Source organism: Monashia sp. NPDC004114 (assembly GCF_053603855.1).
Genome location: NZ_JBSGGK010000009.1, coordinates 113,287 through 170,957 on the forward strand (window position 1 = coordinate 113,287; position 57,671 = coordinate 170,957).

General features: G+C 71.5%; 48 protein-coding genes and 1 riboswitch (2 of these 49 only partly in view). Of the genes, 15 read left to right on the forward strand and 33 right to left on the reverse strand.

Annotation, left to right across the window (positions count from 1 at the left end; translation table 11 throughout):
• From ACWEOW_RS13455 to ACWEOW_RS13470, 4 genes are all read right to left on the reverse strand, one after another.
• A protein-coding gene (locus ACWEOW_RS13455) for an FG-GAP-like repeat-containing protein (RefSeq protein ID WP_452269709.1) crosses the window boundary here: on the reverse strand, positions 1 to 1,112 show its 5' portion. It extends 1,075 nt beyond the left edge of the window; 1,112 of the gene's 2,187 nt are visible here — the first part of the coding sequence; the start codon lies at positions 1,110 to 1,112; its stop codon lies beyond the left edge, outside the window.
• Between the two features lie 178 nt (positions 1,113 to 1,290).
• Positions 1,291 to 3,471: a hypothetical protein gene (locus ACWEOW_RS13460; RefSeq protein WP_452269710.1), complete on the reverse strand. Its 2,181-nt coding sequence runs from the start codon at positions 3,469 to 3,471 to the stop codon at positions 1,291 to 1,293.
• 185 nt (positions 3,472 to 3,656) lie between these two features.
• Positions 3,657 to 5,780: a hypothetical protein gene (locus tag ACWEOW_RS13465; protein ID WP_452269711.1), complete on the reverse strand. Its 2,124-nt coding sequence runs from the start codon at positions 5,778 to 5,780 to the stop codon at positions 3,657 to 3,659.
• 253 nt (positions 5,781 to 6,033) lie between these two features.
• The gene (locus ACWEOW_RS13470) at positions 6,034 to 6,978 is read right to left on the reverse strand and encodes a DNA-3-methyladenine glycosylase family protein (protein WP_452269712.1); all 945 of its coding nucleotides are present in this window, start codon (positions 6,976 to 6,978) and stop codon (positions 6,034 to 6,036) included.
• A 127-nt stretch (positions 6,979 to 7,105) separates the two neighbouring features.
• On the opposite strand from ACWEOW_RS13470, the gene ACWEOW_RS13475 reads away from it, so the two are divergent.
• On the forward strand, positions 7,106 to 7,849 hold the full coding sequence (locus ACWEOW_RS13475) for a DUF3105 domain-containing protein (protein ID WP_452269713.1): 744 nt from the start codon (positions 7,106 to 7,108) through the stop codon (positions 7,847 to 7,849).
• Positions 7,816 to 8,283, forward strand: a complete 468-nt coding sequence (locus ACWEOW_RS13480) for a nitroreductase family deazaflavin-dependent oxidoreductase (RefSeq protein ID WP_452269714.1) — start codon at positions 7,816 to 7,818, stop codon at positions 8,281 to 8,283. Before ACWEOW_RS13475 ends, ACWEOW_RS13480 begins: the two co-directional genes overlap by 34 nt.
• A gap of 214 nt (positions 8,284 to 8,497) precedes the next feature.
• Here ACWEOW_RS13480 and ACWEOW_RS13485 read toward each other — a convergent pair whose 3' ends face one another.
• Together ACWEOW_RS13485 and ACWEOW_RS13490 are read right to left on the reverse strand one after the other, a co-directional pair.
• A complete protein-coding gene (locus tag ACWEOW_RS13485; protein WP_452269715.1) occupies positions 8,498 to 9,472 on the reverse strand; it encodes a lysylphosphatidylglycerol synthase domain-containing protein in 975 nt (324 codons plus the stop codon).
• Positions 9,473 to 9,505: 33 nt separating this feature from the next.
• The gene (locus ACWEOW_RS13490) at positions 9,506 to 11,692 is read right to left on the reverse strand and encodes a glycosyltransferase (RefSeq protein WP_452269716.1); all 2,187 of its coding nucleotides are present in this window, start codon (positions 11,690 to 11,692) and stop codon (positions 9,506 to 9,508) included.
• 99 nt (positions 11,693 to 11,791) lie between these two features.
• On the opposite strand from ACWEOW_RS13490, the gene ACWEOW_RS13495 reads away from it, so the two are divergent.
• The 4 genes from ACWEOW_RS13495 to ACWEOW_RS13510 are packed head-to-tail and all read left to right on the forward strand — an operon-like array spanning position 11,792 to position 15,159.
• Positions 11,792 to 12,478, forward strand: a complete 687-nt coding sequence (locus ACWEOW_RS13495) for a glycosyltransferase family 2 protein (protein WP_452269717.1) — start codon at positions 11,792 to 11,794, stop codon at positions 12,476 to 12,478.
• On the forward strand, positions 12,475 to 13,119 hold the full coding sequence (locus tag ACWEOW_RS13500) for a DUF2304 family protein (RefSeq protein WP_452269718.1): 645 nt from the start codon (positions 12,475 to 12,477) through the stop codon (positions 13,117 to 13,119). The genes ACWEOW_RS13495 and ACWEOW_RS13500 overlap by 4 nt, the downstream gene beginning before the upstream one ends.
• Positions 13,109 to 14,434, forward strand: coding sequence for an LCP family protein (locus ACWEOW_RS13505; RefSeq protein ID WP_452269719.1), 1,326 nt, complete (start codon positions 13,109 to 13,111; stop codon positions 14,432 to 14,434). Before ACWEOW_RS13500 ends, ACWEOW_RS13505 begins: the two co-directional genes overlap by 11 nt.
• Positions 14,434 to 15,159, forward strand: coding sequence for a TIGR03089 family protein (locus tag ACWEOW_RS13510; protein ID WP_452269720.1), 726 nt, complete (start codon positions 14,434 to 14,436; stop codon positions 15,157 to 15,159). Before ACWEOW_RS13505 ends, ACWEOW_RS13510 begins: the two co-directional genes overlap by 1 nt.
• A gap of 3 nt (positions 15,160 to 15,162) precedes the next feature.
• Here ACWEOW_RS13510 and ACWEOW_RS13515 read toward each other — a convergent pair whose 3' ends face one another.
• Positions 15,163 to 17,178 carry a peptidoglycan-binding domain-containing protein gene (locus tag ACWEOW_RS13515; protein ID WP_452269721.1) on the reverse strand — a complete coding sequence of 672 codons (2,016 nt, stop codon included), beginning with the start codon at positions 17,176 to 17,178 and terminating at the stop codon, positions 15,163 to 15,165.
• Positions 17,179 to 17,650: 472 nt separating this feature from the next.
• On the opposite strand from ACWEOW_RS13515, the gene ACWEOW_RS13520 reads away from it, so the two are divergent.
• The 3 genes from ACWEOW_RS13520 to ACWEOW_RS13530 all read left to right on the forward strand — a co-directional run bounded on the left by ACWEOW_RS13520 (position 17,651) and on the right by ACWEOW_RS13530 (position 22,374).
• The gene (locus tag ACWEOW_RS13520) at positions 17,651 to 18,439 is read left to right on the forward strand and encodes a CoA transferase subunit A (protein WP_452269722.1); all 789 of its coding nucleotides are present in this window, start codon (positions 17,651 to 17,653) and stop codon (positions 18,437 to 18,439) included.
• A gap of 1 nt (position 18,440) precedes the next feature.
• A complete protein-coding gene (locus ACWEOW_RS13525) occupies positions 18,441 to 19,097 on the forward strand; it encodes a 3-oxoacid CoA-transferase subunit B (RefSeq protein WP_452269723.1) in 657 nt (218 codons plus the stop codon).
• Between the two features lie 187 nt (positions 19,098 to 19,284).
• Positions 19,285 to 22,374, forward strand: coding sequence for a SpoIID/LytB domain-containing protein (locus ACWEOW_RS13530; protein ID WP_452269724.1), 3,090 nt, complete (start codon positions 19,285 to 19,287; stop codon positions 22,372 to 22,374).
• 25 nt (positions 22,375 to 22,399) lie between these two features.
• Here the strand turns inward: ACWEOW_RS13530 and ACWEOW_RS13535 are convergent, their stop codons facing one another.
• From ACWEOW_RS13535 to ACWEOW_RS13570, 8 genes are all read right to left on the reverse strand, one after another.
• Complete coding sequence (locus ACWEOW_RS13535) at positions 22,400 to 22,801, reverse strand: adenylyltransferase/cytidyltransferase family protein (protein WP_452269725.1); 402 nt, start codon at positions 22,799 to 22,801, stop codon at positions 22,400 to 22,402.
• A gap of 88 nt (positions 22,802 to 22,889) precedes the next feature.
• Positions 22,890 to 23,894 (reverse strand): glycosyltransferase, encoded by a 1,005-nt coding sequence (locus ACWEOW_RS13540; RefSeq protein WP_452269726.1) that lies wholly within the window; start codon positions 23,892 to 23,894, stop codon positions 22,890 to 22,892.
• Positions 23,894 to 24,712, reverse strand: a complete 819-nt coding sequence (locus ACWEOW_RS13545; protein ID WP_452269727.1) for a CDP-alcohol phosphatidyltransferase family protein — start codon at positions 24,710 to 24,712, stop codon at positions 23,894 to 23,896. The genes ACWEOW_RS13540 and ACWEOW_RS13545 overlap by 1 nt, the downstream gene beginning before the upstream one ends.
• The gene (locus ACWEOW_RS13550) at positions 24,709 to 26,676 is read right to left on the reverse strand and encodes a DUF5941 domain-containing protein (protein ID WP_452269728.1); all 1,968 of its coding nucleotides are present in this window, start codon (positions 26,674 to 26,676) and stop codon (positions 24,709 to 24,711) included. Before ACWEOW_RS13550 ends, ACWEOW_RS13545 begins: the two co-directional genes overlap by 4 nt.
• Positions 26,673 to 27,422 carry an ABC transporter ATP-binding protein gene (locus ACWEOW_RS13555; protein WP_452269729.1) on the reverse strand — a complete coding sequence of 250 codons (750 nt, stop codon included), beginning with the start codon at positions 27,420 to 27,422 and terminating at the stop codon, positions 26,673 to 26,675. The genes ACWEOW_RS13550 and ACWEOW_RS13555 overlap by 4 nt, the downstream gene beginning before the upstream one ends.
• Positions 27,422 to 28,222 (reverse strand): ABC transporter permease, encoded by an 801-nt coding sequence (locus ACWEOW_RS13560; RefSeq protein WP_452269730.1) that lies wholly within the window; start codon positions 28,220 to 28,222, stop codon positions 27,422 to 27,424. Before ACWEOW_RS13560 ends, ACWEOW_RS13555 begins: the two co-directional genes overlap by 1 nt.
• A 132-nt stretch (positions 28,223 to 28,354) precedes the next feature.
• Positions 28,355 to 29,629: a CDP-glycerol glycerophosphotransferase family protein gene (locus tag ACWEOW_RS13565; RefSeq protein WP_452269731.1), complete on the reverse strand. Its 1,275-nt coding sequence runs from the start codon at positions 29,627 to 29,629 to the stop codon at positions 28,355 to 28,357.
• A gap of 28 nt (positions 29,630 to 29,657) precedes the next feature.
• Positions 29,658 to 30,638 (reverse strand): glycosyltransferase family 2 protein, encoded by a 981-nt coding sequence (locus ACWEOW_RS13570; RefSeq protein WP_452269732.1) that lies wholly within the window; start codon positions 30,636 to 30,638, stop codon positions 29,658 to 29,660.
• A gap of 251 nt (positions 30,639 to 30,889) precedes the next feature.
• Here ACWEOW_RS13570 and ACWEOW_RS13575 point away from each other — a divergent pair, with 251 nt between their 5' ends.
• On the forward strand, positions 30,890 to 32,866 hold the full coding sequence (locus ACWEOW_RS13575) for a DUF6541 family protein (protein WP_452269733.1): 1,977 nt from the start codon (positions 30,890 to 30,892) through the stop codon (positions 32,864 to 32,866).
• A gap of 10 nt (positions 32,867 to 32,876) precedes the next feature.
• Here ACWEOW_RS13575 and ACWEOW_RS13580 read toward each other — a convergent pair whose 3' ends face one another.
• Positions 32,877 to 34,040 carry an acyl-CoA dehydrogenase family protein gene (locus tag ACWEOW_RS13580; protein ID WP_452269734.1) on the reverse strand — a complete coding sequence of 388 codons (1,164 nt, stop codon included), beginning with the start codon at positions 34,038 to 34,040 and terminating at the stop codon, positions 32,877 to 32,879.
• A 125-nt stretch (positions 34,041 to 34,165) separates the two neighbouring features.
• Positions 34,166 to 34,279, forward strand: a riboswitch (SAM riboswitch).
• 90 nt (positions 34,280 to 34,369) lie between these two features.
• Between ACWEOW_RS13580 and ACWEOW_RS13585 the strand changes: the two genes are divergently transcribed.
• On the forward strand, positions 34,370 to 35,689 hold the full coding sequence (locus tag ACWEOW_RS13585) for a bifunctional o-acetylhomoserine/o-acetylserine sulfhydrylase (protein WP_452269735.1): 1,320 nt from the start codon (positions 34,370 to 34,372) through the stop codon (positions 35,687 to 35,689).
• A gap of 75 nt (positions 35,690 to 35,764) precedes the next feature.
• Here ACWEOW_RS13585 and ACWEOW_RS13590 read toward each other — a convergent pair whose 3' ends face one another.
• The 10 genes from ACWEOW_RS13590 to ACWEOW_RS13635 all read right to left on the reverse strand — a co-directional run bounded on the left by ACWEOW_RS13590 (position 35,765) and on the right by ACWEOW_RS13635 (position 47,977).
• Positions 35,765 to 36,652: a hypothetical protein gene (locus tag ACWEOW_RS13590; protein WP_452269736.1), complete on the reverse strand. Its 888-nt coding sequence runs from the start codon at positions 36,650 to 36,652 to the stop codon at positions 35,765 to 35,767.
• Positions 36,653 to 36,706: 54 nt separating this feature from the next.
• The gene (locus ACWEOW_RS13595) at positions 36,707 to 38,605 is read right to left on the reverse strand and encodes a Na+/H+ antiporter (protein WP_452269737.1); all 1,899 of its coding nucleotides are present in this window, start codon (positions 38,603 to 38,605) and stop codon (positions 36,707 to 36,709) included.
• 87 nt (positions 38,606 to 38,692) lie between these two features.
• Positions 38,693 to 39,865: a DegT/DnrJ/EryC1/StrS family aminotransferase gene (locus tag ACWEOW_RS13600; protein WP_452269738.1), complete on the reverse strand. Its 1,173-nt coding sequence runs from the start codon at positions 39,863 to 39,865 to the stop codon at positions 38,693 to 38,695.
• Positions 39,862 to 40,872, reverse strand: a complete 1,011-nt coding sequence (locus ACWEOW_RS13605; RefSeq protein ID WP_452269739.1) for an SDR family NAD(P)-dependent oxidoreductase — start codon at positions 40,870 to 40,872, stop codon at positions 39,862 to 39,864. Before ACWEOW_RS13605 ends, ACWEOW_RS13600 begins: the two co-directional genes overlap by 4 nt.
• A gap of 121 nt (positions 40,873 to 40,993) precedes the next feature.
• The gene (locus ACWEOW_RS13610; protein WP_452269740.1) at positions 40,994 to 42,049 is read right to left on the reverse strand and encodes a nucleotidyltransferase family protein; all 1,056 of its coding nucleotides are present in this window, start codon (positions 42,047 to 42,049) and stop codon (positions 40,994 to 40,996) included.
• Positions 42,046 to 43,302, reverse strand: a complete 1,257-nt coding sequence (neuC, locus tag ACWEOW_RS13615) for a UDP-N-acetylglucosamine 2-epimerase (RefSeq protein WP_452269741.1) — start codon at positions 43,300 to 43,302, stop codon at positions 42,046 to 42,048. Before neuC ends, ACWEOW_RS13610 begins: the two co-directional genes overlap by 4 nt.
• Position 43,303: 1 nt before the next feature.
• Positions 43,304 to 44,422, reverse strand: coding sequence for an N-acetylneuraminate synthase family protein (locus ACWEOW_RS13620; protein WP_452269742.1), 1,119 nt, complete (start codon positions 44,420 to 44,422; stop codon positions 43,304 to 43,306).
• Entirely contained in the window at positions 44,419 to 45,063 is a 645-nt protein-coding gene (locus ACWEOW_RS13625; protein ID WP_452269743.1) for a NeuD/PglB/VioB family sugar acetyltransferase, read from the reverse strand. The genes ACWEOW_RS13620 and ACWEOW_RS13625 overlap by 4 nt, the downstream gene beginning before the upstream one ends.
• Position 45,064: 1 nt before the next feature.
• Entirely contained in the window at positions 45,065 to 46,498 is a 1,434-nt protein-coding gene (locus tag ACWEOW_RS13630; RefSeq protein WP_452269744.1) for a hypothetical protein, read from the reverse strand.
• A 57-nt stretch (positions 46,499 to 46,555) separates the two neighbouring features.
• Positions 46,556 to 47,977 carry a lipopolysaccharide biosynthesis protein gene (locus tag ACWEOW_RS13635; protein ID WP_452269745.1) on the reverse strand — a complete coding sequence of 474 codons (1,422 nt, stop codon included), beginning with the start codon at positions 47,975 to 47,977 and terminating at the stop codon, positions 46,556 to 46,558.
• Between the two features lie 169 nt (positions 47,978 to 48,146).
• Between ACWEOW_RS13635 and ACWEOW_RS13640 the strand changes: the two genes are divergently transcribed.
• Genes ACWEOW_RS13640 through ACWEOW_RS13650 form a run of 3 tightly spaced genes read left to right on the forward strand, consistent with a single transcriptional unit; the run spans position 48,147 to position 50,778 of the window.
• Positions 48,147 to 49,229, forward strand: coding sequence for a Gfo/Idh/MocA family protein (locus ACWEOW_RS13640; RefSeq protein ID WP_452269746.1), 1,083 nt, complete (start codon positions 48,147 to 48,149; stop codon positions 49,227 to 49,229).
• The gene (locus ACWEOW_RS13645; RefSeq protein WP_452269747.1) at positions 49,226 to 49,990 is read left to right on the forward strand and encodes an acylneuraminate cytidylyltransferase family protein; all 765 of its coding nucleotides are present in this window, start codon (positions 49,226 to 49,228) and stop codon (positions 49,988 to 49,990) included. Before ACWEOW_RS13640 ends, ACWEOW_RS13645 begins: the two co-directional genes overlap by 4 nt.
• Positions 49,991 to 49,992: 2 nt before the next feature.
• Complete coding sequence (locus ACWEOW_RS13650) at positions 49,993 to 50,778, forward strand: SDR family oxidoreductase (protein ID WP_452269748.1); 786 nt, start codon at positions 49,993 to 49,995, stop codon at positions 50,776 to 50,778.
• 36 nt (positions 50,779 to 50,814) lie between these two features.
• Here the strand turns inward: ACWEOW_RS13650 and ACWEOW_RS13655 are convergent, their stop codons facing one another.
• Positions 50,815 to 51,831 (reverse strand): LLM class F420-dependent oxidoreductase, encoded by a 1,017-nt coding sequence (locus ACWEOW_RS13655; protein WP_452269749.1) that lies wholly within the window; start codon positions 51,829 to 51,831, stop codon positions 50,815 to 50,817.
• A gap of 52 nt (positions 51,832 to 51,883) precedes the next feature.
• On the opposite strand from ACWEOW_RS13655, the gene ACWEOW_RS13660 reads away from it, so the two are divergent.
• Positions 51,884 to 52,360 (forward strand): CoA-binding protein, encoded by a 477-nt coding sequence (locus ACWEOW_RS13660; RefSeq protein WP_452269750.1) that lies wholly within the window; start codon positions 51,884 to 51,886, stop codon positions 52,358 to 52,360.
• Between the two features lie 28 nt (positions 52,361 to 52,388).
• Here the strand turns inward: ACWEOW_RS13660 and purE are convergent, their stop codons facing one another.
• The 6 genes from purE to ACWEOW_RS13690 all read right to left on the reverse strand — a co-directional run.
• Positions 52,389 to 52,886, reverse strand: a complete 498-nt coding sequence (gene purE, locus ACWEOW_RS13665) for a 5-(carboxyamino)imidazole ribonucleotide mutase (protein ID WP_452269799.1) — start codon at positions 52,884 to 52,886, stop codon at positions 52,389 to 52,391.
• A 46-nt stretch (positions 52,887 to 52,932) separates the two neighbouring features.
• Positions 52,933 to 54,171, reverse strand: a complete 1,239-nt coding sequence (locus ACWEOW_RS13670; RefSeq protein ID WP_452269751.1) for a 5-(carboxyamino)imidazole ribonucleotide synthase — start codon at positions 54,169 to 54,171, stop codon at positions 52,933 to 52,935.
• Between the two features lie 513 nt (positions 54,172 to 54,684).
• Positions 54,685 to 55,359, reverse strand: a complete 675-nt coding sequence (locus ACWEOW_RS13675; RefSeq protein WP_452269752.1) for a GtrA family protein — start codon at positions 55,357 to 55,359, stop codon at positions 54,685 to 54,687.
• A gap of 114 nt (positions 55,360 to 55,473) precedes the next feature.
• On the reverse strand, positions 55,474 to 56,502 hold the full coding sequence (locus ACWEOW_RS13680) for a sensor histidine kinase (RefSeq protein WP_452269753.1): 1,029 nt from the start codon (positions 56,500 to 56,502) through the stop codon (positions 55,474 to 55,476).
• Positions 56,503 to 56,504: 2 nt separating this feature from the next.
• A complete protein-coding gene (locus tag ACWEOW_RS13685) occupies positions 56,505 to 57,182 on the reverse strand; it encodes a response regulator transcription factor (protein WP_452269754.1) in 678 nt (225 codons plus the stop codon).
• A gap of 131 nt (positions 57,183 to 57,313) precedes the next feature.
• Positions 57,314 to 57,671: the 3' portion of an enoyl-CoA hydratase/isomerase family protein gene (locus ACWEOW_RS13690; RefSeq protein ID WP_452269755.1), read on the reverse strand. Its footprint extends 476 nt past the window's final position; only the last 358 of its 834 coding nucleotides appear in the window; its start codon lies beyond the right edge, outside the window — the gene reads right to left on this strand; the stop codon is at positions 57,314 to 57,316.

Below are 57,671 nucleotides of genomic sequence, written 5' to 3' on the forward strand. Positions count from 1 at the left end.
AACCCACCGGTCGTCCCCGCGATCGGCGTGACGGCCGTGCCGGTCGAGGACACCGTGGCAAGGCCCGCGCCGTCACGGAAGTCGGTGACGACGAGCGAGACGCCGTCGGGGCGCCACGACGGCTCGCCGACCGGGCTCGCCGTGTTGAGAGCGCGCTTGGTGTGCGAGCCGAACACGTCCACGAAGCCGAGACCCTTGGCATAGCCCGTGGCCGCTTCATAGCGGGTGTACGCCATCGTCTGGCCGTCGGGCGAGAAGGCCGGGTCGCCGGGGAACTCCGTGGTGCCGAGGTCGACCGAGAACACGAGGGCGGCGTTGGCGGCGCGATGCACCTCGAGGACCGCACGTCCCGTCGTCGAGTCGATGATCTTCGTCGCCGCGTAGAGGCGGCCGTCGGTCGAGAAGGCCGGCGATGCCCAGCGAGCGGAGTGGACGCGGTTGCCCTGGTCGAGCACGCCCTGCTGGAAGATGCCCGTCGTGCCGGCGACCACCGCATCGGCATAGCCGAAGCCGTCCTCCGTCCACGTGCCGTAGTAGCCGTCGGTGATGCAGTCCAGAGCGACGGTCGTGCCGTTCTTGGCGATGAGGCGGTACTGGTAGCCCACGCGCTGGTTGACGGTGTTGTCGTTGACGACCCCGGCGGCAGCGTTGACGGTCGCGATCGTGCGCCACGAACCTCCGTCACGCAGGCGCTGCAGCGTCAGGCTCGTCGACCCCGGCTGGGCGATGTGGACGACCGACCGGTCGGCGAGCGTGTTCACCCACACCTGGTCGATCGTGCAGGAGCTGGCCGCGACGGCCGTGGACGATTCCGGAGCCGCATCGGCGAGCGGCCCCGCGAGGCTACGGGTCGCCGTGCCCCCGCCGGAGGCCGACATCGTCGGCTTGCTGCGGGCCTTGAGCGACGGGCTGGCCTTCGTGGCCTTCGGAGCGGCCTTGGCCTCGTCGGCCTTCCCGGTCACGATGTGCCCGGTGCGGCCCCTGAGGCTGTCGGCGTCGATCCGCTTGGCCGGCGGTGCTGCGCCGGCCGACGCCGCCAGCGCGATCGGTGCGAGCAGGGCCGCAGCGAGCCCCAGCGCGAGAGTCCGCGCCCCCTGTCTGTGTTGAGCCACGTGGCTCCCTTTCTCCTGGTGTGTGGGCCCCCTCCTCCCGGGGGCCGCCTGGAGCATAAGGCACAGGGAGGACATTCGCGGCCAACTCCACTTGAAGGACGAACCAACAGGTATGCCGCCCGGCTGAGCCGGGCGGCATACCTGTGCTTTCAGGCCGGAGCGGTGCGCTCCGTGCCTGTCAGGAGGTGATCAGGAACGGGCTCCAGCCGCTGCCCTCGAGCAGGTAGCCGGGCATGAAGACACCGTCACCCCACACCATGTAGTTGCGCAGCGCTCCGGCCGACGTGCGGGCGTACACGACGGGGTTGCCGTCCGTGGCCTCGACGGCGGTGATGGCGGTGAAGCCACCCCAGCCGGTGCCGATCTGGCGACGCGCGAGGAAGCCGCCCTTGCCGTTGCCCGGGTAGAGCAACAGCGTGCCGGCGCTGTCGCGGACGACGAGGTCCGCCTTGCCGTCGAGGTCGAAGTCACCGGTCCCGGTGATGGACTTCATGCCGCCCCAGCCAGATCCGATCTGGACGCGAGCGGCCAGCGTGCCGCGGCCGGTGCCGGGGTACAGCCAGAGGACACCCTTGGCGTCGCGGCCGATGATGTCGGCCTTGTCGTCGCCGTTGAAGTCACCGGTGGCCACGAGGTAGTAGGCGCCCCAGCCGGAGCCGAGCTGGGTGCGGGCGTAGAAGCCGCCGGTCGGCTTGCCGCGGTAGAGCCAGAGGGCTCCGGCCGCGTCGCGCCCGACGAGGTCGGCCTGGTCGTCACCGTTGAGGTCGCCGGCGGCCAGGATCGTGTTGAAGCCCTTCCAGCCCGAGCCGATCTGGGTGCGCGTCGTCAGGTCGCCGCCACCGACGTTGCGGTATGCGTAGAGCACCCCGTTGGCGTCGCGGGTCACGACATCGTGGTTCGCGTCGGCCACGAAGTCGGACGTGCCCTTGCTCTGCGGCTGACGGATGTCCCAGCCGGCGACCGTCGTGTCGAGGGTCTCCCAGCCGATGTTGGTCGCCACGTCATCGGCCGCGCCCGTGGAGGCGACGGTGAAGACCGACATGATCGTCGAGGCTGGGTCGGCCGGGTCGGGGCTGTCCTTCTCGACGTAGAGGGTGCCGTCCGGCGCCACGCGCGGCGAGATGTACGAGTCGGTCGTGTTGCCGGTCGAGCGGAGAGTGGCGACCGCACCGTTGGTGGCCCGGCGCTTCAGCTCGCTCGTGGTGGCGCTGGCCGTGGTGAACCAGATCGTCCCGTCGATGCCGACCTCGGGCGTGAACCCACCGGTCGTGCCCGCGATCGCGGTGACCGTCGTTCCGGTCGAGGACACGGTGGCGAGGCCTGCGCCGTCACGGAAGTCGGTGACGACGAGCGAGACGCCGTCGGGGCGCCAGGCGGGCTCGCCGACCGGGGTCGCCGTGTTGAGAGCGCGCTTGGTGTGCGAGCCGAACACGTCGACGAACCCGAGGCTCTTGGCGTCGCCGGTCGCCGCGTCGTAGCGGGTGTAGGCGAGGGTCTGGCCGTCGGGCGAGAAGGCCGGGTCTCCGGGGAACTCGGTCGTGCCGAGGTCGACGGTGAACACCAGCGCACCGTTGAGGGCGCGGCGCACCTCGAGGACCGCACGGTGGGTCGTGGGGTCGGTCACCTTCGTCGCGGCGACGAGCCGTCCGTCGGTGGAGAACGCGGGCGAGACGTACTGGCCGGTGACAGTGCGGTCACCCTGGTCCCAGCGGCCCTGCTGGAACAGGCCGACCGAGCCGGCGACGACGGCGTCCGTCTCCCCCCAGCCGTCCTGCGTCCACGTGCCGAACCAGCCGTCGACGATGCAGTCCAGCGAGACCGTCGTGCCGGTCTTGGCGATGAGGCGGTACTGGTAGAAGGCGCGCTGGTTGATCGTCGTGTCGTTGACGACGATGGACGCGGCATTCGCCGTCCCCACGCTGCGCCACGACCCGCCGTCACGCTTGCGCTGGATCGTGAGGTTGGTCGCACCGGTGTACGTTGCGCGGACGACAGAGCGCTCGGCGAGGGTGTTGACCTGCACCTGTCCCGCGGCGCAGGTGGTCGCCGCGGTCGACGTGCCAGACGTGCCAGACGTCTCACTGAGCGGCGCCGACTGGGCGGCGCTCAGGCGGCTGTCCGCGCCGTCCTTGGTGCGGGTCTGCGCCTTGGCCGAGACCGCGCCCGTGTCGGCCGGTGCCGCCTTGGCAGCGCGGGCGCTGCCGGTGACGACGTGCCCGGTGCGACCCCTCAGTGCGTCGCGGTCGATCCCCTTGGCGGCCGGGGCCGCCCCGGCCGCTGACGCGAGGGCGATGGGTGCGAGCAGCGCCGAAGCGAGCCCGAGCGCGAGGGCCTGTGCCCCCGGTTTGTGACGAGCCACGTGGCTCCCTTTCTCGAAGTCTGATGGACGACCCCTCCCCTGGGCCGCCTGGAGCCTAGAGCACGGGCGAGAGACCCGACGCGCGAGGTGCCCGCAATGGCATGAAACCTGACGTATGCCGTCCGAACGCCGCGCGTGCGCCGGTTCCATCCCGTGCCGACCGCTCATGGGCCGGCGCTGCTGATTCAGGCAGTGACGAGCCAGCCGTTCCAGCCGGTGTAGATGTCTGTGCGCGTGGCGGACCAGATGGCGCCGTCTCCGTGGGTGGTGTAGCTCTGCAGCCGGCCCGTCGATGTTCTGACGAAGACCGTCGCGTACTGGTTCGTCGGCTCGGTGACAGCGAGCGCCGTGAACGACCCCCACCCGGTGCCCAGGGACCGTCGGGTCTGGAAGCCACCGACGCCGCTGCCCGGGTAGAGCCACAGGTTGCCGGCCTTGTCACGGGCCATCAGGTCGGGTCGGTTGTCGAGGTCGATGTCCCCGGAGCCCACCAGTGAGGTCATGCCGCCCCACCCGCTGCCGATCTGCCGACGCGGCGCCAGGGTGCCGCGGCCGGTCCCAGGGTAGAGCCAGAGGTTCCCGGACGCGTCACGGCCCAGCAGGTCGGCAACGTCGTCACCGTTCCAGTCACCGGGAGCGACGAGGAGATAGCCGCCCCAGCCGGTGCCGAGCTTGACCCGAGCGGCGAACTTATGCCCCGGCAGCCCGCGGTACAGCCAGAGTACGCCGGAGGCGTCGCGTGCGACGAGGTCCGCCCGGTCGTCGCTGGTCAGGTCCAGGGGCAGGATCGCGGTGAACCCGCCCCAGCCGGTGCCGATCTGCGTGACTCTTGGCGTGAGGAAACCTTCGTGGTCATAGGCGCGCAGCACACCGCTGGTGTCACGCGCCACGAGCTCGTCGTGCGCGTCACCGGCGAAGTCGGACGTGCCTTTGCTCTGAGGCTGACGGACGTCGTAGCCGGAGTAGCCGGGCGTCTCGCCGATCCACGTGGACAGCTCGGAGTTGGGTGAGGCAGCTTCGATCTCCATCACCTGGACGTGCCAGGACGTCGGGCTGACGGGGTCATCAGGAACGTCGCGCTCGTAGAACAGCGTCCCGTCAGGAGCGAGTCGCGGCAGGGCGAACACGTCGGTCGCGGACGACCGAATGGTCGAGACTGCGCCGCTCGTGGTGCGCTTGTTGAGCGTGCTCGACGTGTCAGTGGTGATGGCAAAGAAGACCGAGCCGTCAGACGCCACCTCGGGCGAGTAGCCTCCCGCCGTGCCGCTCAGTGGACTCACGGTGGCGCACGTGCGGCACACCACCGCGAGTCCCATCGCAGCATCCCAGGAGGACACGACCAGCGTGCTGTTATCGCCTCGCCACGACGGCTCTGCGACCGGGACGTCATACGTCGCCGCAGACTTCACGTGCGAGCCGTGGACGTCGACGAAGCCGAGTCCGAGCGGCGCACCGTCGACGGTTCTATAGCGCGTGTACGCGAGCGTCTGGCCGTCAGGCGAGAACGCGGGATCTGCGGGGGACTCCACGTCTCCGAGGTCGATGGTGAAAGCCACTGAGTCGGTGGCCGCGCGCCGCACCTCGAGGACTCCCTTGCCAGTCACTTCGTCGACGTGCGTCGCGGCGTACAGTCGGCCGTCGGCTGAGAACGCCGGGGCCACGAACGTGCCGCTCACCGTGGACTCACCGAGGCCCCAGGGATTGGCGCGGTATAGGCCGGTGCCCGCGACGACGTTGTCGATGAGGGAGTGTCCGTCAGTGCTCATCCCCAGCAGGCCGCTGTCGCATGTGCCGAGAGACACACCCTTCGGGTCTTTGGCGGTCAGCCGGTACCAGTAGGCGGCGCGCTGGTTGATGCCCTTGTCGACGAAGCGTCCGGAGCCACCACTCAGCGTGCCGAGCGTTCGAAGCGCGCCCTGGTTGCGCTGCCGCTGGATGACTACCGACGCCGCGCCCGCCCAGCTGACGTGCAGCACGCTCCGCTCTGCGAGCTGATCCACCTCGAGGACGGTCCAATCGCAGGTCGCCTGCGCCGCCACCGAGCTGCCCGCTGACAGTGCGTCCGTCGAAGCCCGGCCGGACGGCATACCCAGGCCTTTGCGCGTGCCAGGAGCGGAGGTGAGGAAGGTCGGCGCCTGGACCGACGAACCGCCGGCCGCGGCGAGAATGTCGCCCGTGCGGCCGCGAACCGACTGGCGGTAGGCGTCTCGGCCAGCAGCCGCGACCGGAGCGGCGAGTGCGATGGTGGCCAGCAAGGCCGAGCCGAGCCCCAGCGCCAGCGCCCGTGCCCCCTGTGTGTGACGAGCCACGAGGCTCCCTTTCGTCGTGATGTGAGTTGCGGCCTCCCCCGGCGGGCCGAGTGGAGCCTAAGCCATGTCGTCAAGTCGGCCGCCTGGTTCGTGTCCGACGCACGTCCGTACCGACACAGCAAGTAGGGCGCGACCGTGGACGTCGAGCGTGGGCCGGGTCGCAGGCGCGCACTTGCTATGTCGGTTGGGACATGGGTATGCCGGTGGGTCAGCGGGTCAGCCGGGTCAGCGGGTATGCCGGCGGGTCAGTGGGTCAGTGGATCCGCGTGGGCAGATGCGTCCGCGGCGCCATCCGCGGGCCACGGCGCGGCCGATGGTGACCTGCCAGCTCGAGCAGGTGCTGGACGCGGTATCGATGGCCGGCATACGGCTCGAGGAGCTCCGCCAGCCCGGCGTCGTCGACGGGCGAGCCCGTGAGCGCCCAGCCGATGTCCTTGGCGACGTGGTAGTCGCCGAAGCTGACTGCATCCGCGTCGCCGAGAGCGCGCTGCCCGACCTCGGCCACGGTCCAGACGCCGATGCCCGGAAGGGCGCGCAGTCTCCGGTTCGCCTCGACGACGGAGAGCTTGGCACCCTCCTCCAGCCGGCCGGCATACCCGGCTGCCCGGACGATGGTGCGCGAGCGCGCGCCGTCGACCGAGGCCTGGAGCCACGCCCACGACGGGATCGCAGCCCACTCCGCGGCGGTGGGCGGTGCGTAGAGCCAGGCGAAGGGCCCCGGGGCCGGGGTGCCGAAACGGCGCACCAGCATGCGATACCCCGCAGTGGCCTCCTGACCGGTCACCTTCTGCTCGATGACCGCCGGGACGAGCGCGTCGAACACGAGACCGGAGCGGGCCATCCGCCAGTGCGGGAAGCGCCGCCATGCCTCGGCTACCGGCGCATGGTGCGGTGCGAAGCCCTCGATGTCGTCGTCGTCGCCGAGCAGCGCGGGCACCGAGTCCAGCAGCCACTGCGCCCCGGGACCCCAGGCCAGCGCCTCGACCTCGGACCCCGCCGGACGGCATACCAGGTGCAGCGTGCCGACGCCCTCGGGCGTCTGGACCGCGCGGGTGACCGAACCGTCGGGGCCCCACCGGCACGCTGGGTCACGGGACCCGTGGCCGAAGACGCCGAGCTGCGCACGCAGCGCGATCGGCCGCCCGCTGTGCCACACCCGGGCCTGCGGTGTGTCGAGGGGTGTCTCGTCTACGGTCACCACAACATCCTCGCTTACACTCGGCACGGTCGTTGAAGGTGACACCACCCGTGTCGCGGCGACTCACCGCCTCCGCAGCCCGCGGCAGCACCCGACCATCCGCACGCCCAGACAGGAACGAGGACCGATGGCCCGCGAGACGAGCCGAGACCGCCGCGAGCGCGTCGCCGCCATGCAGGCGGCCCAGAAGAAGGCCGAGCGCCGCCGGCTTCTCGTCGTCATCGGGGCCTGCGTGGCCATCGTCGCCATCATCGGCGCGGCCATCGCCTGGGCCGTCATCGGCGAGCAGAACAAGAAGAACGAGGCGCTCGCGGCGATCAACGGCGACGTCGCGGCCGCCTCCTGTGACCCCATCACCAACGACCCGGCCAGCGGCTCCAGCGAGCACGTCGGCCCCGGCACGAACCAGCCGAACGTCACCAAGATCGACTACTCCACGGTGCCGCCCTCGAGCGGCAAGCACTTCGCCGTCCCGGCAGTGAACTCGCGCAAGATCTACACCACCGCCGACGCCCCGGCCGTCGAGACGCTGGTGCACAACCTCGAGCACGGCTACACGATCCTGTGGTACGACCGCTCCGTCGAGAAGGAGCAGGCCAGCGCGTTCCAGGCCCTCTCGACGCAGATCAACGCGATGAAGGAGTCCGGCAACAAGTTCATCATCAGCCCCTGGAACCCTGCCTACGGCGCGTTCCCGGCCGGCAAGAAGTACGCCCTGTCGCACTGGGCCGCCACAGTCGACCAGAGCACCGGACAGGTCTCCAACCAGATGGGTCATCGCGAGCTGTGCGGCGGCCTGAACACCACCGTGGTCGAGAACTTCGTCAAGAAGTTCCCGTGGAGCTCGGCGCCCGAGCCGAACGCCGCCTGATGTCCGTCTCGGGCGAGTACCGTCCCAGCCCCCGCGGCTGGACGCGCAACCAGGTCGAGGAGATCGAGCGCACCGGCACGACTGCCTCGGTCGACATCCAGGGCCTGCCCGTCGTGCTCCTGACCATGGTCGGCGCGAAGTCGGGCGCGGTCCGCAAGGTTCCGCTGATGCGAGTCGAGCACGACGGCGTGTATGCCGCGGTCGCCAGCATGGGCGGCGCGCCGGAGCACCCGCAGTGGTACTACAACCTGCGCCGGAACCCACTCCTTGACCTGCAGGACGGCACCGAGGTCAGCCCGAGGCAGGCGCGCGAGCTGCAGGGCGCCGAGCGCGACGAGTGGTGGGCCCGCTGCGTCGAGGCGTTCCCGAACTATGCCGCATACCAGCGCAAGACCGACCGGCTGATCCCCGTCTTCATCCTCGAGCCGGCCTGACCGTCAGTCCCGCCGGACGGGTCGGTCCGCCGGCAGTCCGGCACGCGTCGCGCCTGGACCGACCAGCGAAGCGAGCGCCAGCGAGCGAGCCGAGGGTTCGGCGCGCGTCACGCCTGGACCGACGAGCGAAGCGAGCGCCAGCGAGCGAGCCGAGGAGGGAAGGCGTGACGTCAAGGCGCGCCGAACGCGGGCGAGCGGAGCGAGCCCAGACAATTCAGACCGCGACGTCCTCGTCGGCCGGCACCGCTCGGGCCCGCCGCGCGCTGACCAGGTGGTGCGACCGCGCGTAGAGCCAGCCGCCGAGCGCGGCGACGACGTCGACGATCGTGACGATGAACCGTGAGGTGATCGCGACGGCCGCGGCCGCGGAGGTGGGCATCGCGGTCGACAGGATGACCGTGAGCAGGCCCTCGCGGGCACCGATGCCGGCCGGCAGCACGACCGTCAGCATGCCCAGCGAGACCGACAGCGCGTAGCCGGTCATCGAGGCCGTCGTCAGGTCGGGGTGCGGGGCGGCGCCGCTGGTCACCGCCCGGGCCAGCAGCAGCGTGTGGACGCCGAAGCAGAGCCACACGCTGATGAAGATCCCCACCGCGCGCAGGACGGCCCCCGTCGACAGCTCCTGCTCGAGAGCCGGGCGCCGCATCGCACGAAGCAGCCTGGCGATGAGCGCGTTGAGCAGCCTGGGCACGCACAGCACGACGAGCAGGGGGATGCCGAGCAGCAGCCACCAGTCGAACCCGGTCGAGGCGCTTCGGTGGAGCAGGAAGGACGCTGCCGGCAGCCCGACGAGCAGGCCCGTGAGCAGGGCGAACCCGAGCGCGAGCAGGCCCGCGACCGCCGTGCGGCGCCGCGGCACCTTGAGGTGGCTCGCGATGTCGGCCTGGACGAGCACCGACCACAGCGAGCCGGGAAGGTACTTGCCGAGCTGGCCGACGAAGTAGACGCCCGACGCCGGGGCGAGGTGAAGGTCGGAGCCGAGATCCTTGAGGATGACCTTCCAGCCGATCATGGTCAGCCAGGTGCCGACCGCGGCCGCGAGCGTGGACCACAGGAACGTCGGCCACGAGATCTGGGAGAGGTACACGGAGACGTCGGCCCAGTTCTTCGCGATCGCGTAGACGACGGCGGCGAGCATCACGGAGGCGATGGCGACGCGGGCGACCTTGAGGAGATTTCTGCGGTTCATATCGGACCCATCATCCCAGGCCTGCCTGAATGCTCACCGACGACGCAGCGCCAGCCGCACCAGGCCGTATGCCGCATCGTCGGCGCGCGCTCGGGCGCTGGCCTCGCGCATCCGCGCGTTGACGTCGCCGTCGAGGTCGCCGACGAGTGCGAAACCGTGGTCGTGGGCCCGGGCGATCACCGCGCGCACGTCCGCCGGGCCGAGAACGCCCTCCGCCGATGGTGGTCCGATCGGGACGGTGATGACGAGCAGGCCGCCCGACCGCAGCGCCCACGAGGCCTGCTCGACGACGAGGTCGACGTCCTCGTCGTCGCAGCCGCGCGGATGGATGCGCACGATGACGTCCAGCGACCCCGTGTCGACGTCGAGCGCGGCGACGCTGGGATGCCGGCCGGTGAACTCGATCTCGACCGGCGCGAAACCGACGGCCCGCGCCCACCGAGAGAGCAGGGAACGGGTGCCGGTCTCGTCGACGATGACGGCGCTGCGCCGCCCGTCGTCGCGCACGCGCAGGATCGCGGCGAGCGCGCCGAGAGCCGCCCACGACGAGACGCCGTCGAGGGACCGAGGGAGCCCGAGCACGCGGGCCAGGCGGCGGGCATCGTCGGCCTCGTCCGGGTCCCCCAGCACGTCGGTGGGCAGGACCCAGTCGGGCAGGTCCGCCGGACGCAGGGGCACGAGCGGCCGGCGCGCGGCGAGCCGGCGCCCGACCTGTCGCTGCGCCCGCCGACCTGCATCGGCCACGGCGGCACTGACGCGCGGGACGGCATACCGCAGCCGCTCCGTCACGGAACCGGCCTCGCCAGCGTCGGTTGCGCTTTCGCCCTCGGCACGAGCCTCACCCGGCTCGACCTCATGCCTGGACCCGGCGGGGGCTGCCGGAGCGAGGGCGTCGAAGGCTTCGGCCGGCTCCAGAGCCCCGGTGAGCTCGAGTGTCTCGTCGACTGCCTCGCTGGGCTCCTTGGGCTCCTTGGGCTCGCCGAGCTCGGTGAGGGGTTCGGCACCGTAGGCGCTCTCGTCGGCCGAGAGCGCTTCGAGCGTGCCGAGGTAGTTGGCCCAGGGAGCGGACAGGTCCGGGGTCTTGACCCCGTCGGCCAGCCGGCGACGTACATCCGGGTCCCCGAGGCGGCGCAGCGCACCCGCGAGGGCCCGCTCGTCCTCCGGCGGCACGAGCAGCCCGTTGACACCGTCGACGACCTGCTGGGAGAAGGGCGAGATGTCCGAGGCCAGGACCGGCAGCCCGTGGGCGTGGCCGAGGATGACGTTCTGGGACGCCGTGGACGAGCGGTAGGGCAGGGCGAGGACGTCGTGGTCGGCGAGCAGTGCCGCCAGGGCATCGGCCGGCACGTAGCCGTCCCGGATCTCGACCCGGCCCGCGAGCAGCGGGTCCGAGGCCAGGCTGCGGATGACGCTCCGGTTCGAGCCCCAGATCTCGCCCGCGATCGTCAGGGTCACGTCGGGAACCGACCGCATGGCCCGCAGCAGGACGTCGATCCCCTTGTACTCACGGATCAGGCCGAGAGCCAGCAGGCGCGTCGGACCGGGCCGAGGGTCGCGAGAGATGGGGTGGCCGCCCGGAAGGTGCGGGGGCAGGTCCGCCACCGAGACCCGGCGGGCACCCAGGTCGTGCGCGAGCCGGGCCTGGTCGGTGGAGTGCACCAGGGTCGAGTCGACCCGGGCGAACAGCAGCGACATGAGCTGGGCGTCGCCTGGGTGCGACTCGTGCGGGAGGACGTTGTGGCACAGCACGATCGACCGAGGGCGCGGCCCTGGGCCGCCCGGGACCGCCCCGGCCGCGCGCAGCAGGACCAGGTGAGCCGGGACGACGGGGGGCATGACGTGGACGACGACGATGGCGTCCATGTCGCGAAGGCGCCGCCCGACCCGCACCCACGTGTCGGGACGAGCCCAGCTCAGTGCGCGGATCGTGCGGGGGTAGGGCGGCACCTCGGGCACACCGGCGGGGACGGTGGCGTCAGCGTGGTGCAGCTTGGACGGGTAGAGGTGGGACCACGAGACGAGCATGACGTCGTGCCCGGCGTCCTCGAGATGGTGCGCCAGCATCGTCGTGTGGGCCGCGACGCCCCCCTTGTGCGGGTGCGTCGGACCGATGACGGCGATTCGAAGCGCGGCCGACCCCGGCGTCGTCTCGACGCCCGGCCCCATGGGCTGGGCGTCGGGGGTGTCGAACCGCGAGGTCTGCGATGCCGCGTCCGTCATGGTGCTCCGGACTCTAGTTGCCGCCGGCGGCCCGGTCGCGACGCGGGGCGGAGGGCCGCGCGTGTCGGCGAGGGCACCGGCCCGCTCTACGCTTGGCGCATGAAGAACGAGGACGTGTGGCTCGTCGTGCCGCTGTACAACGAGGCCTCCGTCATCGCCGACGTCGTGCGCGAGGCACGCGAGACCTTCCCCAACGTCGTCTGCGTCGACGACGGGTCCAGGGACGACTCGGCGGGACGGGCCGCGGAGTCCGGTGCGGTCGTCGTCCGGCACCCCGTGAACCTCGGCCAGGGCGCCGCCCTGCAGACCGGCTTCGCCTACGCCCTCTCCGACCCTGGCATGCGCTATGTCGTCACCTATGACGCCGACGGCCAGCACCAGGTGCACGACGTCGTCGTCATGGTCGACCGGATCCGGCAGGGCGACGTGCAGGTCGTCTTCGGCTCCCGCTTCCTCGACGAGCGCACGGAGGCATCGGCCCTGAAGAAGCTCGTCCTTCGCGCCGCGGTGGCGTACACGAACGTCACGACCGGCACCCGCCTCACCGACGCCCACAACGGCCTGCGGGTGCTCTCGCGTGAGGTCGTCGACCGGCTCGAGATCACCCAGAACCGGATGGCCCACGCGTCCGAGATCGTCGCGCAGATCGGCGCGATGCGCTTCGACGGCGAACGCATCACCTATGCGGAGGAGCCTGTGCACATCCTCTACACCGACTACTCCAAGGCCAAGGGCCAGTCGCTGTGGAACGCCGTCAACATCCTCGCGGAGCTGATCTGGCGATGAAGCAGCTCGCAATCCAGGTCCTGCTCATCGTCGGGATCCTCGCCATCGCGTGGCGGCTGCTCGGCAGCTACGGCCAGCGGGCCCAAGCGCTGCGACGCATCGGCTTGCTGCTGTTCGCCGCGTTCGCCGTGTGGTCGATCCTCGACCCGAACATCCTCAACCGGCTGGGCAGCCTGGTCGGCATCGGCCGTGGCGCCGACCTCGTGCTCTACGGTCTCGTGCTCGCCTTCCTCGGGTTCGTCGTGACCACCTTCCGGCGCTTCCGCGACATGGAGGTGCGCTACACGCGGCTCGCGCGGCGGATCGCGCTCGACGAGACGCCGCCGCCCGCACCCCGGAGCGCGGCTGGGACGGAGGACGGAGAGGATGCTGCAGCGGCCACGGCCACGAACGTGACGCCCGAGGCCCCTGTGACCTCCGAGACCCACGTGAGGTCCCGTACCGATGAGGCCATCGATGAGGCCACCGAGGCGTCCGCTGAGGCGGGGTCAGCGGGCGGCATACCGGACGGATCCACACGCAGCGGCGTGACCTCAGCCACGCCGTACGGGGGCGACGACAGGCTCGGCACAGGCCGACCTGAGAGACTGGCAGGCAGTCCATCCTCGTCCCCGAGCATGAAAGCAGCCGATGCCGACTGACCCGAAAGGCCATCGACCCGACGCCGACGACGCCTATGTCGTCGACACGCGGCGACGCCCGAAGCGTCCCGGCGGTGGAGCTATCCCGTCCGCTCGTGCCGCCGACGTCGACACCGTCGACGACCGCGGACGGCGCTCGACGCAGCCCCAGCCGGCCCCCAGGGCGGCGGGTTATGCCGGCTCGGCGGGCTACGCCGGCTCGGGCGGGTCCGGCGACGGCTCGGGCGGATCCGGCGGATCCGGCGGACCCGGCGGCCCCGGCGGTCCCGGCCGACCCGGCGCCCCGCGCGGCGCCGGTGCCCCGCCCAGCGAGCCGACCTACCGCTGGCGCAAGGGCCGGATCGTCGCCCTGGTCATCGGGCTGCTGGTCCTCGCCTGGATCGCGTTCATGGTCTGGGTGCCGTTCAACGCGTGGAACAACGTCGCCAAGGTCGACAACGTCCCCTCGGGCGAGCGTCCGGTCGACACGGCCGGCTACAACTACCTGCTCGTCGGTTCCGACAGCCGGGCCGGGCTGACCAAGGAGCAGCGCAAGAAGTACGCGACCGGCAACGCTGCCGGCAACCGGACCGACACGATCATGATCGTCCACGTGTCCGAGAGCGGCGGGAAGCCGGTGATGGTCTCGCTCCCCCGTGACTCGTGGGTGCCGATCCCCGGCCACGGCAACAACAAGATCAACGCGGCCTTCTCCATCGGCGGCCCGAAGCTGCTGACGGACACGGTCGAGAACGTCACCGGCGTGCACATCGACGGCTACGTCGAGATCGGCCTGGGCGGTTTCGCCTCGGTCGTCGACAGCGTCGACGGCGTCACGCTCTGCGTCCCTCGCGACATGAAGGACAAGAAGGCGGGCATCGACCTCAAGAAGGGCTGCCAGAACCTCGATGGCGCCAACGCCCTCGGCTACGTCCGGTCCCGCTACGAGGACCCGCTGGGGGACATCGGCCGCGCGGCCCGGCAGCGGCAGTTCCTCGGCGCCCTGATGAAGAAGGCTGCAACCCCGTCGACCGTGCTCATCCCGTGGCGCTACAAGAGCTTCGCCGACGCCTCCGCCGCGGGTCTCGCCGTGGGCAAGGACACCGGCTTCATGGACGCCGTCCGCGTCCTCATGGCGATGCGCGACATCAGCAACGACAACGGCCTGTCGTTGTCGGTGCCCACATCCGACCTGGCCTACCGGACCTCGGGCGGCGCCCTCGCGGTGAAGTGGGACACCGAGCGGGCCAAGGCGCTGTTCAAGGCGCTCAAGGACGACGAGCCGCTGACGGAGCCGCCACCTGGCACCACCGTCGAGGGCGCGAGCAACAGCTGATGACCACTCCCGTGATGCCCGCGGACGTGCTCGCGCGCATGGTCGCCACCGACCCTGGGCGCCCCCGCCTGACGTGGTACGACGACGAGCCCGGCCCGACCGCCGGCGAGCGGATCGAGCTGTCGGCGCGGGTGCTGGCCAACTGGGTCGCCAAGGCGGCCAACCTCCTGCAGGACGACGCCGCCGCGGGGCCCGGCACCACCGTCGGGCTCGACCTGCCCGCGCACTGGCGCTCGCTCTACTGGGCGCTGGCCACCTGGGCGGTGGGAGCGACAGTCGTCGTCGGTGACGACGCTCGGACGGCCGACGTGCTGGTGACCGATGCCCCTGCTGCCGCGGCCGGGCACGGTGGCGACGCCGTGCTGGTGTCGCTGCCTGCTCTCGCCCGCAGCCACCCCGAGGCGGCCGAGGCACGCGGTGCCATCGACGAGGCCCGCGAGCTGGCCACGCACGGCGACGCCTTCTCCCCGATGGCCGACCCCGAGCCGGGGGACGTCGCCCTGGCCAGCGAGGCCGGCGACACGGCATACGGCGACGTCATCCGGACCGACGACGGCTGGGGCGCGTCCCCGCGCGTCGCCTTGGCCGGCTCCCTCGGGCCGGTGCTGCGGCAGGCGCTGGCCGCCTGGGCGGCCGACGGGTCGGTCGTGCTGATCCGCGGGGCCGCCAGCGCCGATCTCGCCGCACGGCTCAGCGCCGAGGGCGTCACGGTCGACGCGCGCTAACCGTCAGGCGGACAGCCGGTCGAACAGCGACCACGTGCGCGAGGCGACGACGCCCGTGCTCGCCAGCCCGGCGCGCGCCTGAGCGGCGCGGACCGCATCCTGGGTCGCGCCGTCGTAGACGCCCGTCTCGCGGACGGCGAGCAGCCGCTGGACCGCGAGCACGGCCGGCCCGCTGTCGCCCAGGCGCAGCACCGTGGTCCTGCTGTCGAGGAAGGGGAAGTCGCGTGCCTCCAGCACGTCCCACAGGTCGGGGGTCACCACACCCGTCGGCGGCTGCGCAAGAGTCCGCTGCAGAGAGGCCACCTTGTCGCGGGTGAGGTCGCCGTAGACCCCGTCGACCGCGAGCCCACCCAGCGCCCGCTGTAGCACGCGCACGGCGGCGCCTCGGGCGCCCGGCCCGATCGTCAGGGACTTGTATGCCGTGTAGTCGGTCCGCACGTCGACGCTGGCGACCGAGCCCCGTGCCATCGTGGCCCCGGCACGCACCACGCCGACGGTCTCCGCACCGGCCACCGCGGGGCGGACCGGCGCGGAGGCGGCCTGCGTGCTGTCGGGTCGGGACGAGGCCGTGTTCAGGGTCATGTCGGGGTCCTTCGGGAGTGGTGCAGGGTCGATCGGCGCCACGGTGCCGGTCGGGTTCGGCGCCGTGCGCTGCGTCTGTGTCTGTGCCTGTGTCTGCGCCTGTGTCTGCGCTGGAGCCTGCGAGGGAACCAGCGCCGCCCAACCGCGGGTGTAGAGCAGCTCCTGCGTCCTCGAGTCCGCGACGCCCGTCTGGGGCAGGCCGACGAACCGCTGGTATGCCGTCACCCGCGCCTCTGTCATCGAGCCGTAGTAGCCAGTCACGGGGAGCGAGCCGAGCTTGGTCTGCAGCGTCTTCACCGCGTCGGAGGTCATGCCGAAGCGCAGGGTCGGATAGGTCGTCGTCCCGGCCGGGGTCCCGCTCCAGCCGCGCACCCACAGCCGCGCCTGGGTGACGGGATCAGCCACGCCGGTCTGGGGCAGACCGACGAACCGCTGGTATGCCGTCACCCGCGCCTGGGTCATCGAGCCGTAGTAGCCGGTCAGGGGCAGCGAGCCCAGCTTGGTCTGCAGCGTCTTCACCGCCGCGGAGGTCATCCCGAAGCGCAGGGTCGGGTAGGCCTCCGTCACGCTCTTCCAGCCGCGGGCGGCGAGGATCTCCTGCGTCCGCAGATCGGCGACACCGGTCTGCGGGACTCCGACGAACTTCTGGTACGCGACGACCCGTGCCTTGGTGAGGTCGCCGTAGTAGCCCGTCGTCGGGAGGTTGCCGAGGCGCACCTGGAGCTGGCGCACGGCCTCCGAACGCATCCCGTAGGACAGCACGACCGGGGTCGTCGGCACCGGGGCCGAGGCCGTCGGGCCGGGCGGCGCTGAGGGCAGCGTGGTGCCGGCCGGCGGAAGGGTGGTCAGATACGAGGTCGTGGGCACGCCCGTCCACCAGGACGTGCGACCCGCGGCACCGTCGTAGTTGAAGCTGAAGTGGATGTGGTCGGTGTGCGGGCTCGTGCCGTAGTAGGGCGCCCAGCCACGGTCGGTTGCGTACGACCGCCACATCTTGCGGTCGTGGATGATGTACATGATGCCGAAGCGGCGTGCCATGGCGCCGGGCACGCCGTTCTTGTCCGGCGCCGTCAGCCAGGCGAGGACCGACTGGGCGACGGCCTCCTGCTGCGGGTTGTCCACGTTGAGCATCCAGTCCCAGGCCCGGCCGTCGTAGTGCTCGGAAGGGCCGGTGCTGCAGGCGCGCCCGATGAGGGCCGTGGACCCCATGCCGTAGTGGGTGGTCATCAGCTTCGCGAACGCGTAGACGCCCGGCCGTGGCCGCGGGTCGCAGATGGTCTGCCCCTGGTACGGCACGTAGACATCCAGCCCCACGGGAAGGGGCTTGGTCGGAGGCGCCTGGACCGCAGCCGCGGGGGATGCCGCCGCCACGACTCCCGGCACCGCGAGGGCGGGGACGGTCAGGGCCCACCCGAGGGGTCGTCGACCCGGCGCCATGGGGACCTCTTTCCGCGGACAGACACGAGCAAACAGCACGGGAGCCGGCGCTGCGCGCCGTTGCGCCGACGCACCCCGTCGGAACATCACCCGCACCATTTATGCACTCCAGTCACACCACTCACAAGTTGGTCGGGAGAATTACAGAACTGTGATTTCCCTTGCCGCCAAATGACATTGATGTGACTCACCACAACTGCGCTGGCCCGGACGCGAGAACCGTGTCTCCCTCAGCCTTTCGGGTCCGGAGCCGCAGGCTCCGGCCCAGGGCCCTCTGATTCTGCTCCGGATTCCGGAGCAGAATCAGAGGGCGCGGGCGGCTTCCCTGCGGGCCAGCGCCCGGCCGCCGACCCGTGGCCGGCCCACGCCGGAACCAGTCCCAGTGCCCCGTGGCCGGACCCCACACCTCGTGTCGATCCTGTGGGCCCACCCCACTCCGCCGGCTCGTGTCGGCGCGGATAGAGTCCGACCCATGGACAAAGTCGTCTCCTCACCCCAGGAGGCCATCGCCGGCATCCGCGACGGTATGTCGCTCGCGGTCGGCGGCTTCGGCCTCTGCGGCATACCCTCCGTGCTCATCGGTGCGATCCACGACGCCGGACTGACCGATCTCGAGGCCGTCTCGAACAACTGCGGCGTCGACGACTGGGGCCTTGGCATCCTGCTCCGCGACAAGCGGATCCGCCGGATGATCTCGTCCTACGTCGGCGAGAACAAGGAGTTCGAGCGGCAGTACCTCCACGGCGAGCTCGAGGTCGAGCTGACGCCACAGGGCACGCTCGCCGAGCGCCTCCGCGCTGGGGGCTCGGGCGTGGCGGCCTTCTTCACGATGACCGGAGTCGGGACGCAGATCGCCGAGGGCGGGCTGCCGTGGCGCTACGACGACGCGGGCAACATCGCCGTCGCCTCTCCGCCGAAGCAGACCCAGGACTTCGAGTGGATGGGTGAGACGAAGACCTTCGTCCTCGAGAAGGCGATCACGACCGACTTCGGCCTGGTCCGCGCTGCCAAGGGCGACCGCCACGGCAACCTCGTCTTCAACCAGTCGGCTCGCAACTTCAACCCCCTGTGCGCGATGGCGGGCCGGGTCACGGTCGCGGAGGTCGAGGAGCTGGTCGAGCCGGGCGAGCTCGACCCCGACTCGGTCCACCTGCCCGGCATCTTCGTGCAGCGGGTGCTGCCGCTCACGCCCGAGCAGGCCGCCGAGAAGCGCATCGAGCGGCGCACGGTCCGCCCCCGCACCGAGAACCAGGAGTCGTGAGATGGCACTGACCCGCGAGCAGATGGCGGCCCGTGCCGCGGCCGAACTGGCCGACGGTGCCTACGTCAACCTCGGCATCGGCCTGCCGACCCTCGTGCCGAACTACGTCCCTGACGACGTCGAGATCGTGCTGCAGTCCGAGAACGGCATTCTCGGCGTCGGCGCCTACCCTCTGGACGGCGACGAGGACCCCGACCTCATCAACGCCGGCAAGGAGACCGTGACCCTGCGCAAGGGCGCAGCCTTCTTCGACTCCGCAACGTCCTTCGGGATGATCCGCGGCGGCAAGGTGGACGCGGCCATCCTCGGCGCGATGCAGGTCAGCCAGCAGGGAGACATTGCCAACTGGATGATCCCCGGAAAGATGGTCAAGGGCATGGGCGGCGCGATGGACCTGGTCCACGGCGCCAAACGAGTCATCGTCCTCATGGAGCACACGGCCAAGGACGGCTCGTACAAGATCGTCAAGGAGTGCTCCCTGCCGTTCACCGGCAAGGGTGTCGTCCAGCGGATCATCACCGACCTCGCCGTGCTCGACGTGACCGCCGACGGGCTCGTGCTGCGCGAGCTGGCCCCGGGAGTGACCGAGGACGAGGTGCGCGAGAAGACCGAGCCGGACATCACCGTGGACCTCCAGCCGGCTCCCGTGCACGCCTGACCCAGCTCCGTCGAGAGTGCGGCCATGCCTGGCATGGCCGCACTCTCGCATTCAGGCATCGCAGGCATTCGGTGCCTACCACCTGCACCCTGATCAAACGGTCACGAAATGCTAACGATCAACCTGATGCCTGTGTGACCAATGGGACCTTTGGGACGGTGGATGCAGCCGACCGAGGAGAGGTCCCGTGCGCTGCATCCCCACCGTCGTGTCCGTGACCGTCCTGACCGCCACGCTCGTCGTCGCCCCCACGGTGCCGTCCGGCGCCCGCCCCCACCCTGTTGCGCCGGTTGTGCACGAGGTCGGAATCCCTTCCACGACAACGGATTCCGCGGCCCGGAGGGCGGCGCGCAGCGGCGTCGGCGAGCACGTCGTCGGCGCCACCGAGGTCCGCAACATCCGCTTCGACCTCGCAGGCGTCACGTTCGACCGCACTCCCCCGGCCGGGACGCACGTCGAGGTGCGCACCCACGGCACCGACGGCTGGTCTGCCTGGACCGAGCTCGGTGTGGACGACGACGGTCCCGACCCCGGCTCCGCTGACGCTGCCCACGCGCGGCCGGGCACCGACACCGTCGCCGCGCTCGGGTCGGACGCGATCGACATCCGGGTCAGCACGCCCGACGGCACCGTGCCCCGAGGCATGCGGGCCAGCCTCGTCGACGGCGGCACGTCCGCGGCCGACTCCTCCGTCGGAGCTCCTGCTGGGTCGGCGGTCGCAGCGGTGACCCGTCCGGTCATCCACACGCGGGCCGAGTGGGGCGCCGACGAGAGCATCCGCACGTGTGTGCCCGAGCGCCTCAGCGGTTTCAAGGCCGTCGTCGTGCACCACACGGTCAACTCGAACTCCTACACCGCCGACCAGGTGCCGAGCCTGATCCGGGCGATGTATGCGTATCACGTTCGCAGCCTCGGGTGGTGCGACATCGGCTACCAGCTGCTCGTGGACCGTTTCGGCCGCATCTGGCAGGGGCGCTACGGCAGCACCACCGGTTTCGTCGTGGGCGCCCAGACCGGCGGCTTCAACACCGAGACCACCGGAGTAGCGGTCATCGGGGACTACACGTCGGTGCCTTTCTCGTCCGCCACGCAGTCCGCCGTGACCCAGGCCGTCGCCTGGGAGGCCGACCGCTCCCTGTTCGACCCGTCGACCACCACGACCCTCACCTCAGCCGGCAGCACGCGGTATGCCGCCGGCGTGCGCGTCACCAAGCCACGCACCATGGGGCACCGCGACCTCAGCCAGACAGACTGTCCCGGCGACACGGCATACGCACGCCAGGTGCCGGCGATCCGCAGCGCGGCTGGGACGACGTGGCGCGCCGGCCAGTGGTCCGCGCAGCCGGCTCGCACGGCGAGCGAGACCTACCTGCGTCCCGCGTCGTCGGTCCTGACCCTGTCGGGCCGGGGATACGGTCACGGCATCGGCATGTCGCAGTGGGGTGCCTACGGCGCCGCCCGCGCCGGACTCACCTGGCCGCAGATCCTCGCGTTCTACTACCCCGGCACCACCCGCACCACCCAGGGCGAGCCGACCCTGCGGGTCTGGCTGTCGGCAGTCGGTTCCAGCGCCGTGCCCCTCGTCTCGCAGAGCGGCCTGACCATCACAGACGGAACACGTCGCTCGTACCTGTCCACGGCATACCGTTGGCGCGTCGTCCGCGAGGGGAGCACCCTTTCGCTGCAGGCGAGCTCGGGCGCCGGGTGGACCTACGTCACGACCTGGCGAGGCTCCGCCAAACCGCTCACGGTGAGCCGCCCGGGCACCGTCCGCATCGGGCTGCCGGACGGTACCCAGCGCGAGTACACCGGGTCCGTGCGCGTGTCCGTCTCGGGCAGCCGCCTGTATGCCGTCAACCTCGTCCCCTTCGAGGCCTACGTCCGCGCCGTGGTGCCCGTAGAGATGCCGGCCAGCTGGTCGGCCGCAGCACTGTCGGCTCAGGCGGTGGCCGCGCGCACGTTCGCCGCCAACGCCCGCGCCGGTGCGGGCACGCGTGTCTACGACATCTGCGACGTGGACTGCCAGCAGTACCGCGGAGTGGCGGACTACACCGGGGCCGGCGCCTTGACCGTGCGGCACGAGGACACCCGCGCCACAGCGGCGACGCAGGCTACCGCGGGCATCGTCCTGACCTACGGGGGAAAGCCGGCGCTGGCGCAGTACTCCGCCTCCAACGGCGGTCGCACGGTCAGCGGGGGGACGGCCTACCTCCCCGCGAAGAACGACCCCTACGACGGGGCGGTCGCCTCGGCCAGCAACCCACACGCCTGGTCGTCGTCCATCCAGGCGGCCACCCTCGAGCGGGCGTACCCGGCCATCGGGTCGCTCCGCTCCGTCGCCGTGGGGCCTCGTGCCGGTGGAGGCGGCACGGGGACCTGGGGCGGACGGGTCACCTCGGTCACGCTGACCGGGTCGGGGGGCTCGGTCACGGTGACGGGAGCGGCGTTCCGGACCCGCACCGGTCTCCGAAGCACGTGGTGGACGGTCACGTCGCGGCCGCCACGATCGGCGGCGTACTCTCCCCGCGACGTGACCGGCGACTCACGGTCCGACGTGCTCGTGCCGACCGGTGCCTCGCTCCAGGCGCTGTCCTACACCGGACAGCTCGGCTTCACCCAGCGACAGATCCTCGGGTCCGGCTTCTCCGGGATGCGAGCCGCCGCAGCGGTCGGGGCGTTCGACAACGACACGCTCGGCGACGTCGTTGCCATCGGCAGCGACGGCACGGCGTGGCTCTATCGGGGCCTCGGTGCGAGCGGCCTCAGCGCCGGACGCGTGGTCCTGGCCACAGGGTGGGGATCAGTGAACCTCATCGTGCCGGTGGGTGACTGGACCGGCGACGGCTATACCGACATCCTCACGAGGCTCTCCTCCGGCAGCCTCGTCCTGCGCCATGGAGACGGCTCAGGGCGGATCGTGTCGAGCACAACGATCGGCTCCGGGTGGGGCGGGTTCCGCCAGGTCACCGCGGGCGACTTCGACGGAGACGGGCGCCGCGACCTCATGGCGGTGCGTTCCAGCGACGGCGCGCTGGTGCTCTACCCAGGTGACGGCGCGGGGAGGTTCCGTCCGGCGCGCGTCATCGGGACGTCCGGCTGGAAGGCGATGAGCGCCGTGCGTGGCGTCGGCGACATCACCGGGGACGGTCGCGACGACCTGCTGACGCGTCGGGCCGTCGACGGGGCCCTGCTCGTCTACCGGGTGGTCCAGTCGGCCCGGCTCACGACTCCGCTGCGTGCGGGGACCTACGCCTCGACCGCTGCCTGGGGCCAGTAGCCGCGCGCTGCGGCCGAGCCGGCGCTCAGCCCAGGCTGGCGATGTGCTCGATCAGGCCCGTCGTCGACACCGACGGGGTGCGGGGCAGGTAGACGACCTCGCAGACGTCGCTGACCCAGTCGAACTTGCCCGCCCAGTCGTCGCCCATGACGAGGACGTCGGCGCCGTACTTGAGGATGTAGTCGCGCTTCTGCTCCAGGGACTCCTCGACGAAGACCTCGTCGACGACGCGGAGCGCTGCGATGATCTCGAGCCGCTCGTCCTGCGTGAAGACGGGCGGGCGGCCTTTCTTGGCGATGTTGAGCGCGTCGGCGGAGACGCCCACGACCAGACGGTCACCGAGCGCCGCGGCTCGCTCGAGCACGCGGACGTGTCCGACGTGGAAGACGTCGAAGGTCCCGAAGGTGATGACGGTCCGGCTGCTCACAGTGCTCCTTTAGCGGTGGCGACATCGGTGGTGCCGGGTCGCGCCGGCGCCGATGGAGTCGAAGTGCGAGGGTACCCGCACCACCGGCTCAGCCACGAACCATGGCTTCCAGCGAGGCATGGGCCGCCTGGGCGAGGGTCGTCTGCGCCAGGCCGCTGCCGTCGCTGACGGCGCCGCCGTGCAGCACCGCCTCGGCGAGGCTGTCCGCGGTCAGGTGGGCGACCACGACGCCCGCCGGCCGTGGGGCCGTGTCACTGGCGACGACGGTCGCGCCCGCCGCCTGAGCCTCCCGCACGATGACCGAGTCGCCGTCCCACGTCGTCGGGCGCAAGAAGGTGCCGACGCGCGACAGCACGGCAGAGACGGCGTCGGCCGACGAGTCGAAGGCGACCGTCAGCCAGGGCTCCGCGGCGGCCTGGCGCCGCAGCGACTCGACGGCTTCGGTGTCGTTGCCGTAGGCCAGGACCGTGAGCGTCGCGTCGGGCCAGGACTGGCGCAGGAGCCGGACCACGTCGACACCCAGCTCGGCGTTGTAGTGGGCCAGCCCGGCGTTCGTCGACAGCGCGAGGGCGTGGGGCTCGCGCTCGAAGGGGCTGGGCACCGCCGCCGCGGCCGGGTCGAACGGCGTCACGACGGTGACCCGCTCACGAAGCCGGCCGGGCAGGATCGCGCCGATGTCGTCGCTGACGGCCCAGATCTCGTCATAGGCACGCAGGGCCGTGACCAGCGCGGTCCGCCGCCACCCCGCCATCCGAGCCACCTGGCCCCCGGTCGAGCCGGAGTGCAGCACGAGGACCGTGCGGCCGCGCAGCAGGGCGAAGACCGGGGCGAGCACCATCGCCCGCCACAGCCGGGTGAGGTGCAGCAGGTGCAGCGACCGGTGCGCCAGCCGGGGCACCATCGCCGCCGCCCTCCTGGCCGAGCCCGTGTCGACGTAGTCCACCTCGACGCCATCGCCCCGAAGGACGGTCGTCAGCTGGTGGTGGCTGGTGCGCACCCCGCCGACCTCGCCGTGCTCCTGGGCCCACTGGAGCACCGGGGCCGTCGCCCGTGGCGGCGCTGAGGCAGACTCCTCCGGGGCGCTCCCCGTCATCAGTCGAGCCTCGAGCTGGTCAGCACCCCGACCAGATGGCCCCCGGCCGTGACGACGATGAGCGGCACCATGACCACCACGAGCACCTGGGTGCCGACGAGGTCGCCCCGCACGCTGTCGACGACGGCCGCGACGAGAGTGAGCAGGGATGCCTCCACCGCCACGAAGGCGCGGAAGACCGGCACATAGTCAAAGGCCCGCCGCAGCGCCGCGACGCCGGTGGCCTTGGGCCGGGCTGTCGTGGCGACGTCCTCGAGGGGCGGTCGCCCCGTCTTGGCCCGGGCGACGTGGACGAGGTCGGTGAAGGCCTTGTTGAGCAGGACCCCGACGGCAACGAGCAGGCCCAGGACGGTCCACCCGCCGACGTCGCCAGGGTCGGAGAGACTCCATCCGTCGGCACGCAGACCGAGCGCGATCGGGATCGCGGCCTCGGTGACGTAGTGGCCGATCCGGTCGAGGTAGATGCCGGCCGGCGAGAAGCGCTGCCGCCAGCGGGCCACCTCCCCGTCGGAGCAGTCGAGCAGGATCTGGAGCTGCATGGCGATTACCGCGACGAGCGGGCCCACGAGGCCGCCGAAGGGGATCGCGAATGCACCCAGCAGGCCGACGACGATCATCAGCCAGGTCACGCCGTTCGGCGTGATGTGGGTCGGCAGCAGCCAACGGGTCACATAGACCGACAGATGCCTGATGTAGAGGGCGCCGGCCCAGTGCTCGGCGTTGTAGCGGGCGATGTGCTCGGGCGGCTGGGCGACGGACCGCAGCTCCTCGAGGGTGGGGTGGTCGTCCGTCGGGTCGTGGTTCAGGGCCGGGCTCACGGCTGCCCGCCCGGCTGCCCGCCCGGCTGCCCGCCCGGCTGCCCGCCGTGCTGCCCGCCGTGCTGCCCGCCGTGCTGCCGGGCCTGCTGCCCGCGCTGGTCTGCGGACGCGGCACCGACGCGCCATGCCAGCGCCGACTCGACGACGTAGGCCACCAGGAGCACGACGGCACCGGCGAGCAGGAACGGCGCCGGGTTGTCACTGAATCCGCCGATGAGCGCGAGCAGCACGACGCGCCCCTCGACCCCGAGCGTGGCCCGGACCAGCGCGACCGGTGTGCCGCGCCCGGTCTCGCGGAGACGGTAGACGTTGTCATAGGCGTGCCAGCACACGGCGACGAGCCAGGCATAGGCCGCGGCGCGGGCACCCGTGCTCGTGCCTGCAGCGAGCAGCAGGGCCGCCGCCTCGACTGCAACCAGCAGCCCCGGCACCTGCCACGCGAACCGGCCGCGGCCCGATGGCCGCGGCAGCACCACGAGGTCGCACAGCTGGGCTACGGTCGGGTCCGGACGGTCGGCACGGAAGCCGTCACTGCCGTCGCGGGCCTTCAGGAGCCGGCCGGTCTGGGTCCAGGCCAGAGCCAGGACCGACGCGATCCCCAGGGCCCAGAGCAGGAATGCCGGGCTGTAGAGCAGCAGCCCGATGGCCATGATGAGGTAGCGCTCGGCGATGGGCAGGTGGAGCACCTGCTTGACGTCGCGAACGAGACGGTCGCGGCCGCTCGGCTCCGGCGCGAGGACCGTGCGGCTGCCGTCGGGCCCGCCGTCCTTGAACGAGTCGAGGTCGAGCGCGAGGAGCGGCTCGGCGGTGGCTGCCCGCTGGCGGCGGGTGTACGAGAAGTCCTCGACGTGCCTGATGGCGAGGACCGCGAGGACGAGGATCGCCAGCCACCAGAGGTCCTCACCGCGCCGCGCGGAAACCCACGCGACCGCCGCGACCAGCGTGAACTCCTTGACCCGGTCGCTGACGGCGTCGAGCCACCCGCCCAGCGGGCTGTAACGGCGGGTGAAGCGGGCGATCTCACCGTCGACACAGTCGACGACGAGCGACAGGACGAGAAGGACGGCGGCGAGCAGCCACGTCCACCGGGAGTCGACCGCCGCGAGCGCGCACGCGGCGAGCCCGAGGGCCAGGCTGACGACCGTCACGACGTTCGGCGTCCAGCCCCGGCCGAGGCCGTATGCCGTGAGGCGGCGTGAGAGGGGACGGATCGCGAGCGTCGAGAACACACCGTCGTTGCCACGGGACGCCGCCCTGAGCCGTTGCTGCCACGCCGAGCCGCGGGCCCCCATCGACATCTGGTGCCCGCGCTCGACCGTGACGTGGTCGAGCGGCACGGCCTGGACCGAGACGCTCCCGGACCGGACGACGGCCAGCAGGGCGAGGTCGAACGGCGACACGCCGGGGCGGCGTGCGGAGCTGCTCTGGGAGGCGGCGCGCAGGGCCTCGGCGACGCGGGCACGGTCGCGGGCGGCGACGCGAAGCACACCCACGGCATACGCCGTCGGCGCGCTGACGATGTGTCCGGCGGTGCCGACGGACTCGACCGTACGGGTGTATCGGTCGACGCGGACGGGCCAGAACCCGCCGCGGACCATCGTCGGGTCGATCACCTCGCCGCGCAGGTCGCCCACCGGGCCGTGGACCACGGCTGCGGCGGTCACGTCGCGAGGCGCGTCGAGGACGTCGAGCAGGGCGACCGGGCTGACCCGGACGTCGTTGCTGACGAGGACGAAGGGCACGTCGGTGGACGCCCCCGCCACGTCCGCCGCGGCCGACAGGGTCGCGCGAACGTGGTGCAGGTCGGCATCGGTGGCTCGGCGCACGAGCCCGAACGGCTCGAGCGACTCGATCAGGTCACTGGCCACGTCTCCGCCGACGACGAGCAGGTCCGCGCCCGCGGAACGGCCGGCGACAGCCCGAGCACGGGCGTCACCGACCAGAGGACGCTCGTCGAGCCTCACGGAGCGGCGTCCGCGTCGGCGTTGTACTGCTCGATGACCTCCCCGACGGGGCCGTCGGCGACGAGCTCGCCCGACTTGAGGTAGAGGCCGCGCTCGGCGAACCGGTTGAGGTCGTGCTCGCTGTGTGACACGAGGAAGAGCGTCTTCCCGCCCGAGAGCATGTCCTCCATCCGCAGGTAGCACTTCTCGCGGAACGCCCGGTCGCCGACCGCAAGCACCTCGTCGACGAGCACGACCGGCTGGTCGAGCGTCGTGATGAGGGCGAACGCGATGCGCACCTGCATTCCCGAGGAGAAGTGGCGGAACGGCATGTCCATGCCGGCTTGCACCTGCGGGCCGGCGAAGTCGATGATCTCGTCGTAGCGCTCGTCGATCTGGGCCTTGGTCAGACCGTGCAGGCCTGCGGCGAGATAGACGTTCTCGCGGCCGGTGAGCTCGCCGAGGAAGCCACCGGTCAGCTCGATCAGGGGCGCGACCTTGCCTCGCACGGTGGCGTAGCCGTGGTCCGGAAGCATGACGCCCGCGATCATCCGCAGGAGCGTGCTCTTGCCGCTGCCGTTGCCGCCGACCAGCCCGACCGCCTCGCCGCGCTGGACGTCGAACGAGATGTTCTTCAGGGCCCAGAAGGTATCGGTGGTCGCGCCGCTCTGGCCCTTGAAGATCATCTCGCGCAGCGACATCCGGCGACGCCGCGAGCGGAAGAACTCGATTCCGAGGTCACGGACCTCGATCACGGGCTTGGCCATCAGATCTCCTTGAGCACGGCGGGCTCCATCCGCTTGAAGATCACCGCGCCGACGAGCAGGAACACGACCGTGAGCACGAGCGATGACAGGACGGAAAGCTTGTTCAGCTCGCCCCTGAAGAACCCGGCGCGGAACAGCTCCAGGATCCCGCTCATCGGATTGAGCGCGAGCAGCGACCTGAGCACCGGAGGTGCCATGTCGGCGCTGTAGAGCACCGGCGTGGCGTAGAACCCCAGGCGCAACGCGATACGGACCACTCGGGCCATGTCGGTCACCATCACGGTGATCGGGGCCAGGACCATGCCGATGCCGACCGACAGCAGGAAGGTCAGCGCGATCGAGACCGGGATGAAGATGAGCGTCCAGTGCAGATGCGTCTGGCCGGTCGCGACGTAGTAGATCGTGAACGCGACGATGATCGGCAGCGTCAGGATGAACTCCACGCCCTTGGCGCTGACGACGCGCACGACCCACAGCTCACGTGGCAGGTTGGCCGACCGGACGAGCCGGGACTCGGCGAGCAGGGCTCGCGACGTCTCCGACATGTTCTGGGCGAACCACTGCCACAGGAACAGGCCGGTGAGCAGGTGCAGGAAGTAGGGCTGGTTGCCGCTTCGCCGGGCGGTGAAGATCACGGTGAAGACGACGAGGTAGACCAGCGCCATGAGCAGCGGGTCGAGCACCGTCCACACCCACCCGAGCCAGCTGCCGGCGTAGCGGACCCGAAGGTCGCGCTCCACGAGGGTGCGAAGCACCTGACGGTTGGCCGAGAGGCCGCGGACTTGGGCGACGCCGATCATGCGCGCGGACCACCTTCTCCTTCAGTTCGTGCTGTTCGTGCCGGCGTGCGGCCGTGCTTGCTGGTCATATGACCCCGCCGAAGTCTAGGGGTGCTGACCGCGTGCGACGTTCACGCGTGCGTCACGGAACGTTCAGCGTAGGGCGAGGCGGGCCTCGACCAGCTCGGTCGACGCCTTGACGAAGCGGGCCGTCGCGGCCCCCGGTGACGTGTCGCCGAAGTAGTGCCGGACGATGTCCGCCCGGGCTGCGTCGGGCTCGGCCATGGCCGCGTCGAGCACCCGGACGATGGTCGCGGCGTCCTCGACCGTGACCATCGGGACGCTCGTGTTGAGCCGGGTCGGCTCCACCTCGGCCCGCGGGTCGGCCGGGCGGGTGAGCACCAGCGGCTTGCCCGTCGCGAGCCAGTCGAGCGCGACGGCGGAGACGTCCGTGATGCACGCGTCGAGACGCGCCAGGTGCCAACCGAACGCCGTGTCGCGGTCGACGAGGTGTCCGGCCGTGGGGTCCGCATGGTTGGCCTGGGACACGAGGTGGGCCAGGTGGCTGGAGGCGACGCCGTATGCCGGGTGGAACGATCCCGAGCGCGGGTGCGGCCGGTAGACCACCCGGAAACGCCGGTCAGCCAGCAGGGCCCGGAGCATCGCCTCCCCGTGGGTCGCGATCGAGCCGTAGGCCATGCTCCGGCGGTCGCCCTCCCACGTCGGCGCGTAGAGCACTGTCGTGCGGTCGTCGCTGGGCAGCGTCGGGGCCTCGTAGGTCGCGTCGTTCTGCGGCCTGCCGATCTCGACGGCGCGGTGGGCGACGTCGAAGTCGACGAGGGCGCCCTCGAGGCGATCGGCGGCTGCCTGCCCTGCGATGAAGACGCGGTCGTAGGCCTTGAGCTGGTTCGAGGCCATGTACGACTTGTCGCTCTCGCCGTGGCTGACGAACACGTGCGCCGGCTCGGCGAACCGGAGCATCTGGAAGTTGCGGAGGTTCTGGTTGACGTAGAGCACCAGGCCGATGTCATGGCTGGCCATGAACGACTCGATGTCGGTGATGCGCGGGCCGTGGAACACGGGCAGCGGGCACTCGTCGAGCAGCAGCATCGTCGTGTCGGGCATCCGGGAGACGACGACGACAGGCTGGGAGCGGGCCAGCTCCTCCAGCGGTGCGTACCACTGCCGGATCTGGTAGAGGTTCACCGGCTCGTCCGAGAAGTAGACCGCCACGCGGAACCGCGCGTCGGCCCCCGGCACGAGGCCGGTGCGCTCGAGCTTGTGGGTGAGCTGCCTCTTGGCGACCTGTCGTCGCACGGTGTCGCGGCCCAGCTGGACCATCAGCCTGGCGTTGTTCAGCACGTCTTTCGTGTCCTCCACACCCGCGGGAGTCCCCTGCGGGCCGATCGTTCCCCTCTTGGCGACCACCGGCTGACGGTCGTCGCGGCGCCCGGCGTCAGCGGGTCAGTCTTCTGGGGCTCGTGAGGAACCCTATCCCCCAAGCCCAGTGCATCGTCGCCAGCACGAGCGGCGCAGCCGCCCGGGTGCGCCCCGACTCACCCCGGGTGATCGCGAGCCCGCCCGCGGTCACGCCTGCGGCATACCCCAGCGGGACGACCCAGGCGGGCGCCCAGAAGAACCCCGCGACGACGGCGGCGGTCGTCACCCCGACCATCGCGGGCGGGGCGAGGTAGCGGGGGTTGATCGTGCCCTCGTGGTAGCGGGCCACGACACGACGCCAACGGCCGTAGTGGAAGTACTGGCGCGCCAGGGCCGACACCGACGCACGGGGACGGTAGGTCACCTTGAGCTCGGGGGTGAACCACACCTTGCCCCCACTCTCACGGATGCGGTGGTTCATCTCCCAGTCCTGGGCCCTCGAGAAGTGCGGGTCGTAGCCGCCGACACGCTCCAGGGCGCTGCGCTCGAACACGCCGAGATAGACGGTGTCGGCGTCACCCGCCTCGCCGCCGGTGTGGAACCGGGAGGCGCCGACGCCGATCGGGCTCCGCATGGCGCACGCCACGGCGCGCTCGAAGTCGGTCGTCCCTCGAGCGTCCATGATCCCGCCGACGTTGTCCGCGCCCACGCGGCGCAGCTCGGCGACGGCGACGCTGACGTAGTCGTCCGGGATCTCCGAGTGCCCGTCGACCCGGACGACGACCTCACCCGTCGACGCGCCGATCGCAGCGTTGAGACCGTCGGGCGTGCGACCGGTCGGGTTGCGCACCAGGCGAACTCGCGGGTCCTCGGCCGCGATCGCGGCCGCGACCTCGTCGGTCCGGTCCGTCGACGGACCGAGCGCGAGCACCACCTCGAGCGAGCCGGCATAGTCCTGGGCGAGGATCATCGCCACGGCGTCGCGCAGGTGCCGCTCCTCGTTGAGGAGCGGCATGATGACGCTGACCGGAGGGGTCACGTCAGTCGTCACGTCCACTGTCGTCCTTCGTCGTGTGAGCCACCGGCTCGGTGCTGTCGGCGGGCCCGTCCCCTGCCGAGCGGGCGCAAGCCTAACGCGCCCACGTAGGGGCGGTGCACGCGCGGCGCCGGGGCGCTCGCGCGCGGGCGTCTCGTGGGTGCCCTTCAGGGCCTCTCCGGGTTCTTTCCGGGCTTCGCCCGTGGGTTACTGTGACGGGCAGTCGAGCATGGGGCTTGCTCGGTCGACCGGCGCCCCTCGAAGGAGTGCAGGTGGGGGTTCTCGTCCCGGGCACGGCGACGTGGGCGGACACCGTACCTGTCGTCTTCGCCGCCGCGCTGCTGGTGTTCGTGCCGGGCGCGGTCGGGCTGCTGCTGCTGCGCCTGCGCCCTCTGGCGGCCCTCGCGCTCGCCCCGGTCCTGAGCACGGCGCTGGTCGCGGGGACCGGCGTGCTGCTGCCGTTCCTGCACATCCGGTGGGGCCTGGTCCCGTTGGTCGTCGCGACGGTGGGGCTCTGGGCGGTGTGCGCCGTCGTCGGTGCTGTGCTGCCCCCCGACCGGCGCGGACCGGTGCTCCGCGCGCCGGGCTGGGCAGTGCTGGCCGGGGTGGGCCTCGCACTGCTGGTCGTCCTCGCCTCCGTCCTGCCCGTGCAGTCCTCCCCCGAGGCCTTCTCCCAGCAGCCCGACACTGTGTTCCACCTCGCGGACATCCAGTGGATGCTCCGGGAGGGGACGATCTCCTCGCTGCAGGCCGGCAAGTACCAGACCCCCGACTGGTCGGGCTTCTACCCCTCGGCGTTCCACGGCCTGACAGCCACGGTCACGCTGCTCACCGGCGCGTCGGTCCCCGTGTCCGCCTCCGGCGTGGTGCTCGTCATCGTCGGCCTCGTCTGGCCCCTCGGGTGCATCGCCCTGTCGTTCACGGTGCTGGGCCTGCGCCCCGGCGTGGCGCTCGCGACCGGGCTGACCAGCGTCGCCTTCGGGGCCTTCCCGTACCTCCTGATGGGCTACGGCGTGCTCTGGCCCGCCGTGCTCGGGCAGGCCCTCGTCCCAGCGTCGCTCGCCGCGTTCATGGCCCTCGTGGGCGTGCAGTCCGCGCCGCCGTATGCCGTCGCGGGCCGTTGGCGCGCCGCCCTCCTCGTGCTGGTGGCCGTGCTGGCGCTCGCGACGGCGCACCCCAATGCGCTCATCGTCTTCGGACTGTTCGCCGCGCTCGTCGTCGGGGGCCGGGTCGTCCGGTCGGCCTGGAGCCTGCGGACGCGTCGTCCATGGCTCGCGGTCGGCATGGTGGCCGGCTACGGGCTCGCCGTCGTGCTCGCCCTTCTCGCCTCCCGGGCGCTGCGGAGCCAGTCGATGTTCGAGGTGGGCCGCTTCGGGCCCGGCACTTCCGCGCCTCAGGTCTGGGAGTACGTGCTGCTGTTCGCCGCCGACGGCGTGCAGGTGCTCCCGGTCCTCACTGCACTCGCGGCGCTCGGGTGCGTGGTCCTGGTGCGCCGCCACCCAGGAGCCCGCTGGTGCGCCGCGGCGCTCGTCCTCTCCCTCGTCCTGCTGTGGCTCAACATCGCGGTCGACAACGGTCTGGTACGCGCCCTGACCTGGCCCTGGTACAACGACACCCCACGCATCGAGACCATCGTCATCCTGCCCGCCGTGGTGGCGTCGTCCGCCGCTCTGGTGTGGCTCGGCGACCTGGTGTCCGGACTGCTGGCCCGGCGGGTCCGGAGCGTCGTGACCCGGCGCGAGGCCGCGGCGGTGGGCGCCGTCGCCGTGCTCGGAGCGACGACGATCTTCTACGTCGGCGCGCACCAGCAGGTGCTGCGACCGTACTTCCACCCGTCTGCCGACCGGTCGTGGGTCACCGACGACGAGCTGGTCGCCCTGCGGGAGCTCTCGACGGCACTGCCCGCGGATGCCGTCGTCGCCGCAAACCCGTGGAACGGTGCGACGTACCTCTACGTCGTCAGCGGGCGTCGCCTCCTCGTGCCGACCGAGAAGACGAACTACCCCGGCGACATCTCCCTCTTGTCCATGCGCCTCGACGACGTCGGCACCGACCCTGAGGTCTGTGCGGCTGCGCAGCGGCACCAGGTGGACTGGGCCATCACCGGCGGGAACGCGGCGCACCCGGTGCTCAAGGTGACGCTGGACGAGTACCAGGGCGTCGACGCGGTGGACACGTCACCCGCGTGGCAGAAGGTCCGCTCAGCCGGGCCGTACACCCTCTACCGGCGGGTCTCCTGCGCTGAGTGAGCAGCAGCGGTCACCCGAGCAGCTGGCGGGCCATGACGATGCGCTGGACCTGGTTCGTGCCCTCGTAGATCTGGGTGATCTTCGCGTCGCGCATCATCCGCTCGAGCGGGAAGTCCCGGGTGTAGCCGGCGCCTCCGAGCAGCTGCACCGCGTCCGTCGTCACCTTCATCGCGACGTCAGAGGCGTAGCACTTCGCGGCCGCGCCGAAGAACGGAAGGTCCTTGTCGCCGCGCTCGGACTTGGCCGCTGCGACGTAGACCATCTGACGCGCCGCCTCGAGCTCCATCGCCATGTCGGCGAGCATGAACTGGATGCCCTGGAAGTCGGCGATCCGCTTGCCGAACTGCTTGCGGTCCTTGACATAGGCGATGGCCTGGTCGATGGCGCCCTGGGCGATGCCGACGGCCTGCGCGCCGATGGTGACCCGGGTGTGGTCGAGGGTGCGCAGCGCCAGCTTGAGCCCGTCGCCCACGACGCCGACCACGCGGTCGCCGGGGATGCGGACGTTGTCGAAGTGCAGCTCTCGCGTCGGGCTGCCCTTGATGCCGAGCTTGCGCTCCTTCTCGCCGAACGTGAACCCCTGGTCGGACTTCTCGATGACGAACGCCGTGACGTTGCTGCCCCGGGGACCGTCGGGGTCGGTGACGGCCAGGACGGTGTAGTACTCCGAGACGCCGGCGTTGGTGATCCACGACTTCTGGCCGTTGATGACCCAGTCGTCACCGTCGGCGCGGGCGCGGCACTTCATGGCCGCGGTGTCGGAGCCGGCCTCCCGCTCGGACAGGCCATAGGAGAACGTCGTCCGGCCCTGCGCGAGGGGCGGGAGGTACGTCCGCTTGATCTCGTCGCTGCCGGCGAGGATGAGCGGTAGCGAGCCGAGCTTGTTGACGGCGGGGATGAGTGAGGAGGACGCACAGACCCGCGCCACCTCCTCGATGACGATGCACGTCGCCAGCGCGTCGGCCCCGACCCCGTCGTACTCCTCCGGAACGTGGGGCGCGAAGAAGTCGGATGCGACGAGGGCGTCGTGCGCCTCCTGGGGGTAGCGCGCCTCCTCGTCGACGGCAGCGGCATACGGGGCGATCTTGTCCTCGGCGACCGCGCGGACCGCCTCCCTCAGTGCCTCGTGGTCCTCGCTGGTACGGAACAGGTCGAAGTCGGCATTCGTGCTCACGGGCGCGATCCTACTCGCGAGTTCGATTTAGTAGGACGTCCTAGTGATCGACGCCACGCGACCGCCGTCCAGCATGAGGACGCCCCCTGCGTGGCGGCCGCGAAGCGTGCCTACACTCCGCAGTAGGTCATGAGTGCCAGCGCCAAGCCCCGGCTCGCTGGCCGGCAACCCTCCAACCGCGGTGGGGTGCCCCGGGTGAGGACCTGGTCCGCGGCATCCGCCGCGGGCAAGCGCGGAGAGTTCTCTTCCGCACCGATCCGTCGGTGCCTGGGGCATGGGTGCGCCCGGTCATCGGCGACCAGACCTGTCGAACGATGGAGGAAACACCGATGACGACGAGCCCCAGCTGGTCCTTCGAGACCAAGCAGATCCATGCCGGACAGTCCGCCGACAGCGCGACCGGAGCACGGGCCCTGCCGATCTACCAGACGACCAGCTACGTCTTCAACGACACAGACCACGCCGCAAACCTGTTCGGGCTCAAGGAGTTCGGCAACATCTACACCCGCCTCATGAACCCGACGACCGACGTGGTGGAGCAGCGGATCGCCGCCCTCGAAGGTGGAGTCGGAGCGCTGCTCGTCGCCTCGGGCCAGGCCGCCGAGACGCTCGCGGTGCTCAACATCGCCGAGGCCGGCGACCACGTCGTGGTGTCGCCGTCGCTCTACGGCGGCACGTTCAACCTCTTCAAGCACACCCTGCCGAAGTTCGGCATCGAGGTCGGCTTCGTGGAGGACCCGACCTCGATCGACTCGTGGCGGGCGGCGATCCGGCCCAACACCAAGCTGCTGTTCGGCGAGACGATCGCCAACCCGAAGTCAGAGATCCTCGACATCGAGGCCGTGGCCGCTCTCGCCCACGAGCACGGCGTGCCGCTCGTCGTCGACAACACGGTCGCGACGCCGTACCTCATCCGGCCGATCGAGTGGGGCGCGGACGTGGTGGTCCACTCGGCGACGAAGTACCTCGGCGGGCACGGCACGTCGATCGCGGGCGTCATCGTCGACGCGGGCCGCTTCGACTTCGGCGCCGACCCCGAGAAGTTCCCGAACTACAACACGCCCGAGGAGAGCTACCACGGCCTCGTCTTCGCGCGTGACCTCGGCGTCGGCAGCGCCCTCGGCGCCAACCTCGCCTTCATCCTCAAGGCTCGCGTGCAGCTGCTGCGGGACCTCGGCCCGGCCGCCTCGCCGTTCAACGCCTTCCTCATCTCGCAGGGCCTGGAGACCCTGTCGCTGCGGATCGAGCGTCATGTCGAGAACGCCCACAAGGTCGCGGCATACCTCACGGAGCACGAGCAGGTGGAGCGGGTCGTCTGGGCGTCCTTGCCGGACAGCCCGTTCCACGCGCTGGCGGAGAAGTACACGCCGCGCGGCGCCGGCGCCGTGCTGTCGTTCGAGATCGTCGGCGGGCTCGAAGCGGGCAAGAGGTTCGTCGAGGCGCTGACGCTGCACAGCCATGTCGCGAACATCGGCGACGTGCGGTCGCTCGTGATCCACCCCGCGTCGACGACCCACTCGCAGGGCCCCGACGAGGACCGCCTCGCAGCCGGCGTCACGCCCGGCCTGGTGCGGCTGTCGGTCGGGATCGAGCACATCGACGACATCCTCGCCGACCTGGAGCAGGGGTTCACCGCCGCCAAGGCATAGCCGGGACCGGCCGACATACCAAGTCAGCTCACCCGGGGTCGTGCGCGCTCAGCGCAGCCGTACGACCCCGGGTTGCTATGTCCGACGGGCCGCCCCACCAGCGGGGACCGCACGGCGGGCCAGCCGGGCCAGGCGTGACGGCTCGGTCCGCCAGACGGGCGCTTCCAGCGGGTCCCAGGCGTATGCCGGGACCGTTCCCGGGCGCGCGAGCACCCCGTCGAGACCCGGGAGGCCGAGCGTGAGAGCGGACCACTCGAACAGCGGGCCGAGCCGCGGCACGATGATGCCGACGTCGAGCAGATGCCCGATGCTGTGCTCCGCGTCGACGTACGCCTCGAGGTCACCCTCGAGCGGATAGCGGTCCGGCAGCACGCGCGACAGCGACAGGAAGATGCCCGTCATGCTGAGCCGCGGGTCGCCGACGAGACGCCCACAGGGTGCCAGCCAGGCGAGCGCGAGGCGCGGGTTGGCGACGAGGGCGTGCGCGTAGAGGACCCGCACGAGGACGAGGTTGATGAAGAAGCGCTCCACCTGGCGTTCGCGGGCGGCCGTGGCCTCGTTGGCCAGGTATGCCGTCGCGATCGTCACGTTGTGCGCGCGGTACCACGACGTCGCCGTGGGTGCTCGGATGAACTCGAGCATCGCTGCGACACCCGGGGTGCGGGGCTCGCCGCTCAGGCCGAAGGCCAGGGCCCGGGCCTCGCACGTGTCGCGCAGGAGGGCCTCGTTGAGGGCGCGCCACCAGGGGCTCCCCGGCGACGGCCCCGACTCCGGGTTGAGCAGCCCGCGCCGATGCTGCCAGCGCATGAACGCCGTCGCGGCGCGCAGGTACGGCAGGTAGCCGCGGTCGTAAGGGCGCGGCACCTCGTAGAGGCGGCGCAGCAGGTCCAGCCGGCCACCCGGATCGTCACGGACCGCGGCCACGCACTCGTCGGCATACGGGCCGGCCGCGCTCTGTGCCATCGCCAGATCGTCGCAGGGCTCCGCCGCTCACGGCCAGCCGTGACGAGGGCCCGCTCAGCCGACGACGTGGTCGAGGTAGCACCACCGCCATGACTCCCCCGGCTCGATCGAGCGCATGACCGGGTGCCCGGTCTCATGGAAGTGCGCCGTCGCGTGCTTGAACTCCGACGAGTCGCAGCAGCCGACATGCCCGCACTCGAGGCACAGGCGCAGGTGCACCCACGTCGTCCCCTGCCGCAGGCACTCCTCGCAGCCTTCGGGTGTCCGAGGCTCAAGGCAGGACTCGCCGTCCTCCAGGTGCTCGCACGGGGCTTGGATGGTCTCCACGGGCAACATCTCACTCTCTGCCAGACGTTCGGTCTGCTTGTCGATGCGGTCGAGCATCGTCTCCTCGAGGTCGAGCGCGCCGAGCACGACGCGCAGCACCACGTGGTCGGCGCGACCCTCGTCGCGCAGCCGAAGGACCTCGTCGCGCTCGGCCTGGAGCATCCCCAGCCTGGCACGGACGTACCGGTCGCTCGGCGTCTCCGCGGCGTCGGCTCCACGAGGGCCGAGCCGCTCCCACATCTGGTTGAGCCGGTCGTCGGAGCGCTCGCGGAGCACCTCACGGGTGTCGGGGTCGACGTCCGGGGTGGCGTCGAGCCGCTCCAGCCCGACGCGGGTCGCGGCCTGCAGGACCGTCGCGGCCTGGAGCGCGTCCTCCCGGGGGTCGGGCCCGCGGACGCCGAGCCGATGGGCGAGCTTGGGCAGGGTCGTGCCCTGGATCAGCAGCGTCCCGACCGTGACGACGACGGCGATGAGGATGAGCACGGCCCGGTTCGGCGTGTTCTGCGGCAGCAGCAAGGCGGCGGCGAGCGTCACCACGCCGCGCATGCCGGCCCACGACAGGACCACGCTGTGCGACCACGGCGCCGGGGGCTCGCGGTGCAGCACCGACGTGCTGAACCACCGGAACGGCACGATCCACATCGGCCGCAGCACCAGCACGGCCAGCAGCGTCCCGAGCGCGGCGAACGCGATCTGAGTGCCATCGAGCGGCGAGGAGCTCACGTCGTCGATGACGTAGTAGACCTGCAGCCCGATGAGCAGGAAGACGGCGTTCTCCAGGAGGAACTGGATGCTGCGCCAGTTGATCCGCTCGCTGAGCCGCGAGGCGCCCGACTGCGACCGCGGTGACCGGTGGCCGAGGACCAGCCCGGCCGTGACCACGGCGATGACGCCGGACGAGTGCAGCTCCTCGGCCGGCACGTACGCGGCGAACGGCACCATGAACGAGAGCACCGTGTCGAAGGCGGGCTCGGTCGTGAACTTGCGCCGCAGGGCCTCGACGATCGCCGCCACGAGGATGCCGATGGCCACGCCCCCGATCGAGGCCCACGCGAAGTCCAGCACGACGGTCCCGAAGGTCACCTCGGTACTCAGGCCCGTGGCGGCCAGCCCGGTCGCGGCAAGAGCGGTCCGCAGCGACACGAGGGCCGTCGCGTCGTTGACGAGGGACTCCCCCTCGAGGATCGTGACGAGCCGCCGAGGCAGCCCGATCCGGCGGCCCACCGCAGTCGCCGCGACGGCGTCGGGCGGCGCCACGATGGCGCCCAGCGCGAAGGCGACCCCGAACGTCATGCCGGACGCGGGTCCGAGCGCCCACATGAGGAAGACCGCAACGCCGAGCGCCGTGAAGACGACCAGGCCCACCGACAGGCTGAGGATGACGCCCTTGTTGTTGCGGAAGTCGACCAGCGAGGTCTGGATGGCGGCGGCATACAGCAGCGGCGGCAGGATGCCGAGCAGCACGACCTCCGGGCTCAGCACCACCTCCGGCACGAACGGCAGGTACGAGCCGACGATGCCGATGACGATGAGCACGAGTGGCGCGGGCAGGCCGAAGCGCTCGGCGAGCCAGGCGCCCCCGAGCACCGTGGCGGCAATGGCGAGCAGCGCGATCGCGATCTCCACGTCGCCATCCTGTCAAGGCGTGTCAAGCACGTAACGACCGCATCCACCAGGCGACCACGACTACCGCGGTCGCCGGCCACAGGGCGGTCAGGTGAAGAAGGACCGCACCGCCGCGATGACGCGGTCCTGGTCCGCGTCCGTCAGCTCGGTCGCACAGGGCAGCGAGAGGCCGCGCGCGAAGAGCCCGTCGCCGACGCCGCCCCCGATCACCGGCATTGCGGCGAACGGTGGCTGCGCGTGCAGCGGCCGCCACAGGGCGCGCGCCCCGACCCCGAGGCCGTTGAGGTGAGCCAGGAACTCGTCGCGCCCACGCCCGTCGGCCTCGGGGACGAGGACCGAGTAGAGCCAGTACGTCGCGTCGAGCCCCTTGACGCGCGGTGGCAGCACGAGCGGCAGGTCGGCCAACGCCTCGTCGTAGCGGGCCGCGATGCGGTGCTTCGCCCCGACGAACTCGTCGAGCCGCTCCAGCTGGGCGAGCCCGAGACCGGCGGCGAGGTTGGTCAGCCGGTAGTTGTAGCCCACCTCGTCGTGCAGGTACCCGACGTCCGGGACCTTGGCCTGTGTGGTGAGGTGCCGCGCCCGCGCGGCGAGGGCGTCGTCGTCGGTGACGATCATGCCGCCCCCGCCGGTCGTCGCGATCTTGTTGCCGTTGAAGGAGAAGCAGCCGACGGTGCCGACCGTGCCCGTGTGCCGCCCGGCATACCGTCCGCCCGTCCACCCGGCGCCCAGCGACTCGGCAGCGTCCTCGAGCACGGGTATGCCGTGCCGGGCGCAGGCGTCCATGAGCGGTTCCATCTCGGCTGGCTGGCCGAGCACGTGGACGACCTCGACGACTGCGGGCAGGCGCAGGCCCGCCTCGGCCCGACGGTCGAGCTCGCGGGCGAGCAGCTCAGGGTCCATGTTCCAGGTGCGGGTCTCGGAGTCGACGAAGACCGGACGGGCGCCGACGTACGCGATCGGGTTCACCGACCCGACGAAGGTGAAGTCGGAGCAGAACACCTCGTCGTCCGCCTGGACGCCGAGCAGGACGAGGCCGATGTGGATCGCCGCGGTGCCGGTGGCGCAGGCGACCGCATGCTTCGCGCCCACCCGCTCGGCGAAGCGCCGCTCGAACTCCGAGACGAAGGGTCCGACGGACGAGACGAACCCTGACTCGACAGCTTCCAGAACATAGCGCCTCTCGAGCTCGCCGATGTTCGGCACGGCGAGCGGGATCGTGCCCTCCGGCCCGCGCGCTCCGGGCGCGTGAGTCTCGGTCACCGGTGGTACCGCCCGGCGGTCTCGGCGTCGACGCGCGGGCGGAGCCACTCGGCGGTGGCCGCGAGGCCCTCCTCGAGAGACACCGTCGGCGCCCAGCCGAGCACATCGTTGGCCTTGGACGGGTCGGACAGCAGGATCTGCACCTCGGAGGCCTCAGGTCGGATGCGGGAGCTCTCGGTGACGACGTGTGCGTCGCTCCCGGTGACCTTCTTGCACAGCTCGACGACGTCCGCGACCGAGACGGTCCGCCCGGTGCCGAGCTGGATCGTCGTGCCGGGCGCGACGTCGGCGAGGGCTGCTCGCACGAACCCGTCGGCCGTGTCGGTGACGAACGTGAAGTCCCGCTTCGGCGTCAGGTCGCCAAGCCTGAGCTCCGACGCTCCGGCCAGCAGCTGCGACAGCACCGTCGGGATGACCGCGCGGGTGGACTGCCGGGGGCCGAACGTGTTGAACGGCCGGAGTGTCGTCACGGGCGTCTCGAACGACAGCGCATAGGACTCGCACATCTTGTCGGCGGAGATCTTCGTTGCCGAGTACGGCGACTGCCCGCGAAGCGGGTGCGTCTCCGTGATCGGCACCGACTCGGGCGTGCCGTAGACCTCGGACGTCGACGTGTTGACCATCCGTGGGATGCCGTGACGCCGCACTGCCTCGAGCACGTTCAGGGTGCCGATGACGTTCGTCTCGACATAGGAGCGCGGGGCGACGTACGAGAACGGGATGGCGATGAGGGCGGCGAGGTGCAGCACGACGTCGGCCCCCTCGGCGCTGGCGAGGACGTGCTCCGGGTCGCGGATGTCGCCGAGGACGACCTCCGCCTGCCCGTCGCGGACCGCCTGCTTGAACGTGTCCGACTCGTCGAGCCAGCCGGTCGACCCGTTGCTGTTGTACAGGCAGAACGCCCGCACCCTCGCGCCGTCCGCGACGAGTCGCTCGACGACGTGGGACCCGATGAACCCGTCGGACCCCGTGACGAGGACGGTCTTGCCCGCGATCGACCCGGTCATCGGTCGCGCGGTGGGCTCGGAAGCGGATTGGTTTGTCACTGTTGCCTTTTCGTCGTCTGCATTGATGCGGTCTCGGTCGTCTCGCGTGACCCAGCGGGTATGCCGCCCGCCGGGGTCCAGGTCATGCCTCGCCTTTGGCGCGGGCCAGGTCGGTCGGGGTGCCGACATCGATCCAGTCGGACTGGATCGGCCATGCGGTGACCCGCTCGCCACGCTCGAGGCAGGTCTCGACGAGCTCGGGCATCGTGCTCGCCTGCCCCTCAGGGAGCCACGCGAGCGCCCGCGGGTCGACGGCATACACGGCGGCGTTGATGTCGAAGCTGAGTGTGGGCTTCTCGGAGATCCCGGTCACCTGTCCCTGCTGGCTCTCGACGACGCCGAAGGGCACTTCGTGCTGGTAGGTGCGGGTCGCCACGGTCACCATGGCGCCGGTCCGCACATGCGCCTCGAGGAGGTCGCTCGCGTCGAACTCGACCATGAGGTCGCCGTTCATCACCACGAGCGGGTGCGCGAGGTCGGGCCGCTCCGCTCGCAGCAGCGTGAGCGAGCCGGCCGTGCCGAGCGGGAGGTCCGGCTGCTCGCGCAGATAGCGGACCGTGCAGCCGAGGCGCGACCCGTCGCCGAGGTGCTCCTCGATCTGGTCCGAGAGGTAGTTGACGCTGACGTAGATCTCGCGGACGCCGTCGCCGACGAGGCCGAGCACGATCCACTCGAGGATCGACCGGCCGGCGACCGTCATGAGCGGCTTCGGGGTGTCCCTGGTCAGGTCGCCGAGGCGGGTGCCGCGACCGCCCGCCATGATGACCGCCGTGTTCGGCAGGGGTGCCGCCCCGATGACGTCGGAAAGGGTGTGCAGTCCCACGAGCGTGCCGTCGGCGGCCAGCTCGGGGACCACGGAGATCCGCAGGGCCTGCATGAGGTCGAGCACGAGGGCGCGTGGCGAGCCGGCAGCGACGACATGCGGCGAGCGCGTCGCGTGGTCGATGGCGGCGTCGTCGAGGCTCGACCCCTTGAGGAACGCACGCCGCAGGTCGCCGTCGGTGAGCAGGCCGGCGAGGCGCCCGTCGTCGGAGACGAGGAGGCAGGCGAACGACCCGGTGCGGTCCACGACCTCGAGGGCGTCGCGGATCGTCGCCGTCGTCGGGGCGGACGTGGCCCGCAGGTCTCGAGCGGTCACGGCTGCTCCTTCCGGTCGCTGGACGGGGTCCGAGGCTTGGTGGGCACGGTCTTGGCGCCTGGCGTCCCCTTCCCACCCGGAGGCGGACCCACCGGCCGGTCCACGAACCTCTTGACGCGCGGGGCGTGCGCCGCCTCTCGAACGATATCGACGATGGCCGTGCTCGCCGCACCCGTGCCGTAGGGGTTGACGACCGCCCTCGCCCGGGCCCGGCCCTGCTCCGACACGGCCTCACGGACCGCCGCCTCCACGGGGCTGCGACCCTCGCCGGCGTGCACGACGTTCTCGCCCCGCAGGCGACCACGCTGCCGGTCACCGATGTCGACCGCCGGGATGTGCAGGGTCGCCGCCTCGATGACCCCCGAGCTCGAGTTGCCGACGACGACGTCGACCGCCCCGAGGACGCCCGGGTAGTCGCGCCCGAGTGCCTCGACGAGCCGCACGCGCGGCTCCCGGTCGGCGAGCTCGGTGAGCTCCTGGATGATGTCGTCGCGGCCGGCGTCCATGCCGGGGTAGGTCGCCACCACGGTGCCGCACACCGCAAGCGTCGCCTCCGCCGCCTGTCGGGCCCACTCGCCCACCGGCGCGCGCACGTGGGCCGTCGGCGGGTGGTACGTGAAGAGCGCGACCGGGCGCTCGACGGCCTCCAGGCCGAGCAGCGTGGCGAGGTCGGCGTCCGTCGACGGTGTCGCGGCAAGCAGTCGGTCCAGACCAGGCGCCCCCGTGACGTGGATGCGGTCGTCGGGCTCCCCGAGCTGCCGCAGCCGGTCTGCTGCGTCGGGCGATGCGACGCAGTGGTGGTCGGCCAGCTTGGTCACGGCGTGACGGACGCGCTCGTCGACGGCTCCTTCGGTCACCTCCCCGCCGTGCAGATGCACGACAGGGATCCCGAGCAGGAACGCCGGGGGCACCACGTAGAGCAGCTCCCACCGGTCGCCGAGCACGACGAGGACATCGATGCCCAGCTCGGGAAGCAGGACGCCCGCAGCACGGGTCAGCTCGGCTCCCTGGTCGAGCTGCGCCTGTGCGGTCACGGCCATCATCGGCGGCGCCAGCTGGACGACGACGTCGCGCCAGCGCTCCGCGGTCTCGGAGGACGGCAGTGCCGCGGCAAGGTCGTCGGCGGCATACATCACGCCGGTCAGGACGCGCAGCGAGATGTCCTCGGAGGCCTGGAGCGCCTCGATGACCGGCGACAGCGGCCCGAGGTCGGCCCGGGTGCCGACGAAGACGGCGACGGTCAGCGGGGCCATGTCAGCGCTCGAGGTCGTCGAACGTGACCGGGGCGCCCGCGGCCACGTCGCGGGCCAGGACACGGCCCCGGATGTCGACGGCAGGGCTGACCCCGCCCTCCGGGCGCAGCAGCTGCAGCTCGGCGCCGCTCAGCGTGGTGCCGGCCGGGAGGGCGCGCGCGGCATGCCACGAGCGGCGGACCAGGGTGGCGTTCTCCTCCTCGGACGGCATGCGGCGCTTCACCCCGTCTCCCAACGCGCGCGCGAGCTCCTTTGTCGCGGAGACATACTCGGTCAGGGCGCCGGGCTCGAGGCTGGCCAGGTGGTCGGGCCCGGGCAGCGTGCGGTCGCTCGTGAAGTGCTTCTCGAGGATCGGAGCGCCGAGCGCCACGGCGCCGAGTGCGGTCGTCAGCCCCGGCGTGTGGTCAGACCACCCCACGGGTATGCCGTGTCGCGCGGTGAGCCGCGGGATCACCCGGAGGTTGCACTCCTCCACGGGGGCCGGGTAGGCCGAGACACAGTGGAACAGCACGAGCCCGGGCGCGTCGGCGCACGCCTCGACTGCGGCCGCGACCTCAGCCTCGGTCCCCATCCCCGTGGAGACGAGCAGGGTGACCCCGAGCCGGGCCATCTCGCGCAGGTAGGGCAGGTTGGTCAGCTCGCCCGAGCTCACCTTGAGCGCGGGCACGCCCAGCTCGACGAGCAGGTGGGCGCTGTCGATGTCGAACGGCGTCGACAGGAAGGTCGTGCCGGCCTCGGCGGCGTGGTCACGCAGCTCGACCCAGGCGGCCTGGGGCAGGGTGAGCGCCTCGAGGAGGCTGCGCTGGTCGGCGCTGCCGCCGCGGTCGCGCTGGTAGGGAGTCGTCGCCGCGGCCGACGAGACGAGCTTGTCGGGTGAGAACGTCTGGAACTTCACGGCGTCGGCGCCTGAGGCCGCGGCGATGTCGACGAGCCGGTGCGCGAGGTCGACGTCGCCGTTGTGGTTCACGCCGGCCTCGGCGATGACATAGACGTCGCCCGGTGTGGGCACGATGCGGCCGCCGACCTTCGCCCGCCGCACGCCGGACATCTCGGGCAGCTCAGGCTCGCCAGGCACCTCAGGCACCTCGGGCACCTCGGACCCGCTCACGGTCCCGCTCACGATGCACCTCCTCGTCTGCGCTTCACGGCCGGCACACCCACAACGGTCTCGCCGTCGGCGACCTGACCCGTCACGACCGCGCCCGCACCGATCGTCGCACCCGCGCCCACGCTGACGCGTGGCAGCACGCGCGCGCCGCTGCCGACGAGCGTGCCGCCCCCCACCGCTGCGCCCCCGAGCAGCGCGGCGCCCGGGGCGATGTGGGCTCCGGCGCCCACGCGGCAGTCGTGCTCGACGACGGCGCCGGTGTTGATGATGACGGCCTCGGCGATCCGGGCCGCAGGCCCGACATGCGCGTGCTCGAGCACGACGGTGCCGTGGCCGAGGATGCAGCGGGGGGAGACCGTGGCCGTGCGAGCGACGACGGGTGGGACCGGCAGGCCGCGGGCTACGAGCTCGTGGACGATCGACGCACGGGCCGGGTTGGCCCCGATGGCGACGACACCGGAAAGCTGCTCGGCCTCGATCCGGGCGAACGCCTCCCGGTCGTCGGCGAGGACGTCGAGGTGCCACGGCTCGGAGTCCGTGACGCCGGTGACGGCGACGACTCGCTCTCCCGCGCGCTCGAGGACGTCGACCACCGAGCGCGCGTGCCCGCCGGCGCCGAACACCACCCAGCCGACGGCTCCCTGGACCTCCATCTCAGGCCCCCTCTGTGGTGGATCGGGCGGCGTCGTGTCCGAGCGACGCAGCCGCCTCGGCGAACGCCTCGCCCACCTTGCGGATGTTGTCCGGCTCGAGAACCGCCGGCACCCGCGGCGGGTCGAGCACGAGCCCTTCCCACGAGTTGCGCACGTAGCGGTCGACGAACCAGTCGTCGATGTCCTTCTCGTCGGCGCGCAGGGACTCCCAGGCGCGGTTGGCCACGAACTCGCGCAGGTCGTCAGGAGACGCGAGCGTCGCGACGTTCGGCAGCCTGCTCCAGGGCATGTCGGCACCGGTGACGACGGGCAGCCCCAGCAGGCCCGCCTCGAGGCCGACGGTCCCGGTCGCCGTGACCGTGAAGGCCGCCCGCTTCATCAGCTCTCGTGAGTCGGCGAAGGGGTCGATCGTCGCGATGTTGGGGTGGACGTCGAACTGCGGCCAGTAGTCCGGGTCCCGACGCCACATGAAGTGCGCGTGCTCCTTGACCGCGACGCCGATGTCGAACGGCGCGAGTGCGTCGGCGAGCACCCGGGCGGTGTACGCCTGGTCGCGCCACTCCTGCCCCATCACGTCGGCGCTCGACTCCGGCTGCACCTGCAGCGGCAGGAAGACGTACCGCTCGGGCACCGGGTCCCAGCGGCGGGTGCGGTACTCGCGAAGGTTCATCCTCGCCTTGACCGGGTTGAGCCACGGCAGGCGGGCGTAGTCGGTGGGCCTCGGCAGCTGGAGGTTGGCGCCCCGGTCGACGGCGAACTCCCTGATCCGGTCGGTCGCGAGCCGCCAGATCTCCTGACCCGACTCGACCTTGAGGTTGCGGGCGTAGCCCATCGGGCGGCCGTGCTCCTCGCGCCACGCGCGGATGAAGTCACGCCCCGCGGCCGTCGCCGACGGGTCGTCGACCGCTCGCTCCCACAGCGTGATCCCCTTCGGCGCGCCGATGAGGCCGAACCGGTCGGACGGGAGCCGTATGCCGCGCGGCCACGTCGCGAGCCCACCGTGGTGGGTGACGAGGCCGGCCGTGAGCAGCTCGGAGGTCACCGTGAACTCGACGAGCGCGAGCACCGGCCCGCGACCCTCGATGGCCGACTCGAGCTCCTCCGCGGCAAGGTTGAGGAAGTTCATCGCGGTGTCGACCCGGTTGCGCCGCAGGGCGCGCTCCGACACGAGGAGGTCGAGCACGTCGAGACCGACGCCGGCGCAGGCCCGCTTGAGAGCCGCGTGGGGCGCGAGGCCACTGACGACGTTCGCCTTGCGCGCGGCGGCATACGGGAGCCTGACCGTTGTGGCTCGCGGCGCATGTCTGCGGACCCACGCGAGGTTGGCGTCGGTGCGCACGACGAGGATGAGGTCCTTCGTGTCGAACCCCGCATGCACGAGGGCCGGAACGAGCAGGTCGTCGTAGCCCAAGCCCATATGGACGAGCGGTGTCACCACGAAAGCATGTCTCCTAGCGTGTGTCGCGGGCGGCTGGCCGGGCGGCGCCCCATCCTATCCGCGCAGCACGCGCAGGATCCGCGGCGCGATGAGCACGCCGGCGACCGCGACCGCGCCCACTAGGGCAATGCGCACCCAGACGAGCACTCCCTCGAAGGAAAGGGCAGCGCCGACCAGCGCGAGCGCGACGGCCAGGGCAGCCACGCCCCAGAGCGCAGCGGGCCAGCGCAGCGTCGAGTGGGTGCGGGCGAACCATGTGGTGAGCGCCATGAGCACCGCGTACCCGACGGCCTTGGCTACGGCGATGCCGACGATCCCTTCCGCCGGCCCGAGCCACACCGCCAGCGCCACGACCACCGCGAGGGCGGTGAGCGCCGCCCAGGCGAGGCGCCCGGTGCGCTCGGCGTCGAGCACGGCGAGCGAGCTCCCCTGGTAGACCATGTACCAGACGGCGACCGTGCAGATGACCCCGAGCGCGCCGACGATGGCGTCGCGGTCGAACTGGGCCGGGGCCATCACGGTCACGAGCCACGGCCCGAGCAGGGCCACTCCGGCCGCGCCTCCGCCGACGACCGTCGTCAGGGACGTGCCGGTGTGCGCGGTCCACGCCCAGCGCTCCCGGAGCGGATGTGAGAGCACCAGCGGGCCCCAGGCGTTGAAGAGCGCGACCGCGAGGACGAAGGGCATGTTGCCCAGCTGGAGCGCGACCTGGTAGCTGCCCGCCGCATCGGACCCCAGAAGCCACTGGGTCAGCAGCACGTCACCGCTGAGCAGCCCCAGCATGGCGGCCGCCTGCGGGAGCAGCGGCGCGCCCAGGCGGACACCCGCCCTGACGCGCGTGCGCTCGGCCGTCGGGGGTAAAGGTCGCCCGAGCACGACCGCGACGACCGCGGACAGGGCGACGACCACGGCGTATGCCGTCAGGTACGTCCCGGCGGTCGGGTCCGTGCGCGCCGCGAGGAGTCCAGCGAGCTGAGCGCCGACCGTCGCGAGCACCGCGAGCAGGAGGAAGCCCCAGGGCTGCAGGCGGGCTCGCATCAGGGTCTGCCCGGAGACGACTGTGGTGAGGCCGACGGCCGCGACCACGAGCGGGATCCACTGGGCAAGGTCCGCGTGACCGCCCGCCGAGAGCACCAGAGCGACGACGATGCCGAGCAGACCGAGGGCGAAGGCAAGCAGGATCATGGTGCCCGCGAGGGCTCTGGCGACGCGCGGTCCCTCCGGCCCGCGGTGGTGCTCCCGGAGGATCACCTGCGGCAGGCCGGCGGCCGCGATGGTCCCGACCATCTGGACGATGACCAGCCCCGTCGCGACCCGGCCGAACTCCGACGGGCCGAGCACGCGGGTCGCGAAGGGCAGCACGAGCAGCACCCCGAGACCCTGCAGCGCGGTGCCGGCGAGGTAGACGACCGAGTGCCCGGCCAGCGACCCGGACCGGCCGGTGGACTCGGCGTCGGTGGTCGGCTCGGTGCTCACACCCCGAAACCTACTGGTCCGCGCCGTCGGGCCGGGTGCGCCGGCCTCGCGAGCGGCCGGCGGCGGGCCCGACCGACCTCCACCAAGCCACCGGTCCGGCATACCCTCGCGTGATGGCCACTCTCGTGGCGGTCCGCCGGTCCTGGGGCGGCATGAGATGGTGCATGCTGTGGACGGGCTGAGGCAGGAGCGACCCCCGGTCGTCGTCGTGCGCGGGTCCGGCTCGATCGGCCAGCGGCACGCCCGCGTGCTCGCCGCGCTGGGTGCCGGCGTCGCCGTGTGGCCCGTCCGCCCGCGCCGGCACGCCGAGGTCGCCGTCGCGCCGGCCTCAGGGTCGCTCGACGCCCCGGCCTCGCGACTCCTCGACGACGGGACCGGCCCGGCCGCCCTCGCAGACGCCGACCTCGTCGTCGTCGCGACCGACACCTCCCGGCACGTCGCCGACGCGGTCCAGGCCCTCGACGCCGGCGCCCGCAGGGTGCTGGTCGAGAAGCCGGTCTCCCCCACCGTCATGGCGGCCGACCCGCTCGCGGGCCATCCGCGGGCCGACGCGGTCTGGGTGGCGGCGCCCCTGCGGGCGCACCAGGGCTTCCGCCACGTCGCGGCGCACGCCTCGGAGGTCGGGTCGCCGGTCTCGGCGCACGTCTGGTCGCAGTCGTGGCTCCCCGACTGGAGGCCCGGCCGGGACTACCGCGAGTCCTACTCCGCCCGCGCCGACGAGGGTGGCGTCCTGCGCGATCTCGTCCACGAAATCGACTACGCGACGGTCCTGCTCGGAGAGCCGGCTCTGCTCGGTGCGCGACTGGACCACGACGGCCCGCTCGACATGGCAGCCGAGCAGGCCGCGTCCCTGCTGTGGACCACCCCGAGTGGCGCGACCGTGACCATGCGCCTGGACTACATCTCACGGCCGACGACCCGCGGCCTCCTCCTCCGCGGTCCTGAAGGCAGCCTCGAGTGGGACGTCGTCACGGCGAGGGTCCGGCACCGTGCTGCCGACGGCGAGGTCACGGAGCGCGTCTTTCCGGCCGACCTCGACCGTGACACCGTGATGGCGACCCAGGCCCGCGCTGCCCTGGACCTGTTGCCCGTGGCTGCCGGAGCAGCCCGCCTCGAAGCCGGTGCCCCGGCTACGCTCGCCGAAGGACTCGCAGCCCTGCGACTCTGCGACGCGGCACGCCGACTGAGCGACCCGGCATACGGCCCGGCGGCCCCGCACGGAACCCGGGGTGGAAAGGCAACGAGCACGTGAGCGACCCGACGTCCCAACGGATCCTGGCTGTCATCCCCGCCCGCGGCGGCTCAAAGGGCCTGCCCGGCAAGAACATTCGCCCACTCTGCGGCCTGCCGCTCATCGCACACTCCATCCGTGCCGCAGCCCTCACGCCCGTGGTCGCACGATGCGTCGTCACGACCGACTCCGCTGAGATCGCCGAAGTCGCTCGCGCCAACGGCGGTGACGTGCCGTTCCTGCGGCCTGCGGAGCTGGCTCAGGACGACACACCGATGGCACCGGTCGTCCGCCACGCCCTGGAGTGGGTCGAGCGCGAGGAGGGGCAGAGCTACGACGCCGTGCTGCTGCTCGACCCGACGAGTCCGGCCCGCGTCCCGCAGCAGCTCGCCGACGCCGCGGCGAGGCTCGCAGCAGACCACGCACTTGACGGCGTTGTCAGCGTCTCCGAGCCCACGTTCAACCCGGTCTGGGTCGGCGTCCGTCCTGACGAGTCGCCGCGTGGCGCCCTCGCCCGGTACTTCGACAGTGGCGTGGGCGTGACCCGCCGACAGGACGCTGGGCGCTTCCTCCGCATCAACGGCAACTTCTACTTGTGGCGCTCGGACTTTGTCCGCCGCCTCGCCGCGTCGTGGTTCGACGAGGGCGTCCACGCTGGGGCGGAGATCCCTGAGGCGCAAGCGTTCTCGATCGACGACGAGTACGAGTTCCGGCTCGTCGAGGCACTCGTCGGGGCCGGCATCATCACGCTGCCCTGGCTCGAACCGACACAAGGAGCGTGACCATGGGCGCACCTGCCCAGGACCTCACTGGCCGCACCGCAGTGGTGACCGGCGGCGCCGGTCCGCTCGGGCGCGTCCTCGCCGATGCCCTCGCGGCGGCCGGGGCGCGCGTGGTCGTCGTGGACCTCGACGCCGAGGCCTGCGCGTCGACCGCAGCCGAGCTGCCCGGCGAGGGCCACGTCTCATGCCCAGCGAATCTCCTTGACCCACAAGGTCTTTCGGACGTTGTCGAGACGCTCGAAGCCCATGGCTCGTGCGACGTCCTCGTGCACAACGCCGCCTTCACCGGCACCTCTGGCGTGCCCGGGTATGCCGTCCCGTTCGACGAGCAGACCGACGGGGCCTTCGCGATGGCGCTGGCGCTCAACCTCACCGCCCCGTTCTCGCTGACCCGACGGCTCGCGCCGCTGCTGCGCTCGAGCGGCCGCGGCAGCGTCGTCAACGTGTCGAGCATCTACGGCATCGTCGGGCCCAACCTCGGCCTCTACGCCGGCACACGCATGGGCAACCCCGCGGCATACGCGGCCTCGAAAGGCGGACTCGCCCAGCTCACCCGGTACCTCGCGACCGTGCTGGCGCCCGAGGTCCGGGTCAACGCCTTCGCCCCCGGCGGCATCGAGCGCGGTCAGGACGAGGCGTTCGTCGAGCGTTACGAGGGGCTGACGCCGCTGCGACGGATGGCGACCGAGGACGACTTCCGGGGCGTCGTCACCTGGCTGGCCTCCGACGCGTCGGCGTACGTGACCGGCCAGGTCATCGCCGTCGACGGCGGCTGGACGGCCTGGTAGCGCGCCGAACATTCAGCGAAGCGAGGCGTCACGCATTCAGCGCAGCTCGGGCGCGACTGTCTGTTCGAACAGCTCGATTCCGGACCGGTCGTATGCCGCCTCGGCGAAGTACGTGATCGCGTAGCCGAGACCACGCGACTGCGCGTCCTTCAGCACCGCGACGATCTTCTCCGGGGTGCCGACCGCGGGCTGGTTGCGGAGGTTGGCCACGTCATGCTCGACGCGTGACTCCGGCACTCCGCCCCGCCGCAGCAGGTCACCGTAGAACTTGAGCCGGTCCTCGACGTCGGACTCCGTCTCGCCGATGACCACGTTGAAGTTGCCGGAGCGCACGATCGAGTCGAAGTCGCGCCCGATGTCCTTGCAGTGGGCGGCGAGGATCTCGCTCTTGCGCGTGAACTCCTCGGGCTTGTCGAAGAAGTTCGTGTAGTCGGCGTACTGCGCGGCGATTCGCAGCGTCACCTTCTCCCCGGCGCCGGCAATCCACATCGGGATGCCGTTGTCGGCACTCCCGGGACGGACCGTCCCCTGCAGGGGTCGCGGGGCACAGAGCGCGCCGTCGACCTGGTAGTACTTGCCGTCGAGGGTCGCTGAGCCCTTTGTCCACATGTCCCGGAAGACCTGCACGCCCTCGCGCAGTGCGCCGAGCCGGTCGCCAGCCTTCGGGAAGCCGTAACCGTAGGCTCGCCACTCGTGCTCGTACCAGCCGGCGCCGATGCCCATCTCGACGCGACCGCCCGAGATGACGTCGACGGTCGCAGCGACCTTCGCGAGGTAGGCGGGGTTGCGGTAGGCCATGCACGTGCACATCTGCCCGAGCCGCACGCGCTCGGTCGTGGCGCCGAGGGCCGCCATGAGCGTCCACGCCTCGTGCGTCGCCTCTTCAGAGGGCAGCGGCACGGTGTGGAAGTGGTCATAGACCCAGATCGACTCGAAGACGTCGCCCTCGTCGATGCGCCGGGCCAGGCCCACCATCGCATCCCACTGCCGGTCGGGCTCGATCCCGACGAGGTCCATCCGCCAGCCTTGGGGCACGAAGATTCCGAAGCGCATGTTCGCCATCCTGTCACGCCGCCATCCGGCGATGCGTGTGAGGATGGATGCCATGACCGAGCCCCTCTCGACGCACCGGAACAGCCCGGACGTCATCCGCGATGTGCTCTACACCCCAGCCACGTGGGCGATCGTCGGTCTCGGTGACAACCCCGACCGGACGGCATACCGCGTGTCGCTGTGGCTCCAGGCCGAGCTGGGGATGCGCCTGGTCCCGATCCACCCGACGGCGGCCAAGGTTCATGGCGCCCAGGGGTACAAGACGCTCGCCGACATCCCCGACGGCCTGGTCGTCAAGGTCGTCGACTGCTTCGTCAACAGCGCCCGGGTCGGCGAGGTCGTCGACCAGGCGATCGCCGAGCGCGACCGGCTCGGCATCGAGGCGGTCTGGCTGCAGCTCGGCGTCATCGACGAGGCCGCCGCGGCCCGAGCCGAGGCGGCGGGCCTGTCTGTAGTGATGGACACGTGTCCGAAGATCGAGTTCCCGCGGATCCAGCCCGGTGACGGCGCCGACGCCGTGACCGACTGAGGGCTCCCGCCGGAGTCCCCCGGCTTTGTCAGTCGGGAAGGCCCTTGGCGACCTGTTCGCGCAGCGAGGCACTCTTGGCGTGCGCCTGGTCCCGCAGCTCCGACTGGAAGCCCACCATCCGCTCGCGGACGCGCGTCGCAAGCGGGTCGGAGCCGGATCCCACGATGCGAGCGGCCAGCAGCCCGGCGTTCCGCGCGCCGCCGATAGACACGGTTGCGACCGGCACCCCCGCTGGCATCTGCACGATCGACAGCAGCGAGTCCATCCCGTCGAGGTACTTCAGCGGCACCGGCACCCCGACGACGGGCAGCGGCGTCACCGCGGCAAGCATCCCGGGTAGGTGGGCGGCTCCCCCGGCGCCGGCGACGACGACCCGCAGACCCCGCCCGGCAGCTGCCTGGCCGTAAGCGATCATCTCGTCCGGCATACGGTGGGCTGAGACAACATCGGCCTCGAAGGGAATCCCGAACTCCTGCAACGCTTTTGCCGCCTCACGCATGACGGGCCAGTCGCTGTCGCTGCCCATCACGATGCCGACGACGGGCTGCTCGCTCTGCTCTGTCACGTGGTCCTCATTCCGTGATGGTGCCGCGCAGGTAGGCGGCTGCGTGCCCGGCCCGCTCGCGAGCGTCGCCCAAGTCGGTGCCGCAGACGTTGACATGCCCGATCTTGCGGCCCGGGCGGACGCCCTTGCCGTACATGTGCACCTTGGCGCCGGGGTCTCGCGCCATGATGTGCCGGTAGGCGGAGTAGAGCTCCTCGTGCTCCGGCAGGTCGCCGCCGAGCACGTTGGCCATGACCGTCCAGGGCGCCCGCGGAGCCGGGTCGCCGAGCGGCAGGTCGAGGACCGCCCGAAGGTGCTGCTCGAACTGGCCCGTCACCGCGCCGTCCATCGACCAGTGGCCGCTGTTGTGGGGGCGCATCGCGAGCTCGTTGACGACGTATGCCGCCCTGCCGTCCTCGGCGGCACTGCCGCCGTTGTCGCCGGCAGCCTCGGCGTTGCGAAGCTCGAACATCTCGACCGCGAGCACACCGGTCACCCCGAGCTCGCCGGCGATCCGGAGTCCTGCTTCAGTCGCCCGCGAGGCGAGGTGCGGATCAAGGCCCGGTGCGGGCGCGAGCACCTCGGTGCAGATGCCGTCGGTCTGGACCGTCTCGACGACCGCCCACGCCGCCGCCTGCCCCGACGGGCTCCGGGCGATCAGCACCGCGATCTCGCGGAGGAAGTCGACCTTCTCTTCGAGCAGGAGCCCGCCCTCGACGGGGCCGGGCTCGCCGACGCGCGCGAGCCAGTCGGCGAGGTCGTCGGCCGACCCGGCGATCGCCACCCCCTTGCCGTCGTAGCCACCGCGCGGGGTCTTGGCGACGATCGGCCACCCGACGGCGTCACCGAACGCCGTCACGTCCGGAGCGGTCATGGCCTTGGCCCAGCGCGGGCAGGGGATGCCGAGGCCGGTGAGCCGCTCGCGCATCGCCAGCTTGTCCTGGGCGAAGTGCAGCGCGCCGCGCGTGGGGTGGATCACGACCCCGTCGGCCTCGAGAGCGGCCAGGATGTCGGCCGGCACGTGCTCGTGGTCGAAGGTCACCACATCACAGGCCTTGGCGAACGCGCGGACCGCCTCGAGGTCGGTGTGCTCGCCGACCGGCGAGCTCGGCACGACCAGCGCAGCCGAGTCGGTGTCGCTGACCGTGAGCACCGACAGCTGGATGCCGAGCTCGATCGCGGGACCCTGCATCATCCGGGCGAGCTGGCCGCCTCCGACGACGCCGACGACGGGGAACCCTCCGGGGGCGTTCTTCGGCTCGCTCACGCCGCCCAAGCCTAATAGGTGTCCGCCCCCACTCATCCCACCCCGACGCCGTCGAGTGGGCACCCCGCCCCACCAGCCCCACATTCCCCCGTCGAGTGGGCGCCCCGCCCCACCAGCCCCAGTCGAGTGGGCGCCCCGCCCCACCAGCCCCCATCGAGTGGGCGCCCCGTCCCACGGGTCAGGTGACCAGAGTGACCAGAGGGACCAGAGGGACGAACTCAGCACTCGACGGGAGGGGGCCGAGCGGGGCAAGCCCCAGTCGAGTGGGCGCCCCGCCCCACCAGCCCCCATCGAGTGGGCGCCCCGTCCCACGGGTCAGGTGACCAGAGTGACCAGAGTGACCAGGGGGACGAACTGACCACTCGACGGGAGGGGGCCGAGCGGGGCAAGCCCCAGTCGAGTGGGCGCCCCGCCCCACCAGCCCCCATCGAGTGGTCACCCCGTCACAGGAGCCACGTGACCAGAGTGACCAGAGTGACGAGCTGCTCACTCGACCTGGAAGGGGGCGGTTGGTCAGGCGGCGGGGTCGCGGCGGCTGGGGGCGGCGACCTCGAGCGGCTCGTCCGCGTCCTGGCCACCGGGCACCCCGGCAGCAGCCACGGCCTCGTCGCCCGGCTCGGCGAGTGCGGCCTCGACGTGGCTCGGGTCGGCCAGTGCCGGGTGGTGCGAGCGCACCGCGGCGAACGTCCACAGCTTGTTGAGCACGAACGAGACCGGTGTGACGACGGCGATGACGATCAGCTGGGCCCAGTAGAGCCGGGTGCGGAAGCCCGTCGAGTTGTCGAAGACCGACTCGGGAAGATGCAGGGCGGAGTTGGGGTGCATGAGCAGCGTGAGGAGCACCAGGCCGACCACCTGGCCGAGCATCCCGACGGCCAGGAATGGGAGGTACTCCCGCAGCCACGGGGCGCGATGGCTCGTCCGGAACGTCCAGGAGCGGTTGAGCTGGAAGTTCCACAGGTTCGCCACGAGGAACGCGATGGTCGAGTAGACGTGGTACCACCGCACGTTGAAGTCGGTGCCCGGGATGCCGACGATCGCGTCGCGCAGGTCGGGTCCGAGCTTCTTCAGGACGATGAGCGTCAGCATGTTCACGAGCACACCTGAGAGCCCCACCGCGGCGAACCGGGCGAGCAGCACCCAGTTGTGGCGGTGGCGCACGAACAGGAAGGTGTGCAGGCGCCTCACCCGGGCACCCTACCCCGCGTACCCGTGGGCCACCCCCATGTCCCGCAGACCCCGACCCCGCGGTCGATGTATTCGCGCGTCACATACCGCTCGGGATCACATCGACCCGGGGTGTCAGTCGGTCTCTGCCTCGGAGAGGAACAGTGCGAACCGGGCCGGCTGCGCCTGGACGAGGTCCAAGCGGCCTCCGTTGGACTCGGCGAGGTCCCGGGCGAGGGCGAGGCCGAGGCCGGTGCTGCCGCCGGCTCCGCTGCTCACCGAGCGCTCGAAGATGTGCGGTGCCATCGCTGCCGGCACCCCATCGCCCTGGTCGCTGACCTCGACGATGACCGATGGCCCGGACCGCCGGGCGTGCACGTCGACGGTCCCCCGTCCGTGCACAAGGGAGTTCTCCAGGAGCGTGGACAGCACCTGCGAGAGCGCCACCGGGGTCGACCGCACGAACAGCCCGCGCTCGCCGCGCACGCGCACGGACCGCCGCGCCTGCTCGAAGGCCGGCTGCCACTCGCGCTGCAGGGCCGCGATCACGGAGTCGAGCGACACCGCCGGAGACGGGCCGCCCGACCCGCGAGTACGCCCGAGGAGGTCGTCGACGACCCTCGTCAGCCGCTCGACCTGGGCGATCGCGATGGTCGCCTCCTCCTTGACCACGGCAGCATCGTCGGTCTCCGAGATCTCCTCGAGCCGCATGAGCAGGGCCGTGAGCGGGGTGCGCAGCTGGTGGGACGCGTCCGCGGCGAAGTCGCGCTCGGCTGCGAGCGACTTGGTCATGTCGTGCGCCCGCCGGGTCATGACCCCGGAGACCTCGTCGAGCTCGGCGATGTCTGAGTGGAGCGGCGCCAGCCGGGCCTCGCCCGCCGCAAAGCGGTTCGCGAGCTCGACGAGCTCCCTCGAGGACTGCTCGACGCGGCGGCGGGTCGGAGCGGTGACGAGGTAGGCGACCCCGGCACCGACCAGGGCGCACGCGAGGACGGTGACGGCATACCGACCCACTCCCGAGGGCGGGTCGGTGCCGAGCCACTCCCGCACCACGCTGGGCCGCTGGGTCACGACGTACCAGACGACCCCCGTCGAGAGCAGCACCGTGAGACCGCCCGTGACCCCAGCGACGACGAGGCACAACCGGTCGAGCAGGTGGCGCACGGTCAGTCGACCTGAGGTCGCTCGAAGCGGAAGCCGACGCCGCGCACGGTCGCGATGTACTGCGGCGAGGTCGCGTCGTCACCGAGCTTGCGACGCAGGACCGAGATGTGCATGTCGAGGGTCTTCGTCGAGCCGAACCACGCGGTGTCCCAGATCTCGCGCATCAGCTGCTCGCGGGAGACGACCTTGCCCTGCTCGCGAACGAGGACCCGCAGCAGGTCGAACTCCTTTGCGGTCAGCTGGAGCTCCTCCCCCTTGAACCACGCGCGACGACCGTCGGAGTCGATCCGCACGAGCTCGCCCGTGGCGACGACCTCGGTCGGCGTCCGGCGCAGCAGCGCGCGGACCCGAGCGAGGAGCTCGGCCAGCCGGAAGGGCTTGGTGACGTAGTCGTCGGCACCGGCGTCGAGCCCGACCACCGTGTCAACCTCGTCGGCGCGGGCCGTGAGGATGAGCACCGGGATGGTCCGCCCTTCGGCGCGGATCCGCCGGCATACCTCGAGCCCGTCGATCTTGGGCAGGCCGAGATCGAGCAGGACGAGGTCGGGACTCTCCTTGGCGCCGTCGAGGGCCGCCGCGCCGTCTTCGCGGACGTCGACGTCGTAGCCCTCGCGCCGAAGCGCCCGGGCGAGCGGCTCGGAGATGGCCGGGTCGTCCTCCGCCAGGAGCACTCGCGTCATGTGACCGTCCTCAGAGTTCCGTCGCCCAACCTGGCGCCGGCGGTGCGCCGACCCGTGGGAAGCCTATCGAGTGCGTCCCCATCCGCACGTTGACGCGGTCGCCGGACCCCGCGTCCTGTTCGTCCGGACCCTCACACCCCCGGCCACTGTGGGCGCCGCTTCTCCGCGAACGCCGCGACACCCTCGCGGCGGTCCCCCGAGAACGCGGTGGCCCGCCAGCACGCGTCCTCGATCTCGAGACCGGCGGCCAGGTCGACCCCAGAGCCCAGCCGCATGGCCCGCTTGGCGTTGCGCAGGCCGACGGGCGAGTTCGCGCCGATCACGGCGGCGAGCTCGAGCGCGCGGGCGCGGGCGGTGCCGGCGGGCACCACCTCGTCGACCGCGCCGATCTCGAAAGCCTCGCGGGCCGAGAGCCTCGCGGCCGAGAAGATCGCGCGAGCCGCGCGGGACCAGCCCACCCGTCGGACGAGCAGCTGCGTGCCGCCCCCA

What these genes read in the sequence shown, in the direction of transcription:
- ACWEOW_RS13475 (WP_452269713.1), top strand. Translation starts at nt 7,106, where the DNA reads ATGGCCCGCGAGACGAGCCGAGACCGCCGCGAGCGCGTCGCCGCCATG.
- ACWEOW_RS13485 (WP_452269715.1), bottom strand. Translation starts at nt 9,472, where the DNA reads ATGAACCGCAGAAATCTCCTCAAGGTCGCCCGCGTCGCCATCGCCTCC.
- ACWEOW_RS13490 (WP_452269716.1), bottom strand. Translation starts at nt 11,692, where the DNA reads ATGACGGACGCGGCATCGCAGACCTCGCGGTTCGACACCCCCGACGCC.
- ACWEOW_RS13495 (WP_452269717.1), top strand. Translation starts at nt 11,792, where the DNA reads ATGAAGAACGAGGACGTGTGGCTCGTCGTGCCGCTGTACAACGAGGCC.
- ACWEOW_RS13500 (WP_452269718.1), top strand. Translation starts at nt 12,475, where the DNA reads ATGAAGCAGCTCGCAATCCAGGTCCTGCTCATCGTCGGGATCCTCGCC.
- ACWEOW_RS13505 (WP_452269719.1), top strand. Translation starts at nt 13,109, where the DNA reads ATGCCGACTGACCCGAAAGGCCATCGACCCGACGCCGACGACGCCTAT.
- ACWEOW_RS13510 (WP_452269720.1), top strand. Translation starts at nt 14,434, where the DNA reads ATGACCACTCCCGTGATGCCCGCGGACGTGCTCGCGCGCATGGTCGCC.
- ACWEOW_RS13515 (WP_452269721.1), bottom strand. Translation starts at nt 17,178, where the DNA reads ATGGCGCCGGGTCGACGACCCCTCGGGTGGGCCCTGACCGTCCCCGCC.
- ACWEOW_RS13520 (WP_452269722.1), top strand. Translation starts at nt 17,651, where the DNA reads ATGGACAAAGTCGTCTCCTCACCCCAGGAGGCCATCGCCGGCATCCGC.
- ACWEOW_RS13525 (WP_452269723.1), top strand. Translation starts at nt 18,441, where the DNA reads ATGGCACTGACCCGCGAGCAGATGGCGGCCCGTGCCGCGGCCGAACTG.
- ACWEOW_RS13540 (WP_452269726.1), bottom strand. Translation starts at nt 23,894, where the DNA reads ATGACGGGGAGCGCCCCGGAGGAGTCTGCCTCAGCGCCGCCACGGGCG.
- ACWEOW_RS13555 (WP_452269729.1), bottom strand. Translation starts at nt 27,422, where the DNA reads ATGGCCAAGCCCGTGATCGAGGTCCGTGACCTCGGAATCGAGTTCTTC.
- ACWEOW_RS13560 (WP_452269730.1), bottom strand. Translation starts at nt 28,222, where the DNA reads ATGATCGGCGTCGCCCAAGTCCGCGGCCTCTCGGCCAACCGTCAGGTG.
- ACWEOW_RS13585 (WP_452269735.1), top strand. Translation starts at nt 34,370, where the DNA reads ATGACGACGAGCCCCAGCTGGTCCTTCGAGACCAAGCAGATCCATGCC.
- ACWEOW_RS13590 (WP_452269736.1), bottom strand. Translation starts at nt 36,652, where the DNA reads ATGGCACAGAGCGCGGCCGGCCCGTATGCCGACGAGTGCGTGGCCGCG.
- ACWEOW_RS13605 (WP_452269739.1), bottom strand. Translation starts at nt 40,872, where the DNA reads ATGACCGGGTCGATCGCGGGCAAGACCGTCCTCGTCACGGGGTCCGAC.
- neuC (WP_452269741.1), bottom strand. Translation starts at nt 43,302, where the DNA reads ATGGCCCCGCTGACCGTCGCCGTCTTCGTCGGCACCCGGGCCGACCTC.
- ACWEOW_RS13625 (WP_452269743.1), bottom strand. Translation starts at nt 45,063, where the DNA reads ATGGAGGTCCAGGGAGCCGTCGGCTGGGTGGTGTTCGGCGCCGGCGGG.
- ACWEOW_RS13650 (WP_452269748.1), top strand. Translation starts at nt 49,993, where the DNA reads ATGGGCGCACCTGCCCAGGACCTCACTGGCCGCACCGCAGTGGTGACC.
- ACWEOW_RS13655 (WP_452269749.1), bottom strand. Translation starts at nt 51,831, where the DNA reads ATGCGCTTCGGAATCTTCGTGCCCCAAGGCTGGCGGATGGACCTCGTC.
- ACWEOW_RS13660 (WP_452269750.1), top strand. Translation starts at nt 51,884, where the DNA reads ATGACCGAGCCCCTCTCGACGCACCGGAACAGCCCGGACGTCATCCGC.
- purE (WP_452269799.1), bottom strand. Translation starts at nt 52,886, where the DNA reads ATGGGCAGCGACAGCGACTGGCCCGTCATGCGTGAGGCGGCAAAAGCG.
- ACWEOW_RS13685 (WP_452269754.1), bottom strand. Translation starts at nt 57,182, where the DNA reads ATGACGCGAGTGCTCCTGGCGGAGGACGACCCGGCCATCTCCGAGCCG.